The sequence below is a fragment of the Paenibacillus sp. FW104-T2 genome (assembly GCF_058789975.1).
Genome location: NZ_JBYTCE010000021.1, coordinates 57,672 through 115,342, shown reverse-complemented (window position 1 = coordinate 115,342; position 57,671 = coordinate 57,672). Strand labels below are relative to the sequence as shown.

The 57,671-nt window shown below is 44.5% G+C and carries 57 protein-coding genes and 1 pseudogene (2 of these 58 cut by a window edge); 25 read left to right on the top strand and 33 right to left on the bottom strand.

What is annotated here, in order from left to right:
- A protein-coding gene (locus AC3WQ3_RS23125) for an ATP-binding cassette domain-containing protein (protein WP_492473706.1) crosses the window boundary here: on the bottom strand, window positions 1–483 show its beginning. 1,779 nt of this gene lie to the left of the window's left edge; only the first 483 of its 2,262 coding nucleotides appear in the window; it begins with the start codon at window positions 481–483; the stop codon falls past the left edge of the window.
- Window positions 484–753: 270 nt separating this feature from the next.
- Between AC3WQ3_RS23125 and AC3WQ3_RS23120 the strand changes: the two genes are divergently transcribed.
- Window positions 754–2,124, top strand: a complete 1,371-nt coding sequence (locus AC3WQ3_RS23120; protein ID WP_492473705.1) for an amino acid permease — start codon at window positions 754–756, stop codon at window positions 2,122–2,124.
- A gap of 59 nt (window positions 2,125–2,183) precedes the next feature.
- Here AC3WQ3_RS23120 and asnA read toward each other — a convergent pair whose 3' ends face one another.
- The 4 genes from asnA to AC3WQ3_RS23100 form a co-directional block, all read right to left on the bottom strand.
- Window positions 2,184–3,197, bottom strand: coding sequence for an aspartate--ammonia ligase (asnA, locus tag AC3WQ3_RS23115; RefSeq protein WP_492473704.1), 1,014 nt, complete (start codon window positions 3,195–3,197; stop codon window positions 2,184–2,186).
- 134 nt (window positions 3,198–3,331) lie between these two features.
- Window positions 3,332–3,967 (bottom strand): LysE family transporter, encoded by a 636-nt coding sequence (locus AC3WQ3_RS23110; RefSeq protein WP_336780067.1) that lies wholly within the window; start codon window positions 3,965–3,967, stop codon window positions 3,332–3,334.
- 221 nt (window positions 3,968–4,188) lie between these two features.
- Window positions 4,189–4,521: a chaperone CsaA gene (gene csaA / locus AC3WQ3_RS23105; RefSeq protein WP_336780066.1), complete on the bottom strand. Its 333-nt coding sequence runs from the start codon at window positions 4,519–4,521 to the stop codon at window positions 4,189–4,191.
- A gap of 42 nt (window positions 4,522–4,563) precedes the next feature.
- Window positions 4,564–5,475 (bottom strand): DMT family transporter, encoded by a 912-nt coding sequence (locus AC3WQ3_RS23100; RefSeq protein WP_492473703.1) that lies wholly within the window; start codon window positions 5,473–5,475, stop codon window positions 4,564–4,566.
- A 157-nt stretch (window positions 5,476–5,632) separates the two neighbouring features.
- Here AC3WQ3_RS23100 and AC3WQ3_RS23095 point away from each other — a divergent pair, with 157 nt between their 5' ends.
- Window positions 5,633–6,517, top strand: a complete 885-nt coding sequence (locus AC3WQ3_RS23095; protein WP_492473702.1) for an AraC family transcriptional regulator — start codon at window positions 5,633–5,635, stop codon at window positions 6,515–6,517.
- A complete protein-coding gene (locus tag AC3WQ3_RS23090; RefSeq protein ID WP_492473701.1) occupies window positions 6,514–7,392 on the top strand; it encodes an aminoglycoside phosphotransferase family protein in 879 nt (292 codons plus the stop codon). Before AC3WQ3_RS23095 ends, AC3WQ3_RS23090 begins: the two co-directional genes overlap by 4 nt.
- A 97-nt stretch (window positions 7,393–7,489) precedes the next feature.
- Here AC3WQ3_RS23090 and nspC read toward each other — a convergent pair whose 3' ends face one another.
- The 6 genes and pseudogenes from nspC to AC3WQ3_RS23060 all read right to left on the bottom strand — a co-directional run bounded on the left by nspC (window position 7,490) and on the right by AC3WQ3_RS23060 (window position 13,086).
- Window positions 7,490–8,617: a carboxynorspermidine decarboxylase gene (nspC, locus tag AC3WQ3_RS23085; RefSeq protein ID WP_095287195.1), complete on the bottom strand. Its 1,128-nt coding sequence runs from the start codon at window positions 8,615–8,617 to the stop codon at window positions 7,490–7,492.
- A 1-nt stretch (window position 8,618) separates the two neighbouring features.
- Complete coding sequence (locus AC3WQ3_RS23080; RefSeq protein WP_127535759.1) at window positions 8,619–9,857, bottom strand: saccharopine dehydrogenase family protein; 1,239 nt, start codon at window positions 9,855–9,857, stop codon at window positions 8,619–8,621.
- Between the two features lie 937 nt (window positions 9,858–10,794).
- Window positions 10,795–11,145 (bottom strand): DUF3221 domain-containing protein, encoded by a 351-nt coding sequence (locus AC3WQ3_RS23075; protein WP_492473700.1) that lies wholly within the window; start codon window positions 11,143–11,145, stop codon window positions 10,795–10,797.
- A gap of 118 nt (window positions 11,146–11,263) precedes the next feature.
- The gene (locus AC3WQ3_RS23070; RefSeq protein ID WP_492473699.1) at window positions 11,264–11,977 is read right to left on the bottom strand and encodes an SDR family oxidoreductase; all 714 of its coding nucleotides are present in this window, start codon (window positions 11,975–11,977) and stop codon (window positions 11,264–11,266) included.
- A 27-nt stretch (window positions 11,978–12,004) separates the two neighbouring features.
- Window positions 12,005–12,328, bottom strand: a pseudogene (locus tag AC3WQ3_RS23065) (NAD(P)H-dependent oxidoreductase); the annotation flags it as partial.
- Between the two features lie 179 nt (window positions 12,329–12,507).
- Window positions 12,508–13,086, bottom strand: a complete 579-nt coding sequence (locus AC3WQ3_RS23060; protein WP_492473698.1) for a TetR/AcrR family transcriptional regulator — start codon at window positions 13,084–13,086, stop codon at window positions 12,508–12,510.
- Between the two features lie 335 nt (window positions 13,087–13,421).
- Between AC3WQ3_RS23060 and AC3WQ3_RS23055 the strand changes: the two genes are divergently transcribed.
- A complete protein-coding gene (locus AC3WQ3_RS23055) occupies window positions 13,422–14,156 on the top strand; it encodes an alpha/beta fold hydrolase (RefSeq protein ID WP_492473697.1) in 735 nt (244 codons plus the stop codon).
- 367 nt (window positions 14,157–14,523) lie between these two features.
- Window positions 14,524–15,111, top strand: coding sequence for a hypothetical protein (locus AC3WQ3_RS23050; protein ID WP_492473696.1), 588 nt, complete (start codon window positions 14,524–14,526; stop codon window positions 15,109–15,111).
- 180 nt (window positions 15,112–15,291) lie between these two features.
- Here the strand turns inward: AC3WQ3_RS23050 and AC3WQ3_RS23045 are convergent, their stop codons facing one another.
- Window positions 15,292–16,041 (bottom strand): gamma-glutamyl-gamma-aminobutyrate hydrolase family protein, encoded by a 750-nt coding sequence (locus AC3WQ3_RS23045; protein WP_492473695.1) that lies wholly within the window; start codon window positions 16,039–16,041, stop codon window positions 15,292–15,294.
- A gap of 247 nt (window positions 16,042–16,288) precedes the next feature.
- Between AC3WQ3_RS23045 and AC3WQ3_RS23040 the strand changes: the two genes are divergently transcribed.
- Window positions 16,289–16,978, top strand: coding sequence for a DUF421 domain-containing protein (locus AC3WQ3_RS23040; RefSeq protein ID WP_492473694.1), 690 nt, complete (start codon window positions 16,289–16,291; stop codon window positions 16,976–16,978).
- A gap of 84 nt (window positions 16,979–17,062) precedes the next feature.
- On the opposite strand, the gene AC3WQ3_RS23035 is transcribed toward AC3WQ3_RS23040, so the two are convergent.
- Entirely contained in the window at window positions 17,063–18,262 is a 1,200-nt protein-coding gene (locus tag AC3WQ3_RS23035) for an MFS transporter (protein ID WP_492473693.1), read from the bottom strand.
- Between the two features lie 234 nt (window positions 18,263–18,496).
- Between AC3WQ3_RS23035 and AC3WQ3_RS23030 the strand changes: the two genes are divergently transcribed.
- Window positions 18,497–19,372, top strand: coding sequence for a helix-turn-helix domain-containing protein (locus tag AC3WQ3_RS23030; protein ID WP_492473692.1), 876 nt, complete (start codon window positions 18,497–18,499; stop codon window positions 19,370–19,372).
- A gap of 121 nt (window positions 19,373–19,493) precedes the next feature.
- Here AC3WQ3_RS23030 and AC3WQ3_RS23025 read toward each other — a convergent pair whose 3' ends face one another.
- Together AC3WQ3_RS23025 and AC3WQ3_RS23020 are read right to left on the bottom strand one after the other, a co-directional pair.
- A complete protein-coding gene (locus tag AC3WQ3_RS23025) occupies window positions 19,494–21,479 on the bottom strand; it encodes a methyl-accepting chemotaxis protein (protein ID WP_492473691.1) in 1,986 nt (661 codons plus the stop codon).
- Window positions 21,480–21,846: 367 nt separating this feature from the next.
- A complete protein-coding gene (locus tag AC3WQ3_RS23020) occupies window positions 21,847–22,770 on the bottom strand; it encodes an ArsR/SmtB family transcription factor (protein ID WP_492473690.1) in 924 nt (307 codons plus the stop codon).
- Window positions 22,771–22,947: 177 nt separating this feature from the next.
- Between AC3WQ3_RS23020 and AC3WQ3_RS23015 the strand changes: the two genes are divergently transcribed.
- Window positions 22,948–24,438 carry a glycoside hydrolase family 43 protein gene (locus AC3WQ3_RS23015; protein ID WP_492473689.1) on the top strand — a complete coding sequence of 497 codons (1,491 nt, stop codon included), beginning with the start codon at window positions 22,948–22,950 and terminating at the stop codon, window positions 24,436–24,438.
- A 145-nt stretch (window positions 24,439–24,583) separates the two neighbouring features.
- Here the strand turns inward: AC3WQ3_RS23015 and AC3WQ3_RS23010 are convergent, their stop codons facing one another.
- Window positions 24,584–25,624, bottom strand: a complete 1,041-nt coding sequence (locus AC3WQ3_RS23010) for an NAD(P)-dependent alcohol dehydrogenase (RefSeq protein ID WP_336780252.1) — start codon at window positions 25,622–25,624, stop codon at window positions 24,584–24,586.
- Window positions 25,625–25,920: 296 nt separating this feature from the next.
- Between AC3WQ3_RS23010 and AC3WQ3_RS23005 the strand changes: the two genes are divergently transcribed.
- A complete protein-coding gene (locus tag AC3WQ3_RS23005; RefSeq protein ID WP_492473688.1) occupies window positions 25,921–26,334 on the top strand; it encodes a MerR family transcriptional regulator in 414 nt (137 codons plus the stop codon).
- A 97-nt stretch (window positions 26,335–26,431) separates the two neighbouring features.
- Here the strand turns inward: AC3WQ3_RS23005 and AC3WQ3_RS23000 are convergent, their stop codons facing one another.
- Together AC3WQ3_RS23000 and AC3WQ3_RS22995 are read right to left on the bottom strand one after the other, a co-directional pair.
- Window positions 26,432–27,955, bottom strand: coding sequence for a response regulator (locus AC3WQ3_RS23000; RefSeq protein WP_492473687.1), 1,524 nt, complete (start codon window positions 27,953–27,955; stop codon window positions 26,432–26,434).
- Window positions 27,956–27,973: 18 nt separating this feature from the next.
- A complete protein-coding gene (locus AC3WQ3_RS22995) occupies window positions 27,974–29,737 on the bottom strand; it encodes a cache domain-containing sensor histidine kinase (RefSeq protein WP_492473686.1) in 1,764 nt (587 codons plus the stop codon).
- Between the two features lie 209 nt (window positions 29,738–29,946).
- Here AC3WQ3_RS22995 and AC3WQ3_RS22990 point away from each other — a divergent pair, with 209 nt between their 5' ends.
- The 3 genes from AC3WQ3_RS22990 to AC3WQ3_RS22980 all read left to right on the top strand — a co-directional run bounded on the left by AC3WQ3_RS22990 (window position 29,947) and on the right by AC3WQ3_RS22980 (window position 33,034).
- The gene (locus AC3WQ3_RS22990; RefSeq protein WP_336780046.1) at window positions 29,947–31,260 is read left to right on the top strand and encodes an ABC transporter substrate-binding protein; all 1,314 of its coding nucleotides are present in this window, start codon (window positions 29,947–29,949) and stop codon (window positions 31,258–31,260) included.
- A gap of 69 nt (window positions 31,261–31,329) precedes the next feature.
- Window positions 31,330–32,202 carry a carbohydrate ABC transporter permease gene (locus AC3WQ3_RS22985; RefSeq protein WP_492473685.1) on the top strand — a complete coding sequence of 291 codons (873 nt, stop codon included), beginning with the start codon at window positions 31,330–31,332 and terminating at the stop codon, window positions 32,200–32,202.
- A gap of 1 nt (window position 32,203) precedes the next feature.
- Window positions 32,204–33,034 carry a carbohydrate ABC transporter permease gene (locus AC3WQ3_RS22980; protein WP_492473684.1) on the top strand — a complete coding sequence of 277 codons (831 nt, stop codon included), beginning with the start codon at window positions 32,204–32,206 and terminating at the stop codon, window positions 33,032–33,034.
- A gap of 118 nt (window positions 33,035–33,152) precedes the next feature.
- Here the strand turns inward: AC3WQ3_RS22980 and AC3WQ3_RS22975 are convergent, their stop codons facing one another.
- From AC3WQ3_RS22975 to AC3WQ3_RS22960, 4 genes are all read right to left on the bottom strand, one after another.
- Complete coding sequence (locus AC3WQ3_RS22975; protein ID WP_492473683.1) at window positions 33,153–33,506, bottom strand: MmcQ/YjbR family DNA-binding protein; 354 nt, start codon at window positions 33,504–33,506, stop codon at window positions 33,153–33,155.
- Window positions 33,507–33,716: 210 nt separating this feature from the next.
- Window positions 33,717–34,970, bottom strand: coding sequence for an MFS transporter (locus tag AC3WQ3_RS22970; protein WP_492473681.1), 1,254 nt, complete (start codon window positions 34,968–34,970; stop codon window positions 33,717–33,719).
- A 158-nt stretch (window positions 34,971–35,128) separates the two neighbouring features.
- Window positions 35,129–36,238 (bottom strand): threonine aldolase family protein, encoded by a 1,110-nt coding sequence (locus AC3WQ3_RS22965; protein WP_492473719.1) that lies wholly within the window; start codon window positions 36,236–36,238, stop codon window positions 35,129–35,131.
- A gap of 153 nt (window positions 36,239–36,391) precedes the next feature.
- A complete protein-coding gene (locus AC3WQ3_RS22960; RefSeq protein ID WP_419719985.1) occupies window positions 36,392–36,733 on the bottom strand; it encodes an iron chaperone in 342 nt (113 codons plus the stop codon).
- A 249-nt stretch (window positions 36,734–36,982) separates the two neighbouring features.
- On the opposite strand from AC3WQ3_RS22960, the gene AC3WQ3_RS22955 reads away from it, so the two are divergent.
- Together AC3WQ3_RS22955 and AC3WQ3_RS22950 are read left to right on the top strand one after the other, a co-directional pair.
- Window positions 36,983–37,429 (top strand): hypothetical protein, encoded by a 447-nt coding sequence (locus AC3WQ3_RS22955; protein WP_492473679.1) that lies wholly within the window; start codon window positions 36,983–36,985, stop codon window positions 37,427–37,429.
- A gap of 47 nt (window positions 37,430–37,476) precedes the next feature.
- Window positions 37,477–37,932, top strand: a complete 456-nt coding sequence (locus tag AC3WQ3_RS22950) for a hypothetical protein (protein ID WP_336780040.1) — start codon at window positions 37,477–37,479, stop codon at window positions 37,930–37,932.
- A 134-nt stretch (window positions 37,933–38,066) separates the two neighbouring features.
- Here the strand turns inward: AC3WQ3_RS22950 and AC3WQ3_RS22945 are convergent, their stop codons facing one another.
- Window positions 38,067–38,483: an Lrp/AsnC family transcriptional regulator gene (locus tag AC3WQ3_RS22945; RefSeq protein ID WP_336780039.1), complete on the bottom strand. Its 417-nt coding sequence runs from the start codon at window positions 38,481–38,483 to the stop codon at window positions 38,067–38,069.
- A gap of 215 nt (window positions 38,484–38,698) precedes the next feature.
- Between AC3WQ3_RS22945 and AC3WQ3_RS22940 the strand changes: the two genes are divergently transcribed.
- Window positions 38,699–39,460, top strand: a complete 762-nt coding sequence (locus tag AC3WQ3_RS22940; protein WP_492473678.1) for an MBL fold metallo-hydrolase — start codon at window positions 38,699–38,701, stop codon at window positions 39,458–39,460.
- A gap of 65 nt (window positions 39,461–39,525) precedes the next feature.
- Here AC3WQ3_RS22940 and AC3WQ3_RS22935 read toward each other — a convergent pair whose 3' ends face one another.
- From AC3WQ3_RS22935 to AC3WQ3_RS22920, 4 genes are all read right to left on the bottom strand, one after another.
- A complete protein-coding gene (locus AC3WQ3_RS22935; protein WP_492473677.1) occupies window positions 39,526–40,539 on the bottom strand; it encodes an ABC transporter substrate-binding protein in 1,014 nt (337 codons plus the stop codon).
- Between the two features lie 228 nt (window positions 40,540–40,767).
- Window positions 40,768–41,238 carry a hypothetical protein gene (locus AC3WQ3_RS22930; protein ID WP_492473676.1) on the bottom strand — a complete coding sequence of 157 codons (471 nt, stop codon included), beginning with the start codon at window positions 41,236–41,238 and terminating at the stop codon, window positions 40,768–40,770.
- 134 nt (window positions 41,239–41,372) lie between these two features.
- Window positions 41,373–41,648 (bottom strand): barstar family protein, encoded by a 276-nt coding sequence (locus AC3WQ3_RS22925; protein WP_154893198.1) that lies wholly within the window; start codon window positions 41,646–41,648, stop codon window positions 41,373–41,375.
- 16 nt (window positions 41,649–41,664) lie between these two features.
- Window positions 41,665–42,102, bottom strand: coding sequence for a ribonuclease (locus tag AC3WQ3_RS22920; protein WP_336780035.1), 438 nt, complete (start codon window positions 42,100–42,102; stop codon window positions 41,665–41,667).
- Window positions 42,103–42,215: 113 nt separating this feature from the next.
- On the opposite strand from AC3WQ3_RS22920, the gene AC3WQ3_RS22915 reads away from it, so the two are divergent.
- The gene (locus AC3WQ3_RS22915; RefSeq protein ID WP_492473718.1) at window positions 42,216–42,314 is read left to right on the top strand and encodes a hypothetical protein; all 99 of its coding nucleotides are present in this window, start codon (window positions 42,216–42,218) and stop codon (window positions 42,312–42,314) included.
- Between the two features lie 151 nt (window positions 42,315–42,465).
- Here AC3WQ3_RS22915 and AC3WQ3_RS22910 read toward each other — a convergent pair whose 3' ends face one another.
- Both AC3WQ3_RS22910 and AC3WQ3_RS22905 read right to left on the bottom strand, forming a co-directional pair.
- Window positions 42,466–43,089: a DUF8426 domain-containing protein gene (locus tag AC3WQ3_RS22910; protein ID WP_492473675.1), complete on the bottom strand. Its 624-nt coding sequence runs from the start codon at window positions 43,087–43,089 to the stop codon at window positions 42,466–42,468.
- A gap of 111 nt (window positions 43,090–43,200) precedes the next feature.
- Window positions 43,201–44,046, bottom strand: a complete 846-nt coding sequence (locus AC3WQ3_RS22905) for a helix-turn-helix domain-containing protein (protein WP_492473674.1) — start codon at window positions 44,044–44,046, stop codon at window positions 43,201–43,203.
- A gap of 120 nt (window positions 44,047–44,166) precedes the next feature.
- On the opposite strand from AC3WQ3_RS22905, the gene AC3WQ3_RS22900 reads away from it, so the two are divergent.
- Together AC3WQ3_RS22900 and AC3WQ3_RS22895 are read left to right on the top strand one after the other, a co-directional pair.
- Window positions 44,167–46,530: a beta-galactosidase gene (locus AC3WQ3_RS22900; protein WP_492473673.1), complete on the top strand. Its 2,364-nt coding sequence runs from the start codon at window positions 44,167–44,169 to the stop codon at window positions 46,528–46,530.
- 247 nt (window positions 46,531–46,777) lie between these two features.
- Window positions 46,778–47,827 carry a Gfo/Idh/MocA family protein gene (locus AC3WQ3_RS22895; protein ID WP_492473672.1) on the top strand — a complete coding sequence of 350 codons (1,050 nt, stop codon included), beginning with the start codon at window positions 46,778–46,780 and terminating at the stop codon, window positions 47,825–47,827.
- Window positions 47,828–48,109: 282 nt separating this feature from the next.
- Here the strand turns inward: AC3WQ3_RS22895 and AC3WQ3_RS22890 are convergent, their stop codons facing one another.
- Together AC3WQ3_RS22890 and AC3WQ3_RS22885 are read right to left on the bottom strand one after the other, a co-directional pair.
- A complete protein-coding gene (locus AC3WQ3_RS22890; protein WP_492473671.1) occupies window positions 48,110–48,523 on the bottom strand; it encodes a sigma-70 family RNA polymerase sigma factor in 414 nt (137 codons plus the stop codon).
- 157 nt (window positions 48,524–48,680) lie between these two features.
- Window positions 48,681–50,747, bottom strand: a complete 2,067-nt coding sequence (locus tag AC3WQ3_RS22885; protein ID WP_492473670.1) for a beta-galactosidase — start codon at window positions 50,745–50,747, stop codon at window positions 48,681–48,683.
- A 179-nt stretch (window positions 50,748–50,926) separates the two neighbouring features.
- On the opposite strand from AC3WQ3_RS22885, the gene AC3WQ3_RS22880 reads away from it, so the two are divergent.
- Window positions 50,927–51,793: a helix-turn-helix transcriptional regulator gene (locus AC3WQ3_RS22880; protein WP_492473669.1), complete on the top strand. Its 867-nt coding sequence runs from the start codon at window positions 50,927–50,929 to the stop codon at window positions 51,791–51,793.
- A gap of 43 nt (window positions 51,794–51,836) precedes the next feature.
- Here AC3WQ3_RS22880 and AC3WQ3_RS22875 read toward each other — a convergent pair whose 3' ends face one another.
- Window positions 51,837–52,076, bottom strand: coding sequence for a helix-turn-helix domain-containing protein (locus tag AC3WQ3_RS22875; RefSeq protein WP_127535795.1), 240 nt, complete (start codon window positions 52,074–52,076; stop codon window positions 51,837–51,839).
- 9 nt (window positions 52,077–52,085) lie between these two features.
- A complete protein-coding gene (locus AC3WQ3_RS22870) occupies window positions 52,086–52,562 on the bottom strand; it encodes a DUF2975 domain-containing protein (protein WP_154893208.1) in 477 nt (158 codons plus the stop codon).
- Between the two features lie 167 nt (window positions 52,563–52,729).
- On the opposite strand from AC3WQ3_RS22870, the gene AC3WQ3_RS22865 reads away from it, so the two are divergent.
- The 6 genes from AC3WQ3_RS22865 to AC3WQ3_RS22840 form a co-directional block, all read left to right on the top strand.
- Window positions 52,730–53,647 carry a helix-turn-helix transcriptional regulator gene (locus AC3WQ3_RS22865; RefSeq protein ID WP_492473668.1) on the top strand — a complete coding sequence of 306 codons (918 nt, stop codon included), beginning with the start codon at window positions 52,730–52,732 and terminating at the stop codon, window positions 53,645–53,647.
- Window positions 53,648–53,731: 84 nt separating this feature from the next.
- The gene (locus AC3WQ3_RS22860) at window positions 53,732–54,247 is read left to right on the top strand and encodes a DinB family protein (protein WP_492473667.1); all 516 of its coding nucleotides are present in this window, start codon (window positions 53,732–53,734) and stop codon (window positions 54,245–54,247) included.
- A 43-nt stretch (window positions 54,248–54,290) separates the two neighbouring features.
- On the top strand, window positions 54,291–54,860 hold the full coding sequence (locus AC3WQ3_RS22855; RefSeq protein ID WP_492473666.1) for a YdeI/OmpD-associated family protein: 570 nt from the start codon (window positions 54,291–54,293) through the stop codon (window positions 54,858–54,860).
- A 91-nt stretch (window positions 54,861–54,951) separates the two neighbouring features.
- Complete coding sequence (locus AC3WQ3_RS22850; RefSeq protein ID WP_492473665.1) at window positions 54,952–55,701, top strand: YqcI/YcgG family protein; 750 nt, start codon at window positions 54,952–54,954, stop codon at window positions 55,699–55,701.
- Window positions 55,702–55,813: 112 nt separating this feature from the next.
- A complete protein-coding gene (locus AC3WQ3_RS22845) occupies window positions 55,814–56,449 on the top strand; it encodes a LysE family translocator (RefSeq protein WP_492473664.1) in 636 nt (211 codons plus the stop codon).
- Window positions 56,450–56,796: 347 nt separating this feature from the next.
- Window positions 56,797–57,671 carry the 5' portion of an ABC transporter permease gene (locus tag AC3WQ3_RS22840; protein WP_492473717.1) on the top strand. 49 nt of this gene lie beyond the right edge of the window, so 875 of the gene's 924 nt are visible here — the first part of the coding sequence; its start codon is at window positions 56,797–56,799; its stop codon lies beyond the right edge, outside the window.

Sequence of the window (57,671 nt, the reverse complement as noted above, 5' to 3'; positions counted from 1 at the left end):
CTCCATGTCCACAGCCTTGCTCATATCCACGCCAAGTCTGCGTCCGATTCCGTTGCATTCGGGACACATGCCTTGCGGATCATTAAACGAGAACATGTTTACTGGCCCGACATAAGGCTGTCCAACGCGAGAGAATAGAAGACGAAGGATAGGTGAAATATCGGTGATTGTTCCCATTGTGGAGTGAGATCCGCCGCCGAGCCGCTTCTGATCCACAATCACCGCCATGCTCAGATTTTCAATGGCATCGGTATCTGGCTGGGGAACACGAGGCAGAAACGTACGAACGAACATACTGAAGTTTTCGTTCAACAATCGAGTGGATTCTGCCGCAATTGTATCAAAGACAATCGATGACTTGCCGGATCCGGATACTCCGGTGAAGATCGTAATTTTACGCTTGGGGATGCGTAAAGAAACGTTCTTGAGGTTGTTCTCCCTTGCACCAGTGAGTACGATGTACTCCTGATTAGATTCGCTCATGCGTTAGAACCCTCCGATTTATTTATTCATAGAATACAGCCATAACTTGGACATTCAAGTTTAACTCTATTGAGACGGATCCATCTTGATTTTCTATGGGTGTAGACGGTTGTGGGATTAGACACCATGTAATGACGTTTAGATTGTAAGACACCATTCAGAACCGTGTCAACGTTCCTTATTTTTTCACTGCAAAGCGTAAGTAACAAGTGGAGGCATATTTTATCTCCTAGTGGTTCACCTTATCTGAGAAGGAGAGGTGTACCTACTTTGACGGATTTAAGTTGTGCTGCACAAGATGCTTCCTCTTCATCTGAAGGTAAGGAGAAGGGAAACTTAAAATGGTGGCAGCTATCCCTGCTTGGCATCGGCTGTACGATTGGTACCGGATACTTTCTGGGTTCGGGAATAGGGATCAAACAAACCGGACCTTCAATGGTGTTATCCTTTTTGATCGCCGCTCTGGGTACCTACATTGTGTTTCACTTCCTGGCCAAAATGACTACTGCAGATCCTCAGGAAGGTTCGTTCTGTTATTATGCCGGCAAAGCCTTTGGGCGTTGGGCTCGCTTTGGCTGTGGATGGAACTATTGGAGTACCAAAATTTTAATCATGGGAAGCCAGCTGACGGCGTTGTCCATTCTCTCCCGATTTTGGTTTCCAAATATTCCACTCTGGGTTTTTGCGGCGGGTTACGCCTTACTCTCCATTTTTGTCGTACTACTCGGGACACAGTGGTTTGACAAGATTGAGAATGTTCTCGCTGTGGTCAAAACCGCAGCCATTGTCATGTTTATTCTACTGGCTGCAGCAGCACTCTTCGGCTGGATACATGGGGGAAGCAATGAACGGCCTGGCATGCCAAGTTCAGCTGCTGAACTGTTCCCAGGTAAGTTTCCATCCTTCTGGTCGTCACTTCTCTATGCATTTTACGCATATGGCGGTGTAGAGACCATCGGACTCATGTCCATCCAGTTACAGGATAAAAAGGATGCCCCAAAAGCCGGAAAGGTGATGTTAACCGGCCTTTCCATCCTTTATATGTTATCGATTGGCATGGCCGTGTTCATGGTACACTATACGAAGATGAATGAAAAGGAAAGCCCGTTTGTTACGGCTCTATCGTCATATCATTTGGAATTCTTTCCTCATGTATTCAATGGCGCCATCATCTTGGCCGGTTTTTCGGCCATGAGCGCTTCGTTGTTTGCTGTCGTCAACCTTCTGGTGACCATGTCCAAGGATGGAGACGCGCCTAAGCTGTTCAAAACAAAATTAAAATTCAAACAACTTCCTCTACCTTCCCTTGTGCTTGCTGCGGTTGGCTTATGCGCCTCTATAGTGACAGCCCTGCTGCTTCCAGGAAAGATATATGAGTACATCACTACCGCAGCCGGTATATTGCAGATGTATAACTGGTCCTTTATCATTATCGCTGCCTTCAAGATACTTCAGATCCGCGCCAGGGATGTCATACTTGGCATTTCCGGTCTACTCCTGTTATTGGGCGCGGTAAGTGGGACACTAATGAAACCGGACATCCGGGTAGGCTTTTATGTAAGTTTGATCATGATTTTTGTGATAGCTCTGGTCACCTGGATCATGACAAGATGGTGGAACAAACATAAGGTCAAGACGTAGCAAAAAAGAGGATATCCCGCGAAGGATATCCTCTTCCTGTTTCAAACGCTTCAATCCATCTATAATAGAGGAATATTTCCCTCTTCGCATTCCCGCCACGTTCTGTCATTCCACACCGACGCCTGCACTTCTCCAACATGCGCTTTTCGCAGCAAAAACATACACAGTCTGGATTGACCAATTCCGCCTCCAATCGTGAAAGGAAGTTCTCCATTCAAGACAGATTGATGAAAATCAAGAGCGGCCCGTTCGTTCGCTTGACTCAGGTTCAATTGCTTTTCAAGTGCAGCTGAATCAACACGTATTCCCATCGATGAGACTTCCAGAGCCTGCTCCAGCACCGGAAACCATAATAAAATATCTCCGTTTAACGTCCAATCATCATAATCCGGTGAACGACCGTCATGCACAATCCCTGAATTCAGCACCCCACCTACCTGCATGATAAACACAGCACCGTATTGGCGTGTAATCTCATTTTCGCGCTCTTTTGGGGTAAGATCCGGATATCGGTCCTCCAACTCTTGTGTTGTGATGAAGAAAATCTGATCGGGCAGAATGGGCTCAAGGCATGAGTATTGAGTATAGAGTTCTTGCTCTGTTGCTTGAATCAAACGATAGATTTTGCTTACTTCTTCCTTCAAGGTCGTTAGGTTGCGTTGATCTTCTGCTATGACCTTCTCCCAGTCCCATTGATCCACATAGATGGAATGCAAATTATCCATCCACTCATCTCGTCTGATGGCATTCATATTGGTGTATAATCCTTCACCCACCTGAAAGCCATATGTCTTCAGTGCTATCCGTTTCCACTTCGCTAGGGATTGAACAACCTCAATCTGTCCTTCTTCCATATCCAACGCATCGAAAGAAACGATCCGCTCTATTCCGTTCAAATTATCGTTAATTCCTGTACCTTCTTGCAAAAGAACAGGTGAGGGTACCTGTATGAGATTTAAATGCTGCTCCAATCGTTCCTGAAACTTCTTTTTTGTAAAATGTATGGCCTCGGCAGTTTCTCTTAGGTTCAGCATCGGTTGGTACTTGTTCGGTACAACAATCGTTCGCAGCATGAAAGTACATCGTCCCTTCAGTTTGATTATCATGCAGTTTTCTGCATAACTGATGAGAGCAGTCTATGTGCCTATCATGGCGGTGTCGCGTTGTCCCACTCCAGAATTGAAGCATTTGGGTGTACGCCCATCCTTTACGAGAACAATGCACGCAGCCCTTGAAGGGCAAAATAAACGCCGAACCCAACCAGAGACAAACCGGATACAACGGATATGATGGAGAGGCTTCTTTGATTAAGATAACGCCGCATTCCTGTAGTTAACCCCGCCACAAGCAAATCCCAGAGCGTCAATCCGATGAAGATCATACTGCTGTATATCAGGAGATGACTTGTCCCGAATGATACTGCCGTTTTGGCCAGAATGGATCCATAAATGCCTAACCAGAAAATGATGGACATCGGGCTGGTGATCGACATAAAAAATCCTAGCATGAAGCAGTGAAAGAGGGAATCCTTGCGATTTTTGGCCGAATGCAGCTTCACTTTGTTGAGTTGCAGAATACTCTCGATGCCAGTATAGGTTAGCGTGAACCCGCCAACGAGCCAGAGGAGAATTTGTACCCAGGGGATATTGAGAAATTGAACCAAGCCCATATAAATCAACAGCATAAAGGCAGCATCGGCGATCATGGAACCTGCTCCGACCATCCATGCATGCCAAAAACCATTTTTGATGCCTTTGTCCAATCGGGCTGAATTGACAGGCCCAATGGGAGCAGCAAGCGTCAAACCAAGGAAAATATAACTGATCAGAAGTTGAACACTCAAGACTTCCTCACTCCTACTCGCTTGTCCAGTTTATTTCCCCATCTTATGATCCAATCACGCTTAACATGACAATATTACAACCATTTATATATCTTTTATCTATGAAAAAAAGACTATTTCACAGACAGATAAACATGTCTGGAAATAGCCTCTTTATAACGTCGTTATTTGATGCTTCTACATCGTATGATTTTTAGTTCGATCGCTAACCCGAGAATCTTTTACGCTATTGGTGTTCCTGGTGGTAACTCAGTATCCGGTTTTAACAACACGACATCCCCTTTTTCGGGTACCCCTCCTAGAACCAATACCTCCGACTTGAATCCCGCTATCCGGCGTGGTGGGAAATTAACAACAGCAATAACTTGTTTCCCTATGAGCACTTCCGCTTCATATCTTTTCGTAATTTGTGCACTCGATTTCTTGATACCAATCTCTTCTCCAAAATCAATCTCCAGCTTGATCGCCGGCACTTTTGCCTCTGCAAAAAACTCAGCATGAATTATCGTTCCTATACGGATATCCAGCTTCATAAAATCATCAATGGTTGCCATGTGTAAAAATCTCCTCATTTTTGTTTATTCCAATATCATACACTAAATCCATTCTTGTTTAGCTGCGAAATGACTTGAGGAGCGGATCCAAAAGAACATGCCCATGCCGAACAATGTAATCAATCCGCCTGTTAATTGAAATGCAGATATCGTTTCTCCCAAAAATAGATACGCCAGAAGAATTGCCAGAACAGGTTCTCCAATAATCCCTACAGAAACTGTCGTAGCGCCGATCGTTTTTAATAGCAGGTTAAAAATATTTTGACCAAAAATGGTTGGAATTACGGCGAGCAGCAAGAAATAGGTCCAATCCGAAGAACGGTAACCCACCAAAGGAATTTGATTGAACAAGCAATAAACCAGCATCACGGTCCCGCCCAGGAAAAAAACAAGGACACTGTATAAATTCGAGTCTATCTTACGACTGACCTTCTGCCCTGCAAGCATATAAACAGAAACCAAAATGGTTCCCAACAAGGATAGTCCGTCTCCTAATACCGCCTCTCGCGAAATCCCCAGATCCCCCCAAGCAATGATGATTGAACCAATGAGGGCTGCAATTAAGCAAAAGATCGTTAGCATGCTGTTTCGTTCTCTGAACATAAAATAGGAGCCAATCATTACGAATAAAGGCTGCAATGACAAGATGACCATGGAACTCGCCACCGAAGTATGGACCAAGGATTCCATCCAAAATAAAAAGTGTAATCCAAGAAATAGCCCTGCTACCACTACGGTGACCCAGTCTTTCTTGTTCATCTTAGAGATTCGAAGGGTTTTCCAGGGTACGAAAGGAAGCATAATGATTACGGATATGTACAATCTGTACATTCCAGCCACAGCGGTTGCCGTATCTGATGATTTGATCATAATTGATGAGATCGAAACAGACAGGATGCTGATTAAAAGCATTACATATGGATGAAGCGGTAACGACGATTGTTTGATTTTCACATGTAAGGCCTCCATGGTGTTTTATCCAATCGTCTGTGCACAGGATTGTATTGATAACCTTAAGATCTGATATAATAATATCACCACTTATCGTTCATTAGTGTAATTAAATCTTTCATTTATATCGAAATATCGTCATTTGAGAGGAATTTACCCCATGAAGAAACCTTTACATGAGACCATCCAATATCCCGATACTTCCTTCCCTTATATCATGTACACGCATACGGTCCACGATAGCATCCCTGAAGGGAGAGGGTTTAACGACCTGCATTGGCATGAAGATCTACAGATCACGTTGGTTACCAAAGGAACACTGGTGATCCAGGTTAACGGGATGGATCATGAATTACATACAGGTCAGGCCATTCTGATCAATAAAAGCATTCTTCATGTTACGACCCAATTGACGCATAACGGACAGTACGTCAGTTTTAATTTTCCGGAGAAACTGCTGGCTTTCTACTCGGATAGTGCCATGGAGAAAAACTATGTCCTCCCCTATACCAACTCGTCATTTGTATCCCTTGTACTCAAAGGCGAAGTTACATGGGAAATTCAAGTACTTGAAATGCTTTGGGATGTGAAAAAAAAATTTGAGATGACCAAACAATGGGGCTGGGAGTACGAGGTTTCCATTCAGACGGTACAGCTGTGGCTGACCATAATCTCCAATTTTTCGCTATCGACAGAGGAAGCATCACTGAACCTGAAGCGTCAACAGGAGAGACTTCAATTCATGCTCAGTTTCATCCACCGTCATTATGCAGATCCGATTACATTACAGGAGATCGCGGATGCAGCTCATCTGAGTGTTTCGGAATGCACCCGAAGTTTTAAGCGTACAATTCATATGACCCCTTATGCCTACTTGATTAAGTATCGAATTAAAAAAAGCTGTGAGATATTAAGCTCGACCGACTATACTATAACGGAGATAGCCCATAGAGTGGGCTTCAATCATGTGAATCACTTTATTCAGTCTTTCAAAAAGCAGCATCAGCAAACACCTAACGACTTCCGCAGGGGGCGAGTGAAATGATTGAAATTACGACTGAACTGGTACGTCAGCTGATCCAGCGTCAATTTCCCGAGTGGAAACACCTAACCATAGCACCCGTGGACAAAAGTGGACACGATAATCGGACCTATCGATTAGGAAATGAGATGACTGTTCGTTTACCGAGTCATGAGCGATATGCCTCTGCTGTTCAGAAGGAATTGACGTGGCTGCCCGTTTTCAAGCCTTATCTCTCCTTGCCGATTCCGGCACCGATTGCAAAAGGTGAGCCTACGGCAGAATATCCTCTTCCCTGGTCTGTTAACCAATGGATTGAAGGCAGCACAGTCACAGCTGAAAATATAACGGATCTGAACACATTTGCTGAGGATCTCGCTGGTTTTCTAATTGAACTGGAAGCGATTGATGCAAGCCAAGGTATTCCCGCAGGCATCCAAAATTTTCATCGCGGCGGAAACCTGGCTGTTTATGACCAGGACACCAGATCCGTCATTGACGTTTTACCCAGTCCGTATGATCCAAAGCTGTTTTTGGAAATATGGGAGCTTGCCCTTGCCACAAAATATGAAGCCACACCACTCTGGCTGCACGGTGACGTTGCTGTAGGAAATCTGCTCGTACAAGACGGCCGATTGTGCGGCGTCATTGATTTCGGAACGATGGGCGTAGGTGATCCTTCCAGCGACCTGGTGATGGCATGGAACTTTTTTGATGATAGGAGTCGTGATATTTTCCTCCGCCGAATGAATGCTGACCAAGATATGATTAACCGTGCGAGAGGATGGGCATTATGGAAAGCACTTATCACTTATGCCTGGAATGAACCAGGTTCGGAGTCATCCAACTGGGGAAAACGGGTTATAGATGTGATCATTCGAGATTATAAATCACTTTAGTCATATCGTCCTTGTAGTACTCCTAAGATAAAACATAAAAACCGGATTCCTATTCGTGGAATCCGGTTTTATTATTAATGATATACATAATAGCTAACTAGGCCAGTCTCATTTTGAAATCCTGATATCCGAATTCACGGACAACTTCACAATCGCCATCTTTGCGTTTTACAGCGATGGCTGGCAATGGCATTCCGTTGAATGTATTCGTTTTGACCATGGAATAAATCGCCATATCTTCAAAGACCAGACGATCGCCTTCTTTCAAAGGCTCATCAAACGAATAATCTCCAATGACATCACCAGACAAACAAGTTTGACCGCCAAGACGGTACAGGTGAGGCTTCTCTCCTGCTTCTCCGGAGCCAACAAGCGGCGGACGATATGGCATTTCCAGTACGTCTGGCATGTGACAAGTGGCTGACGTATCCAGAATGGCAATATCCATTCCGTTTTTGTGGAAATCCAGCACAGAAGTCACCAGATAACCCGCGTTAAGCGCAACAGCTTCCCCTGGCTCCAGATAAACTTCCAGGCCATATTTGTCCTGCATGCGTTTGATGCATGCTTCCAGTCTTGGAATGTCATAATCCTCACGTGTAATGTGGTGTCCACCACCGAAGTTAATCCACTCCATTTGAGGCAGCCATTGTCCGAACTTCTCTTCCACTGCGTTCAGCGTCGTTTCCAGATCGTCGGAATTTTGTTGACATAGTGTATGGAAATGCAAACCGGAGACGCCTTCCAGCAGCTCTGCACGGAAATCCTCCTGTTTGGCACCGAAACGTGAACCTGGAGAGCACGGATCATAAATCTCGTGCCCTTCCTGGGTTGAGCATTCAGGATTGATACGCAAGCCAATCTTGCGGCCAGCCTGAAGTGCTTTATCCTTAAATTTCGCAAGCTGCGAAAAAGAGTTGAAAATAATGTGATCGCAGATTGAAATAATCTCATCGATCTCGTCTTCGCGGTAAGCTGGAGCAAATACATGATTCTCTTTGCCCATTTCCTCGTGGCCCAGACGGGCTTCATATAACCCGCTTGCCGTTGCCCCGCTCAAATATTGTCCGATTAGTGGATACATCGCTGTCATGGAAAATGCCTTTTGAGCCAGTACGATTTTGGCACCTGTACGCTGCATGACACCGTTAAGGATTTTTACATTTTTCTCAATAAGCGCCTCATCAACAACAAAGCATGGTGTCGGTAATTGCTCAAACCGCATCTTAACGAACGAGCTCCGATTCTTTCACTTCTTCTGGCAGTTCGTCAACAAGAACCGGGTTGAAGTCTTCTACCCATGGAAGTCCCCATTTGTTCAGCTCTTCCATGAACGGATCCGGGTTGAACTCTTCCACGTTGTATACGCCTGGTTTGTTCCATTTGCCTGTCATGACCATAGCTGCGCCGATCATTGCTGGAACGCCTGTTGTATACGAGATAGCTTGGGAACCAACCTCTTTGTAGCACTCTTGGTGATCACAGATGTTGTAAACGTAGTACGTTTTGTCCTTGCCGTCTTTTTTGCCTTTGAAAATGCAGCCGATGTTCGTTTTGCCCACAGTACGTGGTCCAAGGGATGCCGGGTCAGGCAGTACCGCCTTCAGGAACTGCAGCGGGATGATTTGTTTGCCTTCGAATTCGATAGGTTCGATGGAAGTCATGCCCACATTCTCAAGTGCTTTCAGGTGAGTCAGGTAGCTTTGGCCAAATGTCATGAAGAAACGAATCCGTTTCAAGCCAGGAATGTTTTTCGCCAAAGATTCCAGCTCTTCATGGTACAACAGGTACATGTCTTTTTCGCCAACTTCTTTGAAGTCGTAGACACGTTTGATTTCCATCGGTTTAGTTTCGATCCATTCACCATTTTCCCAGTATCTTCCGTTTGCCGAAACTTCGCGGATGTTGATTTCCGGGTTAAAATTGGTTGCGAACGGATAGCCGTGATCGCCGCCGTTGCAGTCCAGGATGTCGATGTACTCGATTTCGTCAAAGTAGTGCTTCAGGGCATAGGCAGAGAATACGCCAGTTACGCCTGGGTCAAAACCGCTGCCCAGCAGTGCAGTGATTCCTGCTTTTTCAAAACGCTCTTTGTAATCCCATTGCCAGCTGTATTCGAATTTTGCAGTATCTTCTGGCTCATAGTTAGCTGTATCCATGTAGTGCGTTTTGGTTGCAAGGCACGCATCCATGATCGTCAGATCTTGATAAGGCAAAGCCAGGTTCATAACGATATCCGGTTTAACTTCGTTGATCAAAGCAATCAATTCGTCTACATTATCCGCGTCCACTTGCGCTGTAGTAATTTTTGTTTTGCCACCGTCCAGCTTCGCTTTGAGATCATCACATTTGGATTTGGTACGACTCGCAATACAGATTTCCTCAAAAACTTCGCTATTTTGAACGCATTTGTGTACTGCCACAGAAGCCACGCCGCCGGCGCCGATGATTAGTGCTTTTCCCATTTTACATTCTCCTATCCCATATGTAGATTTTTTGGTTTTTGATTCAAATGTCCGTTTCAAGGTCTTCTCATTGTTCAACTTCCGTCAATTCCTGACAACAAAAAAAGCAAGGTGAATAAATGCCGCAATCCGCGCATCATCACACTTGCTTGTCGATATACATCGTGAAAAAACGTAAAGTCTCCATAACCAAAAAAGTTCAAAAGAACTCCTCTGGTGGAAAGCTCCCTCATGTATATCAATATCAGATCAGAGTCTATATAGCAAATAATTCGCCTTTACCACTCTTATTGACCGTTTCACAAGTTGATGTGCAATTGCACTGGTTGTAAAGTAACCAACTTATAAAATTTGAGCTTTTAACTCAATCAATAAGGCAACATAAGTTGCCAATCGGCGTTTGACCCGGCTGTCCGTATGGCCTTGACTCCCTCATGGAAGTGGTCAAAAATTATCTGCTGGAAAGTGCTCGTTCCAATTGATATAACTGCTTTCCAAAATCACAGGTTAAACAATAACAAACACTTTTAAAAAAATCAAGGGATAACTCAAAAAAACTTTTTTCCTCATTCTGGTCCAGACATTCCTTTAATCAGATATGGCTTTTCCGTTTAGCTTTCTGAGCTGGTTAATGACATTCATTATGGTTTCACTTCTGCTCCGATGCTTACTTGTAGTTTGCACAATGCAACAGTAACATATGAGTGATCTTCTTTTTCACTGAGGAAAGAACATTTTTATAAGGTCACGAACCATATTCGCAAAAGTTGTAAGTCCTTTCTGCATTCCCGGATACAATAAGTTATTTATGGAATCAAGTTTACCAACAGACATTAGTATAGTTACTAAAGTTATTGAAACTTTACACCTTTACCCATTTATATTGTTCTCCCTTTCTTTGTACTTATTTACTTTAGAAATTATTAAAGTTTATGGTTTAATCTTCTCTCTCAATCCCGCCTGCGATAATCTGAGGTGGATCGGATTTTCTAACATGATAGAACCCTTCCTCATTCACTTTGGGAGTAATTTTAACTTTGTCCCCTACTTCAAGCTGCTCAAGGAGCTCCGAATCTTCAACAATATAATGGATTAGGGTGACCTTTTTTTCTCTAAGATCGCCAAAAGGTTGATTCGCATCTTCTCTAGATATATTTTCCGCTACAAGAATTCGATCTTCTTCCTTCTGAAGAATGTAATCCCCAACTTCACTTGTCGAGAATACTTGGCATCCACTAAGTGTACATAGAAGAACGAGTAGCGTCACACCTATGACCGATTTTCTCAATTGTATTCCTCCTCACAACACAGCTACCTACTTTAGTAGACGTTTAGATTGAAGCCTTTGTTGCTTCTTTATTTAACATCCATTAACAAAAAAAGCCGCAATATGCGGCTTTAATGAGTTACCAAGGAAGCTGACTATCCATATAGTAGAAGCTGCCTGTTGGACCTTCTTCAGATAAGGTAGCCAGACGCACAGCCGTTTTGGCACCTTCCTCTGGGGATAACTCTGCCTTTTCTCCGCCCATTTGTGTTTTAACCAAACCGGGATGTACGGAATTCACTTTAAGATTCGTCCCTTGCGCTTTCTGAGCCCAATATGCTGTCAGCATGTTTAATGCTGCCTTGGATGCTGAATATGCAGGTGTGGCAATCCGCTGCGCAAGCTCATTGGTCAGCAGAAATTGTATGGAACCGAGAGCACTGCTCTGATTAACAATTCGACCAGCCTCACTTTTCAGAAGCAATGGCATTAATGATTCTGTCAGATGATAAGGACCGAATGTATTGACCTCAAACGTATCACGCAGTGCATCGCCTTCGTAATTCTCTTTTTCAGCCCATACCCCTGCATTATTGACCAGGATATCCAACCAACCATACGTGTCACTAATCCATCTGGTTATCTTCGCAATATGCTCCGAATCCGTCACATTCAGCTGTACACCCACGGCTTCGATGCCTTTCTTGCTTAGTTGGTTTGCTGTTTCATCAGCTGTTGCTTGGTTGCGTGCGGCGACCAAAACCGTAATGCCTAATTCCCCGAGCTGTCTTGCAACCTCATACCCGATTCCTTTGTTCGCTCCAGTTACCAATGCAATTTTTTTGTTTGTCATTTTTTGTTCCTCCCCTAAATTTTATGATTATTTATTAATGGTGACCAAACCCGTTGTTTGCACATGTCTTACACTTCTTAGATGATCCACGTAAGCTTCTTGGCTAATGGCGATCTGTTCATCCGTGATATGATTGGCGTTATGGATAGCAAATGGCGGCAGATAATGGGCCCCGACATAGTTGGCGAGTGCCTCCATTGGTTTTGCAATATCCCGAATGGTAAACAGATTGTATCCGCCGGGCTGATATGAAGCCGCAGTGCCTGCTGTTGAAATTGCGATAACGATCTCTTTCCTTTTCAGATGCTCCCCACCCGGGCCGAATGCCCAGCCGTATGCGAGCACCTCGTCGAACCACTGCTTGTTTAAACACTCTTAATTTTTATATGAGAATGATCGTTCTAAAAATGGTGCACAAGAATGCTCTGTATTTGGTTAAGGCAGGAGCTGGCTCCTGCACTTAACTATCCGCCGTTGCTTTTATTGAGTATGACCATTCTAATATCACGTCAAGACGACATCACTTCATCTTATTTTTCTAACAAAAGCATGCTCATTGTGGAAATACGCTCCAGCTTTTCCTTAGGCACTGATGTCCGGGCCATTACCCTGATCCCGATTAAAGCATTATGCAAGGACTCCGCTAATTCTTGCGCGCCATACTGGCTTGAGAACTCCCCATTTTCTTGCCCCCAGGTGACGAGCTCCACAAGAAGCTGCTCCACTTTTTCAAAGGCCCCTACTGCTTTGGCATCTACATCTTCATCCCGGCACGCCATTTCTACTGCAGAATTGACAAACATGCATCCAGGTGGCTCGCCCTCTTCAGTGCTGCTCATATAATCAAAGATAAAATGAAGAGCTTCCTTGGCTGTTTTGGCTTGCTTGACGCCTGCGGCCAATTTGGCATCAGTACGATTACCGAACCGTTCTATTGCTTTGAAGAACAAGGTACGTTTATCGGTGAACGTATCATAAATGCTTCTGCGATGAATACCCATGTGCTCAACGAGATCACTCATCGATGTTTTCTCATATCCCTGCTCCCAGAACAGCTTCATGGCTTTATCTAAAACTTCGTTTTCCTCAAATTCTTTGCTTCTTGCCATCTCAGGTTCCCCCTTTCACCGATTGTAATGTGTTTATAACGTTTAAAAGAATATTCTACAGATGCTCATTGGTTTGTTTTTCCTGTAAAATCATCCTAACAGAATGAGAACGATCAGTAAAGAATTATTTTTACCGATCGTTCTCATATTTCGTTTTCGCTTATTCCCTTGTCTTTTCAAGCCATTTATAGATTAATCGCCCTGATCACAAGTTCATTTATTTGCTGCTCATTAGCATTCATGAAGATGTTACTTTATGGTTTGCCCAAGCAGACATGCGTTTAATAGTGCACGGCTGGCCAGCCAACCATCTTATGTTCGAATAACAGTATACTTTGCTGGCCTCTCATGGTTACTGCTGCATCGGAATGGATATTCGCGGCTTCGGTAAATCTGATGCGCCTTGGGAAAGTTATTCATATGACCGTATGGCGGATGATCTGCGTGCAGTTATTGATGAACTTCAGCTGGAGAATGCAGCTTTAGTTGGATTCTCTATGGGTGGAGCCATAGCATCTCGGTATATGTCACGTCATAACGGCCACGGTATTAAGAGACTTCTTCTGGCAGGAGCAGCTACTCCCGTTTTTACCCGCCAGTCTGGTATGGAGTATGGGATGGAGCCTGACGAAGTAACAGCGCAGTTAATACATGCTACCTATGAGAACAGACCTGCCATGCTCAACAAATTCGGTTTGAAATTTACCAAAACAAAATCAAATCCGGGTATGCTGGTGTGGCTGGAATCGCTCTGCTATCAGGCATCACACCATGGTACGATTAAAGCTGCTGCTTCATTACGAGATGAGGATCTTCGTGAAGATCTGGCTGCTATAGAAATCCCAACGGTTGTGTTCCACGGACAAAAAGACAAAATTGTGGAGCCTGAGTTGGGAGAACTAACCTCACAGAGCATTGCGGGTTCCCGCATCGTAAGATTTGAAGATAGTGGTCATGCCATGCTATTCGATGAACCTGAGAAGTTCAACGAAGAATTGTTAACCTTCCTTGATGGAATGAAAATGGAGTATGATCCGCCAAATTCAGTAGAACCGCAGCGCAGCATGTAATCGACGACATCGAACGAGCCTCATTAAGAACCCTTTGGTTGAGTACAACCAAGGGGTTCTTTCTTTTTCTATTCCAGAGGAATCAATCTGCGAATCACTCAACTTCTCAGAAAAAGTGCTTGTGTTTTTCTTAAGCATCGTGAATTTTTTTAAACAACGAGGGTGAGCAGATATGAACACTTAGGTATGTAGAAGCAAAGTACGTAGAAAGTGTTTACTATTGTGAATTTTTCATATGTTTAAATATTGTAATTAGGGCTAAATTTAAACCTTTACTTCGTGGTTTCAAACCTTTTTGCCATGAATTTTGTTCATTTATTGGAATAGTTGATGGTTCGAAAAAATTAGAAATTGGAGGATAACTCTAATGTATAGACGTTATTATGGTATTTTCTCTGTTGTAATGACTGTGTTCTTGCTTCAATCTGCTTGTACAGCATCCGGTGGAGATTCGATGAATGAAATTAACCAAACAAATCATTCAAACAGCAAAACACCAGTGAATCAAACACCTACTTCAACTAATGTCAAAACGGAATCGCAGAGACTAATTGATCCCGAAGGGTTGGAATTCAAGGAGATTGGAGCGGAGGATTTCAAAAAAGGCGTGTTCATTGATTTTGAACGGTATAAAAAAGACTTTTTTAATGATGACATCATTTCAAAGTTCAAAGGCAATCTTGAAGGTATTGTTGAAAATGATAAGAAGAAATTCAAAGTCCATCTCTATGAAGGTTCACAGAAAGAATCACTCTTCTTCGATGAAGAAAACGCTCAGTTTATGTTTAATGATCTGGACCTTCTAGAAAAGATAAGCATTAATGGCCGTGAACAAATTCGGATTGGAGTCCAATATGCCAAAAAACATGAGGATGGAAGTGTGGAGAATACAGCCATAACGTATTACTTCACAAAAAACAAAGAAAGTAATTGGCTTATCGAAAACATTGATTAGATTAGTATTTGGATTGAGTAGAGAAAAATCGGTTCCACTCCCCCGTATCTTAACTGGAATGTATCAGACATGGTCTGAGGAAAGGTAAGCATTACGCCTTTTTCCGTAATACGCATATCTAGGTCTGCCTATAAAATAGTAAAAGCAGCCGATCGCACGGATCGACTGCTTTTACTATATTTATGCTGTTATCTCGTCAATATTGATATCATAACCAACGAATGTACAAGAACGAACAAAGGCTGAAAATAATTTTTGGCTAGATGCATCTATTGTGTAGCTGTACTCCGGATGCCATTGCACTGCCAGTACAAATTTTTGGTTCGGCATAACGACGGATTCAACAATTCCATCCTCGGCGACTGCAGCTGCTTGTAATTTATCCGAGAGCGTCTTGATCCCTTGATGATGATAACTGTTCACTTTGATCGTATCTGCTTGAATAATGTCATGCAGCAAGTTACCCTTTTCAATATGTACATCGTGTACCAGATTCGTATAGGGCGGGCTTTGCTTATGATTAACCGTATTGCTTACTTGAAGCTGTGTAGGAATATCCTGATACAAAGATCCACCCAGTATCACATTAAACAGCTGTAATCCCCGGCATATGCCGAAGGCAGGCTTATCGAGTTCGATTACTTTCTGAAATAGCAAGGACTCCATCATATCGCGTTCCATACATAACTCCCCGCAGGTATCCTCTGCATTTTCATGATAAAGCTCCGGATTAATGTCATGTCCGCCCGTGAACAAGAACCCATTAAACTCATTCGTCAAAGTTACAATTATTTCGAGATTCGTTGTCATCGGCAGCATCACTGGAATTCCGCCAGCACTCTCGATTGCGTTCATATAATCTGGAAGCATCCAGTAACTTTTTTTGTTGGAATCATACAGCGGCAGGACTCCGATCATGGGCTTCTTCATTGGTTTACCTCCTAATGGGGTCATTTTCATGTTAATCGCTATGTGAGAAAAGGTAAATCTTTTCATTCATTTTATCAGATCTCCTCATATACAAACTCACCAAATTATTGCATTTTCCTACCCTATGCCCAGCCTACTCCCGCACATCTTTTATAGATTCAGCTTCACTGGTAAATCATTCAATATGTTATTTATAGAATATCCCGGGTAATGATTAATCAAGATTCCGAACTTGGGAGGGATAGGAATGTTCATGGAGTTAAGCATTAAGCTAGTCATTAGCTTTTTTGGCCTGTGGGCCATTGCGTTCATTACCGGCAGAAAAACGCTAAGCCAACTTACACCGCTCGATTTCCTATCCTCGTTGGTGCTCAGTGAGATTGTGGGAAATACGCTGTATGATGATGAGATCAAGGTATCTCATCTATTATTCGCATTAGCACTTTGGACTGCACTCTCATACCTTTTCGAGAAAGCCACAACAAGATTTGTGAAGTTCGGATATGTCGCGGAAGGACGAGTCGTGCTCTTAATTGATAATGGAGAAGTCAATCAAGGCTTGTTAAAAAAATACGATATTGAATTTAAACAGCTGCTTTCCATGCTTCGTAAACAGAATGTATTTTCTATTCAGGAAGTGAAATACGCCATCCTCGAAACGGATGGATCGTTATCCGTGCTTCGCAAGCCTGAGTACGAACCACCTACCGCAGAAGATATGGGTATGGAGACATCACCAGATCGTTTTGCGGTAACCGTAATTGATAAAGGAGAGCTGCTTAAGAAGTCCATGAAAGGTAAAAATATCGATATAAAGATGGTCAGGGTAGAAATTCAGAAGCAAGGCTATGACAATATAAAGGATATCGCCTATGCAGAATATGGTGACGACGGAGAACTATACATTATTCCGAAAAGTAAAAACGGAAAAGGTTAATTCAAGCAATCTTTGGTGCATTATAAATATAAAGACCAGGTACATGGTAAGTCCATTACCTGGTCTTTTTTGGTACTCATGGATCTACGCAGCATTTGAAGTGGTCGCTTCATCTGCATTCAACTGAATGGACCGCTGGCATATTCTTGTAATTGCAAAAGCCAGCAAAGCTAATACCACGGCTACCGGCGGCACCCATGCCACACCGCCAAGGTTAACGGCAAGTCCACCGACCCCAGAACCGAGAGCAATACCCACATTGGCCGCCACAGGCAGCAGTGTGGATGCAAAAGCTTTGGATTCCGGTGCAATCGTTCCAGATACATCAAACAGATATAACTGGGATGCTGCACTCATGGACGACGACAGACAGCCGATCAGAAGCAGGAACGTCAAACCAAGCCAGAGATTGGATACAGCGAAACTCAGTCCGAGGAAAATAACCGCTTGGATGACGAAAAGCCACTTAAGTTTGGGTAGAAAATCACCCTTTGCTATTTTGGCACCGATCCAATTGCTCAGAATACTGCATGCCCCATAGATCAGGAGTATAGCGCTAATCCAACGTACGGGCACCCCCATAGACTCACTGAGAAGCGGTGTAATATAAGTGAAAGTAACGAAGATACAGCTGTTGCCCAGCACGGGGATTAGGCAGGCTAACAAAATGCGAGGCTTCATAAAGAGAGCCATCTGATCACCAAATGAACCGGTAACGGTAGTCGTGCGGCGTGGTAGGATTCGGAACATGAAAACAAACGGCACTACACCGATGCAAGCAGTAACTACGAATGTCATGGACCAGGACAGATGCTGTCCAATAAAAGTACCAAGCGGCACACCTAGAACATTCGCGATGGAAAACCCGCCCAAAATCCAAGCGATGGCTTCCCCTCTCCGCTCCCGATGAACGGCGTCGTTTGCGATAGAGATCGAAAGCGATATCGTAAGTCCGCAAGCAACGGCCGAAACGATGCGAATAGCCATCAATGAAGGGAACGTTGTTGAGAACACGGTTAATACATTCAACACAAGCACAATGGCGAATCCAATTAAGATGGAGCTTCTTCTGGATATTTTGGCCAAGGATGCCACGGCGAATGGTGTCCCCAATGCATAAGCAATAGCGAATCCGGACACTAGGGCACCTGCAGCAGCGAGAGAGACTTTCATATAACTCTCAATTTCTTTCAACACACCCACAATGACATACTCAGTTGTTCCGAGCACAAAGCTGACGAGCGTAAGCGTTAAAATAAGTAGATTTTCTCTAGTTCTGGTCATCAATTTAATTTCACTAATCCTTTCTAATGTTGCAAGCGCTTCAATTCTTAAGACAGCTCCTACTCTATGTATTTTCTGCTTTCCCATCCCTTCGATTTCGATATATAGTACATATTGGATAGTGAAATTGTACTGTCAGACGTGTCAGACGACAATCAAGGTTGTTGTGGATTTGATTCAAAACATGATGTATGTTGTCATTTTTCATCATAGAACCTCGAAGGGAAGACATAGATGGACACACGCCACGAACAAGGCCAACGATATGAAGATCAGGATTGTATCATAATTTATGTCGGGAAGCTGGCCGGCAATCCGCAGTGGAGTTTTCCGACGCATAAGCATGACGATCTGCACGAGATTATTTATGTTAATGAAGGAAAGGGATCATTCACCATTGATGGTGCGAAGCACTTGGCCCAAAAGGGAGACCTGCTCATATACAATAGAGGAACACTTCACGAAGAAAAGTCTGATCCGGAATATCCGTTATCCACCTTTTATTGTGGCTTTCGTTTCAGAGAGGATATTCAGAGCGACGCCGATTGGGTCGTACCTCCAGGTAGTGAACCAATCATTCGTGCAAACCGGTATTCGGAAGAGCTGCATTCGTTAATGCAGACCTTATTCAGTGAATTCTCCATTCGTGAGGATGGATACGAGCGCATCTCCCAGCATGTGTTGAAAGCCGTACTACTGATCATCGAACGCATGTCCGGCCTTCAACAGTCTTCTGGACAGATTATACGGAGCAACACCCTTGCTGAGAGTATTAAGGACTATCTGGATACCAACTACCGACAAAACATTAAACTGAAGGAACTCGCTGAACAGTTTCATATCGATTTCTATTATCTCATTCATATGTATAAAAATCGCTACGGCACCTCCCCCTATCATTACTTGATCCAACGACGAATGGGTGAAGCAACCCGGCTATTAGTCTCGACCAAGAAGAAAATATGGGAGATTTCCAAGCTGGTTGGGTATGATAACCCCAATTACTTCACCATTCTTTTTACCAAAACGGTCGGTGAATCGCCGCGAAGCTTTCGCAAGCGAAATCAAAAAGATATGTTCGGGGATACTACCACCTCCCATTCATCATAAAAGAGATATCTCCCTGATCTAGTCAATCCTTAACACACCATCACGGCTACTTAGATAACATGCAATAAGGCGCTCCTGATAAGGAGCGCCTTTGTCATTCAAACCTAAACTTATATTTAACCTAGAGCGTGAATCGACGGACCAAGTTTTGCATATTTTCAGCTGTTTTGGATAATTGCACGGATGATGCAGCAATCTCCTCCATGGCCGCCATTTGCTCTTGGGCTGCTGCCGAAGTGGTCTGGGCACTGTCAGCAGACACTTTGGAGATATTGGCCATTTCTGCCACCGAAGCAGAGACTTGCTCCGTACTTGCTGCCAGCTGCTCTGATACAGCAGATACATCCTGAATTTGGTCCACAATATGAGCCGTATATTGTTCAATGTTCGAGATGGTTGCTGAAGCCTCGCGGCTGATGCGCATCCCTTCGCCGACTTGACTTCGAACGTTATCATTCATTAGTAATGTGGATTTCTCGATCAGGTCGAACATTTTGCCGATGGTTGCGCCAATTTCCTCCGCGCTTTGTTTGGATTGCAAGGACAGCATGCGTACTTCACCTGCAACGACGGCAAAACCTTTTCCATGCTCTCCTGCTCTCGCTGCTTCAATTGAAGCATTAAGTGATAGAAGATTCGTTTGGCGAGAGATATCCGCAATCGCCTCGTTCATTCTGTTCGCTTCTGCTGATAGATTAGACAGCTCGTTAATGAATGCTGAGGTTTCCTGGACGGCCACTAGGATGTGCTCCATTTGGTCGCCAACCTGGTTGATGGTTTTCCCACCGTTCGCGACAGCACGCTGTGTCTCCTCAGCCGAATCTACTATGGCACTTGCAGATTCAGCAATGGTACTGATCCCTCTGGCCATCTCTTCCACTGCGTTCGCTGTTTGTTCAGAACTTTCTGCACCAGCGACTGCCCTTTCAGCGGTCTGCTGGATTGTTTCAGCAACATGTTGAACAGAAGCGTTCGTTTGTTCGGTGCTTTCCTGTATCATTTGTGAGGTATGGTTTAGAAGCGACGATGTCTGATTAAGTTCTGTCACGACAGATTGTAATGAAATGGTCATTTGGTCAAAGTCATTGGCCAATATGCCGAACTCATCTTTATTCCTAAGATCAACCCGTTCTGTCAAATTTCCTTCTCGAACACGACGGGTTGCCGTTCGTAATTTTTGCATAGGGACCATGAAGGATCTCAAAATAAAGAATATGATCATTCCAGCCAGCAATGTAGAAATGATAATTACGGTAAGACTAGTGACCAATATTGGTTTCGCTGCTGCAATGAAATCTTCATGCCCCATCAAAGCGATGACATTCCAGCCTGTCAACGCATTAACGCCGTTGTAAACCTCCAAGTCATATTCCAGGTCCGTTCGGACAAATTGGGAGAATGTCATGTGTTCATCAGGACTAGATGCTGTATTGGGATTAACAGGTATCCCGTCAATAAGCGCCCCGCCAAGCTCTCCTCCACCACCTTCAACAATAGCACCAGCCCAGGCGGCGATGGTTCGATTGGAGTCGACTACAATTAAACTTCCGTTCCCCCCAACATCCACGTAGGAGATCTCTTTTGCTAATGGTGCTAGATCAAGTTTTATGCTTGCTACGCCTTGTCCACTTGAGAGAGCCTGGGATATCTCCACATAAATCTCCCCGGAATCGGAGTCTTTCATAATGTTAGAGAAATAGACCGATCCGTTATTATTTTTACCATTGGTGTACCATTCCGTACTGCGTGGATCATATGTTGTCTCTCCGATCTCTGGAGATGTAATAAAGCTGCCCTGATCGTTACCTACAGTAATTGCGAGAATATCAGGATATGTATCTGCTAACTGGTTTAATTCTGCTTGCACTGCTTCAATGTTAACCTGACTGGCATCAGCACTTAACAACGCATCTATATAACTTAATAGTTCTGCTTTTGTCCCTACCAGATTATTAATATGCTGCCCTGCCATGGTTAGTATCGTATTCATCGGATCGGTCATGCTTTTTTGAACCTGTTCTTGTGCACTGTGATAAGAGAAATATCCGATAAGTGCTGTTGGAATGATAAGAACCGTTAGGAAAGCGGCTATGAGTCTGGTACTCATCAAACGTAAAACAGATGCTAGTCTCGTGAATAATGACCCTTTTTTCTTTTTCTTCTTTTTGTTCAAATGGATCTCCCTCTCTTGTATAAAATGAAGAACAAAACTATATATCGGTATATCTAGTAAATAATTTAATTAATGGTATATATTCAATTTTATTAATAGCTAATAATTGCTCTGTAAAAGACGTCGCATCAGTGATGTAATTCTTGTAATTGTTAATGTATTACCGTATGTAAACGCAAAAAAACCCATATATATGCACACTCAAAGAAACGTTGAGCATACATATACACAGGTATTGCCTGATTAAAATCAGTAACAAGCCTTATTTGTTTTGTATTATAGCATAGATCGAACGGATATGTTAACCATAATTTGGTTTGTCATCGACATATACTCGGAGCACAATGTCCTGATCATGGTTACCGAAACCAGCTCCGTACAACGTTAATCCCCCGACATGATCCGCTTGTTCTTCAACCGCAAACCTGAGTGTCCAGAACGGTTCACCCAGCTTCACATCATTCAGCGTCACGTCTGACATCCAGTCTCCATCTATCGTTGTCCCCAAAGCATCCACTCGAATCGTCTTTAATAATCCGTATTGATTCACGTTGCGATGCCACCATTCCGGTGTGTATTTGCCTCGTGCCGCCCTGCCGAAATCCGCCGGACTTGTCCAGGTTCCAAGCTTAATGCCATTAAAGGTGAAGGTAATATCTGATGGCCAATCATCTCTTAGACCTGGTGCTTCAGAAGCGATCTCCATGGAAATTTCCACAGCATCCGCACAGGGATTAGGATATAGATAGTTAGGCGTCTTATACTCCACATAACCTCTCCCGAACCAAAGGATGGAAGCCTGGACCCGTTCAGGATCCAGGAAGTAGCGCGGATCGTCCCATACCCCGATTTCCTTTTCCCTTGTACCCAGACCACAAGTCGGATGAATATCAAACGCAGTATAATGACCAACCGAAATGGTCTGTTCCCTCATGTTGCTAACTCTGCTGGCTGCAGGCAGCTCAATTTCGATCTTTTTTTGTTTGAGAAAACACATTTTGTGTGTTCCTCCATTACGCCGGACTCTGCGGCTTCCGATTAATTCGGCTTGTTCCAATTTTCGAATATGCATCGTGACAATAGACGGGCTAAGTTTGATCTGTGCGGCAATATCCTTGACACTCATCTCCTGCTCGGCGATCAACTCCATAATCCGCCAGCGAACTTCACTGGCCAGCGCATCGTATAAAGGCATAAACCGGGACTCCCCGTTCGATTGAATCATTTTTTCACACTCTCCTGCTCACTTCTATGAAATCACATTTATATAAATTTAAAGAATATAAATTGAAATTACAAGTCCCTTCTATTGAAATAGACCGTGGGTTGGTGTTTAATTTCAGTAGCTTCCTATTATTAGAATTCTTATTTATATGAATTTATCATCGAGGTGAAAGAACGAATGCAGTTTAACAATCCCGTCATCAAAGGGTTCTATCCAGATCCGAGCGTATGCAGAGTAGACGATACGTATTACCTGATATGCAGTTCATTTCAATACTTCCCCGGAGTACCCATTTTCGAGAGCAAAGATCTGATTAACTGGGAACAGATTGGTCATTGTCTAACCAAAACGAGTCAGGTTCAGCTTGCACATGTGAACAGCTCAGGAGGCGTATTCGCTCCTACCCTTCGGCATCATAACGGGCGATTCTACATGACGACCACGAATGATACGACCCGCCAGAACTTCTATGTGTGGACAGACGATATCTATGGCGAGTGGTCTGAGCCCATATTTGTGGACCAGGGCGGAATCGATCCGGACTTGTATTTTGAAGACCAAAAAGCGTACTTTATGAGTAACGGTTCTGACGATTTTGGCGTCTCGGGGATCGTTCAATGTGAGATTGAGATTGAAAGCGGCAAAAAGCTTACGCCGAGCCGGACAATATGGCAAGGTACTGGTGGACGTTACCTGGAAAGTCCTCATATGTATAAGATCAACGGTCTTTATTATCTGCTGGCTGCTGAAGGAGGCACCGAATACGGTCACATGGAAACGTACGCACGCGGATCCGCTGTCTCCGGTCCTTTCGAAGCCTATCCTCACAATCCGGTGTTAACCAACCGTAACCTGGGCGGTTATGAGCTGCAAGGTGTTGGGCATGGCGATCTGGTTCAGGATGTTGAGGGAAATTGGTGGCTCTTCCACTTGGGATTCCGGCAGATCGGACAATGGCAGACGTTTCACCATCTGGGCCGCGAAGTATTTGTAGCACCTGTAACATTTGATGAAGACGGCTGGTTTACAGCAGGTCACCATGGAACGACTTTATTAACATTTGAAACAGACCGGATATCCGAATCTGTCGTTCAGGTGGAGAAGAAGTCCTTTACTTTTGACAACACGGAATGGGACAAGGATTGGTGCTATCTCAGACATCCTCATTCAGAGAATTATATGCTGCAATTCAACAAGCTAACGCTTAAAGGAACAGATGTCTCGCTGGATCAACCGGGCACTCCAACCTTCATCGGTATACGGCAAAAGGACTTCAATGCCATCATTTCTTGTAATGTTAATCTTACAGACGGAGAAGCAGGCATCACCTTGTATATGGATGAGCACCACCATTATGATCTGGCTATACGAAAAGACGCTGAAGGTTATAAGGTTATCGAGCGCCTTAATATCGGAGATATCAAATCGGTTGAAAAAGAAGTGGATCTCGGAAGCTATAACCAAACCACATTGAAGATCCGGGCAACCAATGATCGTTATACCTTTAGCTTGGATACCCAGGGCGAAGAGATCGAATTAGGCAGTGCACATACGAAATATCTATCCTCCGAGGTAGCCGGTGGGTTTACAGGCGTAGTCATCGGTTTATATGCCTATGGCGAAGGATCTGTGGCAGAATTCTCTGAATTCAAGTGCGACTATATATAAAAGAAAACCTACGAGTTAAACAATAGAAAATATACATTTCTAACTTAAAAATAAATGCCAGTAAAAAAACGAGGATGTCCTCAAAGTTAACACTTTGGAGACATCCTCGCAGTCTTTTACATGTAGTTTAGTTTCAATTCAGCACTTACATCGTGCTTGTATCAATAACGAATCTGTACTTCACATCCGAAGCAAGTACGCGTTTGTAAGCTTCGTCGATTTGATCAGCCGAGATCACTTCGATTTGAGGTGTGATGTCATGTTCCGCACAGAAGTCCATCATTTCCTGGGTCTCACGTATGCCACCAATCATGGATCCGGCAAATGAACGACGGTGGCCGATTAATGACATGACGTTTACTGCGAGAGGCTCACCAGGTGCACCTACGTTTACAAGTGTGCCATCCAGCGTGAGCAATCCGAAATAAGCGTTAATGTCGATATTGGCACTTACCGTGTTAATGATCAGATCAAAGGAACCCGCAAGCTTCTCGAACGTTTCAGCTTCACTTGTGGCGTAATAGTGGTTTGCACCAAACTGCAAACCATCTTCCTTTTTATTCAGGGATTGGGACAGAACAGTCACCTCGGCACCCATGGCATGTGCAATTTTGACAGCCATATGGCCGAGACCGCCCATACCTACAATCGCTACTTTTTTCCCTGGAGCTGCTCCCCAATGTTGAAGCGGAGAGTATGTCGTAATACCTGCGCAAAGTAACGGTGCGGCGGCTTCGAGTGCAATGTTATCCGGAATCCGAATAACGAAATTTTCGGTTACAACGATGTGAGTCGAATATCCACCTTGTGTTGGTTCACCGTATTTATCAACCCCACCGTACGTTTGAATATTGCCTTTGAGGCAATACTGCTCTTCGCCTCGGCGACAATTTTCGCATTCCCCACAGGAGTCAACCATACAGCCTACGCCTACTCGATCACCGACTTTATATTTGGAAACTTCGCTTCCTACTTCCGTCACAATTCCTGCAATTTCATGACCAGGAACCAGCGGATAATTCACAGGACCCCACTCACCGTGAGCCGTATGAATGTCAGAGTGACAAATGCCGGCATATTTGATTTCAATCAGGACATCATGTGTGTCCAGATCGCGTCGTTTAATTTCAGCTGACCGGAACGATTGATCCGGTCCGTCCACAGCACGTGCTTTAGCAGTAATCATCATTAAAACCTCCTAAGATGTTCATTTTCCAAGAGAACACACCCATTCAGGGGCAAGAATCACAATTGATACAATGACCAATCATTCCTTCTTTTTCTCTCGCAAAATTATCTTAATCCCTCTAGTTAACTCTAGGTCAAATATCTTTTCTAAATTTTTTTATAGAAATAGATAAAGATATTTCTAAATCCCCATTATGTCTTTGCTGACTTTGACATCCTGTATTTACCGTGATAAGATTCCCCACAGAAGCTAGAGTTAACTCGAAGTCTATGCCGTAAGTAAAGGAGAACTGTATGACATACTCAATTAGCGAAGTTGCCAAAGAATTGAATCTCACCGTATATACATTGCGTTATTATGATAAGGAAGGACTTATGCCTTTTGTCGAACGTACCCCGAGCGGAGTGCGCAAGTTTAAAGAATCGGACATTGATTTTCTGAAAATTATTCAGTGCCTGAAACTCACGGGTATGCCGATTAAGGATATCAAGGATTTCATTGAATGGTGTTCCGAAGGCGACTCCACACTGCAGGAGAGATACGACATGTTCATTGAACGTAAAGCCAGTGTGGAAGCGCAAATGGAAGAACTGAGAAAGACCATGGAAGTCATTGAACACAAATGCGCCTATTATAAAACCGCCATCGCAGCAGGGACGGAGGATATCCATACAATGAATAAGATGGGTCAATCGGTGACCAACTAGAGAAACACCAAAAACCTAGTTTCCTTTCGGAGCTAGGTTTTTTGCTACTTTTCACTGCAAAATTACAGATTCCATTATATTTCTTTCGTACATGAATTTAATGATGATAGCCATTGGTAGGTATCAATTCTTTGTATTCCGTAGGGCTGTATCCTGTATACTCCTTGAACACCTTAGAGAAATAATGCTGATCACTGAAGGATAGAAGGTCCGATAATTCCTTAAACTTCATATCAGGTTGCTGTTCCATCAGCCTGCAGGCTTCCTGAATTCTCAGCCGGGTATAATACTGAACAAAAGTGGCTTGCGTTACGTTTTTGATCACTCTGCTAACATAAGATGGACTGACGTGAAACTTCAAAGCAATGTCGCTGATGGATAAATGGGAATATTTATTAAGCTTGATGTACTCATCCATCTGCTCGAATAGGAGCTCCTTGCTTTTTCGGATATGCGACTGCAGCATATCAAAACACTGCCCTGTCCATTCCTGTAGTTCCTGGCAGAAGTCTGCATATGTCGTTGCTTCCAAGAGCTGTTTGGCCCGATGCTCAAGACCAAGCCTGATCCCTGATCCTTGTTCTTCGTACAAATGAGCGAATGTATCCACCAATAATCCAATGAAACGTTCCACCTCTCTCACATGCACATGCTGCTCCGCCCATCGGTCCAGCAGCTCGGAGAGCTTCAGAGCAAACCGATCTTTCTGATAAGACTGTATTATTTGCACAAATGTGGATTCCAAGGTGGAATCCAGACATCCTGATTCCAGCCTGGCCGTCGAAACCGGATTTCCAGTATCAAGTGCCAATCCTTGGTTCAACCGCTGCTGTGCAGACAGTATCGAGGTTATTTGATGGTAGACTTCTGGCAGATGTCCCGAATCAGAGGAGAGCAGCTGCCCTCCAATCATCACATCCATTCGATACGTAACCAAATGCCGCCGTAATGATTCCAGACATTCATGCATGGAGGAATAAGCAGCAAGCACTCCCTTGTTTACGAAAACGATAAATTGATTCGGCGTTCGACTCTGTAACACATGACAAGGCTGAGGGGCAAAGAGAACCTCCACGAAGCCAAGAAGCGTCTGCTGTGTCCATAGTTCCTTCCCTGGTGTAAATGGCTGCTTACGCAAAATGATCATCATCTGAGAAAACAGCGATAAATCCTCCCCCTTTTGCACTTCAGCATAACATTGAGGGTCGACAATCTCTTGCAAGTCATTCAGATTTTTGGATTTCTGTTGATCAAGCTGGTCAATCACCCGTATCATGACCTCTTCTAACGCTTCTTGTTCCACCGGTTTCAGCAAATAGTCGAACACCTGCAGATTGAGCGCTTTTCGTGTGTATTCAAAATCGCTATAACCACTAATCAGAATCACTTTCAAGTCCGGGTTCACCCTCTTCGCTTGCTCAATCAACGATAACCCATCCATCTTCGGCATCCGAATATCGGTTAGCAGCAGATCAATGGGTTCAAGCTGAATTGCAGCCAGGGCATCCTCTCCATTTGTTGCCGTAGCCACCACATGAATGGGCAGGTTAAGCGCATCCAAAAGCATTTTTATATTACGCAGTATTGGTTTGCTGTCCTCTACAATCATGATGTTATACATCACATGTCTCCCCTTTGCCTAGTAAAAATCCTTTGTCAGCGAGCCGATGATTTGAATGGTGGCTCCGTTGTCGCCATGTGCGTGATTGTTGAAAATGTTGAAAAAAAGCCGATTGCTATACATCAGTTTAAGCCTGTTGATGCTATTGAGCATCCCCATATTACCAAGGGACGTTGGATGATTGAGAAGATGGTTCTCTCCAGCAGCGGATTCCTGAACCTTCGCGAGGATTTCCTGAATTTTATCAAGTGTGAAGCCTTCTCCGTTATCTTTAATCTCCAGAGCCCATAGTCCGTTATATTGTTTCACCGTAATTTGAATGCGCCAAGGCGGTGCCGTATTAGAAAAGGCATGTTCAATGCAATTCTCTACAAAAGGTTGAATGACCAGCCTCGGAAGTCGAATTTCACTAGCCAAAGCGTCGGCATGAATCTCCCACTCCAGATCTTCTTCATACTTCTGCTGTACAAGTGATAAGTAGTGTCTGGTATGCTCCAACTCATCTGCCAAAGTCACATGTGCGTAAGGCGAGGAGACAATATAGCGCAGACTGTCCGAGAGATGTTTGCACATTTCCGATACTACCTTGGTCTTTCCCTCCTGTGCTGCGATGCTGATGAGATACAGGACGTTGTGTATAAAATGAGGAGCAATCTGAGCTTGCAAAGCCGAATTACGTGCCATGACTTCTTCATGTAAGGCTGCCTTTTCCCGGTCTATGGATTGCTGCAATCGTTCCATCAAATCCTGAAAAGCTTCATTCAGCAGCAGCAAGTCATTGTTCTTCGGTCTTTCATCCACCTTCAGATTCATGTTGCTGTAATTGATACGCCAGATCTGACTACGAAGCTTGCGGATCGGAAGCAGCAAATTGCGTGTGGTCAAGAGGATGTACACAAAAGACACCAGCATCAAGGCTGTAATCAATAGGATCGACATGCTTTGTACCGAATGGATTGAGCCTAGTACCGACTGTTTCGGTGTAACGATATAGGTAATCCATCCCGTGCTGGGGGAGGTCGAATGCGTGACGTAGTTGTTCTGTTTGTCCATGTCCAATCCTTCGTCGGATAACGGCTTGGTCCATTTCGACAACGTGGTTCCTGATTCCGATCCGGTCATTTGATTACCTTGCTGATTCAGAATATACACCTCGCCTGCAGCAATTCCCTCAGTGAGTTTTTGGATATAAGCCTGATCCATTTGAATACTCAGATAACCGTACACCTTCCCGTTCTGATCATTAATTGTGCGGACAAAGGAGATCGTATCCTCTTGGCGCACCAGATTGAATCCGTTCCCTTCCCACTCTCGTCCATCGCCGCTGTTAGCCATCATGCTGCTGAGCATGGCGGGAAGATCTCCACTTCCCAGGTACGAGGTGAGCAGCACCCCTTCCTTGTCATAGATCGTCATGTCCTTCATATTCATGCTGGGTCCGATGGCCTGAAACATGATGTCTTTCAGCTTCCGGATCTGATTCAGCCTCTCGTAATTACTGTGAGCCGCGGAACTCTTCTCCATCGTTGCAAAGATATCCTTACTGGCCAAAATTCGCTGGGACAACTGGTTCTGCTGCTCAACATAGAGATCAACCTGCTCTCTGACTTTAGTCGCTGTCACTAGCATATCCTGCTCCGTTTTTAGTTTCAGCGGACGGATAACGATAACGTTTACATAAACGATAAAACAGCCCAGCACGAACATTAGCAGGGCCAGAAATGTCAAGAATACCTTCGTTTGCAAACTGAATTGAGTTGCCCGATGTATCAGCTTTATCATCCTTCCAAATGTCCTCCTGTTCCCCCAACATGATGCGTCTCTCAACCATTTATGTCCTACTGTATCATGTGAACGTTTGAAATGATAGCGATTTCAAGTTCAGAATATTACACATGAACGTTCAAGCACAGACATGTACCGGGAACAGATAAAAATTTATAATCGAGATTGTAAACGGATTCATTAAACGTTTTAGAGGGGGATTTGCATTGAAGAATCATAAAAGAAAAAAAGCAGCATCCATCGTTTTGGCCAGTTTATTATCCATATCATTAACCGCATGCGGATCTGGAGGAAGTGATTCCGGAACAGCTGCTGGCGGAGACAGCAAAGGTTCCAAGGTCACATTGGAACTCGCCATCTCCAAAAGCTCGCAGGACTCTGCCTTTATTCAGCAGGACATTCTGGATGAGTTTGAAAAACAGACAAATGTACGTGTGAATCTGCAGCTTATTCCAGCAGAACAGACCACGACCGTACTGCAAACCAAGCTGGCTGTTGATGAAACGCCTGATATCATTCAATACAACCTGGCGAGCGCTGTGACGGACCTGAACCTGGAACGTAATTTTGAAATTCTGGATAACGAACCTTGGGCGAGCAGAATTGTGAACAAGGACGTCCTTTCTTCCGGCGGTCATCTCTACAGTTTCCATGTCAGCCAGGATACAGGCATGCAAGGGGTTGTTTACAACAAACAGATCTTTGAAGACCTTGGTTTGTCCATTCCGACCAACTATGAAGAGTTTTTGGCTATATGCGAAAAGATCAAGGCGAGCGGCATCACTCCCGTATTTATGCCTTACAAAGATGCCTGGGCAGCCAACATCTGGCCCGCAGCAGCTTTTGCTGACTTTGTAGCCAAGAATGATCCTACGTTCTTTGATGACCTGAACAGCAATAAGAAAAAATGGTCCGATATTCCGGAGTTCAAAACCTTCCTGGAGCAGCAGTACGAAGTGTACACCAAAGGCTACACCAACACAGACGTGCTTAGCGACAGCTACGATATGGCCGTGGGTAAATTCCTGAACAAGGAAGTCGCCATGATGTTTATGGGTGACTGGCTGATCGAAGGTGTGGCCGAGCAGGATCCTAGCATGGAACTCGGCGTCTTCCCAATTCCGTCTTCCCAGGATGCGAGTCTGGGTGCGAGTCCACTCGGCGGGCAACTGTTCATTCCGAAGAAATCCAAACATCTGGAAGAAGCCAAACAGTTCCTGGACTTTATTGCTTCGAAGGAAATTGCTCAGCAGATCGTTGATTCGAAAGGTTATGTATCCAATTTCAGTGACGTCACAACGCCTGAGCTGCCTGCCTATAAACAGGATATCGTAGACAATTACATTACACCTAAGAAAACAGTGCTAACGACTGATGCTTATATGCTCGTTGACCGCAGTGAACTATACAGATTGCTGCAGGATCAATTTGCAGGCGGATTGACACCGGAAGAAGTGCTGAAGGCATGGGACGAGAAGTTCAGCCAGCTGATGCAAGACAAAGGTGTAGCCGGTTTCTAAGAAGATAAAAAACCGGGCAGCATAGCATCTTGTTATCTATGCTGCCCGAGCTATAACGGAGCGTGAGACATGAAAAGGGCTAAAAATCTGTATTCGTACTACATGATCTATCCGGCATTGCTGATCTACTCCATCTTTTTCGTCATCCCTGCCATCGCAGGATTCTACTATTCATTTACGGATTGGCGGCTGGATCGACTGGAACTTCAGTTCATCGGCTGGGACAATTTCAAGAAGATCTTCTCTGACAAAACGTTGATTCTGGCACTGCAAAATACGGCGATCTTCGCGATCGTCACTGTCGTTGGCAAAAATGTCATCGGTCTATTGCTGGCTGTAGGACTTAATATGAGATTAAGAACCAAAAATCTGCTGCGTGCCATCTTCTACTCCCCTTCCATTCTGAGCATTCTCGTCATCAGTATTTTGTTTACACCGATGCTGCGAACCGAAGGCACGATTAACAACTTGCTCGAAGCTGTAGGCTTGCACTCGTTAAGCCATGCTTGGCTGACCAATCCGTCCATCGTCATCTGGACCATCGCCATCGTCTCCATCTGGCAAAGCGCCGGATTTCAAATGGCCATCTATCTGGCCGGGCTGCAATCCATTTCCCAGGAATACTACGAAGCTGCTACCATTGACGGGGCTAGCTCATGGAAAAGCTTCTTTAAAATCACGCTGCCACTGCTGCTGCCAGCCATTAATATCAACCTGATGCTGACCCTGATCGGTGGACTGAAAGTATTCTCGGAAGTCTACGTCATGACGGGCGGAGGTCCGGGAAATGCTTCTCAGGTTGTGGGTACCATTATTCTGCGTTCCTTCGGTGAAGGCAACTGGGGACTCGGTACCGCAGTCAACACACTGCTGTTCGTCGTTGTCACCATTATCGCCATTCCGCTGCTGATTTTTATGCGTCGTAAGGAGGTTACCGAATAACATGGGCTATACTCGCAAACTTGCCATCCGCAATTACATTGTGGAAGGATTTCTAATTCTGGCCTCCCTGATTGTTCTCCTGCCGCTCGTGATTCTGATCTTCGGTTCATTCAAAACAAGCGCAGAGGTGCTCAGCTTCTCCCTTAGTTTACCTGATACATGGCAGTTCTCGAACTACGTGCGGGTCTTCGAAGAAGGCGGCCTATCGAGGGCTTTTCTCAACAGTATCTGGATTACTGGCGTATCCTCGGTAATCAATATCGTGGCATCTTCAGCTGCATCATTCATTCTTGCTCGCAGAGAAACGAAAGTCTCCGGAACGATCTATATGTATTTCTTCATGGGACTCATTGCTCCAATGTCGATCATTACAACGATTCGAGTTGTACAGGGCTTGGGCTTCTATGGAAGCATTACAAGCGTTATCCTGATCTATGCCGCTCTGAATACGGCATTCAGTGTATTCTTGTACAGTGGTTTTATCAAAACCATTCCGAGAGCGCTCGACGAGGTTGCATTTCTGGAAGGTGCAAGCGTGTTCGGCGTATTCTTCCGGATCGTCACGCCGCTCATTCTGCCTGTTAACGCGACAGTGGCCATCATGGTGTTCATGTCGGTATGGAATGACATCACGATTCCGGTTTACTTCCTAACAGACAGCTCCACGTGGACGATGCCGCTTTCGATCTACAATTTTTACGGCAAGTACAGCCGGGACTGGAATTTGATTTTCGCCAATCTTGTACTGACTTCGCTGCCCGTATTCATCCTGTACTTATTCGGTCAGAAATACATCGTAAGCGGCCTTACGGCTGGAGCAGTCAAAGGCTAAAAAGCTCTACAACCGGAGCTCATTTTCTTAAATGCCACCCAAAGAAACCCACCTAACAAGGTGGGTTTTTATCTTTTAACCTTTTGACTTCAACTTTATGGGAATCTAATATCCTGCACTAAGCTTCGCTCTTCTTTTTGACCCGCTTGGGCCTTGTCAATTCGTAACTGTGCTTAATCATTCCTTGCACATCCTCTACAGGCAATTTACCTTCCACATTAACGGTGTTCCAGTGTTCCTTGTTCATATGGTAACCGGGAATCACCTCCGGGAATGCATTTCGCAGGAAATCTGAACGTTCCGGATCACACTTCAGATTTACACATACTTGTCCGTTGTAGTTGTGCAATATGAGTGCAAATAATTTTTGGTTTCCTTGGTGGCGTATCGCCGTCCATCCCTCTCCAAATGGATGATCTTCATATGAACTGGGATACGACAAGCAGTATTCAGTTAATTCTTCTAACGTCATGATCTGTTTCCTCCATTATCGTTCTCTGAGTTTACTCTTTCCTCGCTGCAATGAATCAGTCGAGTCGAACGACGCTCAGTATAGAAATCCTTCCATCCCATTTTGTATGAACCGTTGGTTATATGCAAGGTTACTTCATTGTGAAGGACAAAAAAAAACCGGCACTTCATGCCGATTCCTGTGAAATGCATATATGAAGCTGCTGCTGTATTACACCTCTTGGGCCACTTGCGGTAATTTATCCGGTGCTTTGTGGTTCATGATTGGAATCATGGCCAATGCACCGATGAGAAATAAAAACCCTGCTCCGCTGTAGATGGTGCTCAGTGAAAAGGTATCTTTTAACGCCCCTGCGAAGGACATGGAAATGACCATCATGCCTACAAACATCGGATTCAGGACGCCATTCACGCGGCCAACAATGGAAGCCTCCGACCATTTCAGAATCATGGTGCTGATTCCTATATGAATGCAAGGGAACACCAGTCCATTCAGAAATTGAACGGTCAGCGTGACAGGGACACTTGTCGAGTAGCCCACGATGGCTGTACAGACCGCACCGGCTACCATTCCAATCGCCAGCAGAATTTGTGGTGGAACCTTCTTCGCAAATGTGGCTACAATTCCCCCACCAATTAGCATCGCTGCACCATTCACCATCAGAAGATATTGCAGGAATTCCTTGCTCCTGCCAAGCTGCTCGGTAACAATGAACAGGTTGAGCGCTTGAGCTACGCCAACAGAGAGACCAGCAAGTATAAACGCCAGCCCGAGCATCCTTAGCACCTGACTTTGCCAAACGTAACGAAACCCTTCCACGAATTCTTTTCGGAACTGCCCTTTAACTGCAGCCGTTTGTGTCTGCATCTGATCCTCGGGCAGACGAACAAGAACGAGTGCAGACAGCAGGAAAACGATGCCCATAACAGCGATGGATATTTCCAGGCCAAACGTGCTGTATACGAAGGTGCCAAGCATCGGGCCAAGCACCATAAAGATGGCCATCAGCGATTGGAATAGAGCCATGCCCTGCTGCAGCTGTTCTTCTGCAACATGATGCTTAAACAATCGCATGCTTGAAGGTTGGGAGAACTGCGACAGAATTGCCGAAATAAATGCAACAAGGTAGACAGAATGCCATGAGCCATAATGTATGGTCAGGAGAACTGCAAATACCGATACGGCAGATAATACATCACACCATATCATCGTTCGTTTTGGCCGCCAGCGATCAGCAAAGGTACCTCCGATGAACGAAAACACAAAAATCGGCGCAAACTCAGCCACACTAATGAGTGAAATGGCGTATGGATCATTATTCGTTGTCTCTGCCACATACAGTAGAATTGCAAAATTCCGAACCCAGATGCCGATCTGTAGGAGAACGCTGGATAACAAGATTGTCTGAAGAAACCGATTGCGAAACAGGCTTGGTGCATTAGTGCCTTGGACTTGCCTATTCAATCCCCTCAACCTCCATTTGTCATAAAGATGTCCATACTTTAATGATCTGACGTCTCCCTTCAAATCATAATTATACGGACATCATCCTCCCACGCCTCCGACTAAAGACTGATTTTTCCAATTCGAACGTTTTCCTTAAATTTCACAATGAAGTCAACTCAGCGCTTCGGACCATGCGAACGCAGCTGTTCATCCAGCCATATCAGAGCAGATTGCAGCCTATCTTCCGGTACGGTTTCATATCGGTCTCCCAGAGAAAGTTCAAATGAACAATGCCCAGTCTCGCTGTTTTCGTTTAGATACGAAGTTAACCCTATTCCAAACTGCTGCGTCATTCTGCTGAGAATCGGTTCAGCTTCAGCTGGGGTTCGTTCGATGTACACATGAAACATATTCGACACGGGTACTTCGGGCAGCGTGCGTACTCCATAACATTGATTCAGCAATGAAGCAAGCTGCTTCGCTTGTTCATAATAGATTCCCATTTTATTGATACGTTGATCATAATAATATTGGGCACTTAGAATATAAGGATACAGACCGATCAGATCCCCGCCAAACCGGCGTTTCCAAACTCGGGATTCCTTAATCATATCCTTATCTCCAGCCAGTATGGCTCCTGCAATACCGCCAATACCTTTGTAGAAAGACACATACACACTATCAAACAAGCTGCAGATCTCTGCTGCCGACTTCTGATAGTAAGGTGTGATCTCAAACAGTCTGGCTCCATCCAAATGCAGCTTGATTCCGCGTTCACGGCAATAAGCCGAAATGGCTTCGAGTTCTTCATATGGAGGCAGCTGGCCACCAATCTCCCGCTGGGGCAATTCAAGCAATAGACAGGCTATGTCGCCTTCGATAGCTTGTACATCTTCCAGTCGTATCAATCGGTCCTTGTCACCAAGCAGAACCGCTTCAATCTGATGAAGCTCCTTCAACGCATTCTCTTCATGAATTTCAATGTGACACAGGGGATGATACGCTACACGCTTCAGTTTCTTTTGATCACAGTAAATCCGCAGCGCTATCTGCTGTGACATGGTCCCGCTCGGGAAAAAGATGGCAGCCTCCTTGTCCAGTACTTCAGCCATCTGCCGCTGAAAATGTTCAATGGTTTCTCCGCTCCCGTAATGATCGCTGTACATCTCACCATCAATGTGCTGAAATGCTTCCTGGAGAACCTTGATTTTGCGACTGCCATGACCGCCAACGATATACTCAGCCTCCATGAACGCTTCCATTAATGAATCCGGTGTATCGCTCAAGCCATATCCTCCTGCAGTCTCTTCAGCAGATGTCTCTTCGAAATCACCTTTAGTTTGATTACCTGCATGTTGCCCCATCTGGCTCACACCTTTCTATTTAACCTTTACATAACCATTGTCATTCGTGAAACGAAGTTATATCATGCTTTGCTTTTACTTCCGCCAAAAAGTCGAGCAGTCTGCCTTGTCTGTAATATTAAAAGCAATAATTCTCTCCAGCAGAGAAAAATCCACGGGTTGACTCCATTTGATTCGAATCAATTCCTTCGTATGATCATAGCCAGCCTCCACAATCTCATCTGAAAACTGAAGAATGCCTGCCTTCTCGGGCGCAATCGCCATATGCTGTTTGGCAACGCTGAATCCGATAATGAAGGTCTCATGATCAGTAAACATTGGCTGATTCCATGCAATCTTGGCCTTGAGGTTAGGAAATCTCGCAGCCACCCAATTCAGCACTTCTTCGGCTCGAGCACGCTGTTCCGGGTTATCCATCCGTGCCAGAAAATCTTCAAATTCCTTCAAGTAAATTCCTCCTATATAGAATATAGTTAGTCCGTTGGTTTAATTGGCAACTTACTCTTTTCCTCAAGTATACACGTTCATTTCAAGTCTCCAAATAAAAATTCGTTTGATTCGTGCTGTATCTCTCTGGAGCAGCTTAAAGTTCTTGCCGCTAAGCGGACAACTCCTTCCACTGAGCAACATATCATATGACAAAATTGATAGATTGGAGGAATTGCTATGGTTCGTACTCTTGACGCCCGTACGTCACTGGGGTCAGCAGGCATTACCCCGCTCAACGTTCCGCTTGGCGCAAATACACCTACCCTACTCGGAGTTGTTGGACTCAATATTTTAAATCCGGGGCCGATCATTCGAACGCAATTTAATGGGACCTATCGGATCTCAGTGTCCAATGTGTCTTCCTTGCCTTCTTCCATTCGTTTTGAAATATTCAGAGGGGCAACTTATACGGGCCAACCGATCTATGTGGTTTCCCAGCCTGTGTTTCCTAACGACAGTACGATTTTGGCGAGCTTTGATGGTTCAGAATACAATGTGCCTGCACCAGCCAATGGGCAGATCATCTACTCCTGCTTTGCAACGTTCGTCCCTGTATCCGCATCAGAACAAGCCACCCGTCTTGGACCGGAGTGCTTCAATGCGGTCGCTTACAGCGACGATTAACTCTACGTTTCGATTACTCCTTAGCTTCGAAGAAAGGAGGACTTCAAATGGTAAAGACATTAGATGCAAGAACTTCTCAAGGCTCTAAAGGGGGTCAGGGTGTTCTCACTCCCAGTTTCACAAACGGCGTTCCTTTATTGTTCGCCCAAGTTGGGCTGCAAATAAGTAATCCGGGACCAACCATCCGTACACTTTTCTCAGGTATAGTCACGGTAACCGCCAATCAGTTATTTAACAACGGTTCTCTTGCCATTGAGGTATATCGTGGTCTGGGAGCCTCGCAGCAGCTGGTGTACCGCGCAGAAAGGACTGTCATCGGCAACCCTTTCTTTAGCCCGTGTGTGCTCAGTTTTACGGGCTCCGATTATAACGTAACTCCACCGGGAAATGGCCAGCTCGTCTATTCTGTCTATGCGACATTCTCCTATGGTCCGGATACCGGCGTAAGCAATGTCCGACTCGGACCCGAAAGTTTCAACGCAACTGTGTATTCCGATGACTAAGTCGATGATTCGGACAAAAAAAACGCTATCATGTCTCGTACGTATAGACTAATAATAAGGATGCTCGATCCAAATCCAGTGCTCTCCGATGGTCAGAGCTGGAGGGATCAGGCGTCCTTATTCTTGTTTTCTATTCAATTTTGCTTGTTAATGACAATGGAAAGACTATAGTTCGCATGTTCGTTTAAACGAACAAGGAATTGATCCAACACTTCATTGGATGGAAATCTGGCCTCCAGAATGTAGCATCCGTTTCCGCTCACTTTATAGTTATTTAGTACAAAATCATTTTCAGTTTTAACAAAAGACAGGAACGACTGATGATGTGGATTCGTCAGTTTGATCGTGATAAACGCATGGATTAAGCAGTTTAATTTGACTTGATTTACTTGGACGGTGTATTTTTCAATAACTCCATTTTCCTCCAGCTTCAACACTCTCGAAGCAGCTGCTTGTCCAGTGAGATGAACCTTCTCTCCCAGCTTCTTCATCGTAATGCGACTGTTCTCGGACAGCTCTTTAATAATTAATTCATCTATGTGATCGAGCACTCGTTATCCTCCCCCTTTTAATTTTAGTATCATCACCAATGAAAACCCAATTCATGAGATAAGTAAAGCTTACTCTATTCTACATACAAACCCATCATGAAAAGAAATACTTTCATTATTCAAGTAAATGAGAAGAAAGACTTGATTCTATGCATGTACGCAGACATGCGGAGCGTGTAAGCTATTTATATATTCATGATCAAAGGAGAATTACAATGAAAATAACTCAAATCCGAAATGCTACGATTATCGTTGAATATGCAGGACAACACTTTTTAATTGATCCATTCCTGGCTGACAAGGGCGTGTATCCTCCATTCCCAAATTCTGCGAGGCAAGATCAGAAGAATCCATTGGTCGACCTTCCGACTTCTGTTGAAAATATAGTCCGTGGTATCGACGCGGTGATCGTTACCCATCTTCATTTGGACCACTTTGATGATGCCGCAAAAGAAGCGCTGCCCAAAGACATCAAAATGTTTGTACAGAACGAAGCTGATGCGTCTGAAGTTAAAAATGCTGGCTTTAACAATGTAGAGATTCTTCATGAAGATTCAGTATTTCAGGGCATTCAACTCTTTAAAACAAAAGGGGAGCATGGGAGAGGAGAAGTCCTGAAGCTTGCTGGCGAAGTATGTGGTGTGGTCTTTAAACACACTAGTGAGCAGACTTTATATGTAGCAGGGGACACCGTTTGGGTCGAATCTGTTCAAGAAGTGATCCACACTCACAAACCTGAAGTTCTTGTTGTTAATGGAGGAGATAATCAGTTTCTGGAGGGTGGTTCCTTGGTTATGGGCATAGACGATATCTATAAAGTATACCAAGCTGCACCAGACGCGAAAATCATTGTAGTCCACATGGAAGCAGTTAACCATTGGGGTCTTTCCAGAGAAGACTTAAGAAGCTTTTTGAAGGATAAAGGAATCACCAGTAACATTGCTGTTCCTGAGGATGGAGAATCCTACGTATTATAATTCAGCTATAAAAAAAACAACACTCCTCTGTCACTTCGTGACGGTCAGGAGTGTTCTTCTACTGCTTACTTCACTGAAAGCAAGCTGTCCGTAATAAATTTCAATTGTCCTTCCAAAGTGATAGGGTCGTTATATGTGTCCGATGTGTTATCCAGCTGGAAGACAAGTCCTTCTTTAACAGCAGGCAGATTCTCCCACAATGTATTGCTGTATACAACTTCGGCATCACTTGTATCGCCCGACCACGGGCTTGTAAAGATGATGTCACCTGCATATTCCGGCAGCACCTCCATGGAGATCGAAGCAAAACCTGTTCCGCTGTCGATCGCTTCTGCCTGAGCCTTGGTAGGGGCCTTTAAGCCAAATTCACCATAGAGGATTTCACCGCCACGACCATAGTTATGGCCGAATACGTACAATCCCTTCGCGTATGGATTCAGAATGGAGACAGTACGGTCACCGACTGCGGCCTCAACTTTGGGTTTCCATTCCTTAATCTGCGCTTCCCAGTTTGTAACCCAGGCTTTCGCTGCATCTTCCCTATTCGTTAGCTTGCCTAATTCAAGCATAAGATCTTTATAGTTGAGTTTGCCATACTGGATCTGCACCACAGGGGCAATTTGAGACAATTGATCAAGGCCTTCTGTGCCCGTATAAGCAATGATCAGATCCGGTTTGAGACTTACCAGCTGTTCCGCTGTAGGCTGCTCACCCAGATCAGTTGTTCCTTCACTTATCAATTGATCCTTAATATACTTATTGCCCATTGCTCCAGAGAGAGCTCCCACCACGGGAACATCCAGTGCTACAAAGTATCCTGTCGTAAACGCCGTCAAATCAACGACACGCTGCGGTGTCTTGGGTACCTCGACTTCTCCCGCATCCGATTGGTATGTAACCGTCTCCCCTTCGTCATTCGTCGCTGGTTCAGCTGCAGATGCTGAGTTAGTTGTCTGCTCTGCCGTGTTAGCACTTGCATCGGTCGCTGTACTCGTCGTCGCGGCTTGACCACATGCACTTAGTACAAGCAGCACGGTTAGTGCCAGAATAAGCAAGATCGAATAAGATCGTCTCAACAATGTAAACCCACCCCTTTTTTAATTGATATTGATAATCGTTATCACTTTATCATGATGCAGTCTATTTTGACAAGCTAATTCTGGTTCTCATTTTAAAATGAGTTAAATTGAATGTTTAATCCCGCAGACAGACTTCCATTCCCAGATCAAAAAAAGCCGCCAAGGCGACTTTTAAGACAGATTGTTTAGTGTTCGGAGAACTTTATAGCCTCGCAACCTTATCCGGTATTAGCTCTCTTTCAAGGTAACATGATCAACTACCATCCAATTGTTATCCCTATATTGCAGCGTTATTTTTACAGCGATGGAACCCTCATTCGAACGATATTTACTTATCACAAGTGTGGCCTCATTCTGCTCGTCCGCCAGCTCAAACTTTTCGATCCGCAGTAAAATTCCCCGGAGATTGCTTTCATTACCTTCATATAAACCTTGCTTAAGCAATTGTTCATAAGTTAGGTTATAAACGTCCACCTTATATATCGTTCGTAAGAACTTCATTATATGTTGTCCATCCGAATCACTTAATGCAGGTGTCCGATCATAGTCTATTGATATATACTCCATCGATTGATTAAGAGCTGAATCTGTTGATATGACCTCTTCCAATGCTGCAAGATATAGTCCGCTTAGACTGTTATCAGCCTCTGTATTCGTAAACGTGCTTGCACAAGATGTAGTCAGACTAACCAGTGACAAAAGATAAATGAAGTGCAACAACTTCCTTGGGATGACCCTCACCTCCTATGGATTCCTAAACTCATTAACGGAAACCTCACTGAACATGTTGCACAATAAAAAAAGCAGTCCTCAGCGGACTGCCCGTTTGATTTTTACATATTCAGATCCAATTGAAACTGATCCAGCTCTTCTTCTGCGTCACGCATTAACTCCACTAGCTGATCAGCGTATTCTCCAAGCACAGCCCTGCTGGCCTCAAAATTCACCCATTGAATGGTTAGTGGAATTGAAATGAAGCCTGTAATGACATCCCATAACGCATCGAGATTCCGCCCGTAAGAGTCATCTAACCCCAGCTTCGCCTGAAGAATATCATGCAGCTCTTCTTTTCCATGAATATCATTTCCATCAATGATTACTGTCTTCATACCATCCTACCTTTGGTCATTTGATTTGTTCAAACGTGCGATAATGATCGGTTGTCTTGTATATTAAGCCATCACTGGAATAGAGAATTCGGTCACTTCCCCGGGTTCCCCCGGAATAATTGATATCTGCCTCGTACCACGTTCTTCCCTTTTTCTTGGGTAACAAGCCTTCCCGATTCTGAAATATATCACCGCCGATACTTTTGCCTGGGGCCACATCTTGCAAATTTCCTTCACTTGGTTCCCAGCCTAAAGCTCTGGCCTCCTTCTTGGTAATATAATTATCCGGAAGTTCCTGATGCTCGGCAAGATAATTGGCCACTTCGTCAAATTGGTTCAAGACAGCATGAGTCTGGGTCGAATCATCTACAGATAGCGATTCTAGTGAACAACCTGCGAACAGCATCGTCGCAAGAATAATGAATACAGCACCTAGCCATTTTTTAATATACACTGCTTATAATCTCCTTTTAATCTTCTTAACTCAAAAAAGTATATACCAATCTGCACACCGTTCCAAGTATAGCTAAAAGTTAAAAGGATTAATGTACATTTCAGTCATCTGCCATTACACCCGTCCCGGGTGGAGTGGGTCCCGTAACCATCGCTACGCTGATCGAACACACCATCAAATCAGCCTGCATGCAATCCAAAAAAACATCATAATATGTACGAAAGCACGCAAAGCTCACTTTTTTTCATGAGGGCTTTGCGTGCTTCTTTCTATAAAAAAGTAAGGACTAATGTACATTGAAAGTTCGTACGTCTGCTAATTCAATTTTCGTTACTACTTATCTGTTCATTGTTAAGGTTCTTTTTATTTTTTGGCATATTGTAAAATGGCCGTCGCCGCACGAATACGAAGTTCCTCGTCTTCGCTCTGTAATGCATTCTTTAGTACACCTAGAGCTTCCTGTATCGTCCCGTCATCTACGCCAACCGAATGTTGAACTGCCGTTTCCGTTTCGGGAGTTCTTGAAAGCCATGGATCCAATTGAGCCTGTGAAAGTGGATACTCGAATGTTGAAATGATGGAAGCATTCAAAATCAGAGCACGTACCTTGTCGTTTATATCTGTCAGTGGAATTCGCCCCAACCACGTTACACCTCGCCGATGACATATCGAATCTTCTCCAATGCTAACGGAGTCATCGTAAAAGTAATCACCCACATCTCCAACATATACCCACTCATCGTCATGAATTAAGACATGATCTCCATCCTGTATAATGTTTATAAACGTCTGTAGGGTACCTATTACTCCGCTCAGTTCCGATTCAGGTATTGCATAATACTGCCTGATTTGCTCTTTCCATTCTTCAGCCGGCAGTTGTTCCAAATCCCCTGTAGCTGGCCAATCGATCCCGATAAAGTTATCTTCTAGGAAGGCTGCAGTTCGATCAGTTCCGTGTATGGTGGATTGGATGTGAAAAAGGTTCATGCTGCACTTGTCCTCCTCTAATACTGTAACCGTATTTTAAGTTCTACACATTATAAATGCTTTCATTGGATTTATCTTTCGCTTCAGCAGCTTATACGAACAATCTAACAATCACACTTGAAGGTTATTTTTTCGTTTCCGAAATGCTGACGGTGTCTCGCCAAACGCTTCACGGAATTTCCTTGTGAAATGTATACCGCAGTCGAATCCGACATCCGCAGCGATCTCTGCGATTTGCCGGTTCGTGCCGGCGAGAAGCTGCGCTGCCTTCTCCAACCTGAACTTGTGAACGGTATTTAGAATCGTATCCCCTACCTGCTCCTTAAATAAATGAGAGAGGCGTGAGGTGGATAAACAGCATCGGTTCGCAAGTTCCGGTATGCTTATCTTCTGCGCAGGATGCATCTGCAGATACCGCATGATCTCCGCAATTCGGGGATCCATCGTCGCCGGAACATCCGGTGGATAGGTGTGTTGAATGTGAATCAACGTCTCCTCCAGGGCCAGCTCGGATAATCGGCGATATTGTTCCGATCGGCCTTCCGAAAATCCGTGACGCACCAATCTTTGAAGAGCATTCTGAATATCATGCTGTACGTCTTCCGAAACAATCCGCTGGTAGATGAAACGAGCAGACGTTTCGGGAAGCTTCAACCAAGTACTCCAATGGGGATCGGGTATGAAGTGTACCCATATAAATTCCCAATGATCCTGCTTCGTTCTATAATGGTGCGGAAGCCCTGGCATAAGAATTGCCACATCCCCCGCTGTGCAGGTTATTGAATTTTTGCCATGCTGTATTTCCCCTTTACCGGAAAGCGTATACATTAGTAACCAGTCGACGCTCCCTGTTGGTCGATGAATCTCATATCCGTTCAACTGCTTATAATGACCTGCGATCAATATTCCAAAGGGCCTGTGTCCAACTATAGCATAATCCGCATGTTTTTCAGCCATTATCACACTACCTCGCTATGATCTATTCCATATAAAATGTAGCTGTATCGATATTTGTTTTATTTTTGAACACAGTAGAATTCATCGTAAAGAACATATCACAAGGAGGTTGTCCCAGCAATGAGTCACATCTCAAAATTATCATTAATAGATGCAGACCGTAAGAAAATCCATCCGGGAAAATTGGGTATGCATGGTGGAACCAATCCCAAAGGAGATGCCTTTGGATTCACCAATTATTATATGACTCGTAATGGCGAGCCCTTCATCCCGATCGTAGGTGAATTTCACTTCTCCAGGTTTTCATACTTGTACTGGGAAGAAGAGCTGCTGAAAATGAAGGCCGGTGGAATTCATATCGTCGCTACATATGTATTTTGGAATTTTCATGAGGAAGAAGAAGGGATTTTTGAATGGGGTGGAAATCGGAACCTGCGCCATTTCATCGATCTGTGTGCCAAACTGGATCTGCCCCTCATTCTTCGTATCGGTCCATTCTGCCACGGTGAAGTTCGCAATGGAGGAATTCCGGATTGGGTAGTTTCCAAGCCTATTGAGATCCGCTCCAATGATCCCGGATATCTGAAGCTGACACGCAGACTGTATCGGGAAATTGCCAGTCAGATGAAAGGCAGCCTGTATCAGGACGGAGGACCCGTGATAGCTGTGCAGTTGGAAAATGAATTCATGCACGCCGGAGCACCGAATGATGCCTGGGGTTACAAAACCGGTAAGTTTCTGTCCTCCGGAACCGGAGGTACAGCTCATCTGGCCGAGCTGCGCCGCATTGCCGAGGAAGCTGGCATTCGTCCTCTGTTCTTCACAGCGACCGCTTGGGGCGGGGCAGCCGTTCCTGAGGAAGGCTTTTTGCCCATGCTTGCAGGTTACGCCTATACGTCCTGGCTGCCTGACCAGCCTCCAAGCAAGGAATTCGTGTATCGCGATCTTCATATTACTCCGGCGGAGCCCGTTCATTTCGACACGCCTGAATATCCCGTTGCGTATTGCGAAATGGCTGGTGGTATGCAAGTCAGTTATAATGTGAGGCCATACGTCCCGGAAAACAGTATTGAAGCCATGACCCTTGTCAAACTGGCCAGCGGCAGCAATCTGCTCGGTTATTACATGTATCATGGCGGCTCCAACCCCGTCGGCAAGAAGAGTTATCTCAATGAGCAATTCTTGCCGAAAATTACGTATGACTACCAGTCTCCCTTGGGTGAGTTCGGCAGAGTCGGTGCATCTTATGACCGCATCCGCGCCATCTCCTTGTTTCTTGAGTCTTTCGGATCGGTCCTTGCTCCGATGAAAACGGTACTGCCTGAGGGACAGTCTACCATCGATCCGACAGATACAGAGACACTACGCTGGTGTGTCAGACATCAGGACGGCTCGGGCTTTGTTTTTCTGAATAATTTTCAGGACCAGATCGACCTGCCCCGCCGTAAAATACGAATCGAATTGGAAACATCCAAAGGCAGCGTTGCCTTCCCCGCTGAAGGTGAACTTGAGCTTCCTGAAGGAATCGGATTGATGCTGCCGTTCAATCTGGAACTTCATGGCGTGTCCTTACTTAGTGCAACGGCTCCATTGCTCACCATGATCGACACAAATCAAGACAAAACGATTTTCTTCTATGCACATGAAGGCATGACACCGGAATACGTCGTTTCCAAAACGAATCTAAAGGATGTGCAGTGCAGCGGAAGTGTAATATTGGACCACGGATCTTATTATGTGATTCAACCAAGCGTAGACAAAAATAAATCAGTTAACTTCCTAACCACAGATGGGGGTTCCGTACGTTTTGTGGTGCTTTCAAGAGAAGAAGCGCAAAAAGCATACACTTTTGAACTATGGGGACAACCAACACTGGTTATCAGCGATTGTCCCGTAACGGTCAGTAATCATCAGCTTATCTGCACATCGACAGGATCTTCCCATATTGCTGTTTCACTGTATCCCAAGCCAGAGCAAGATTTGCAAACACATCATTCCAGCGCTATCCATTGTCAACACGTGGGTTCCACTCTTTTCACAACCTATGCAATAGACCTGCCTGAATATACACCAGAGGTTTTGATGAAGAAACCTGCGGAGAAATCGGCCTTGCTGCAATTTGCCGGAGAATGGCCATCCCATGTTCACGATGTATGGCTTGAGGTAGATTATGAAGGTGATGTGGCTGAAGCGTTCCTGAATGGCCGGCTCATAACAGATCATATCTCTTACGGTAAGACCTGGTCCATTGGCTTAAAAGAATTCTACACTCAGCTTGAATTCTCTGAATTGCACTTATTCATAACGCCGCAGCGCAGAGGAACGGTCCATACCTTTGTCAATCAGGCACAAATTGAGCGCTTTGAGGGAGTCGAGATCGCCGAATTCTGCCGCATTGAAGCCATTCCGCAATATCAAGTCGCGTTGTATCCGGTTAAAACTACTGCTGCGATTGGACAACTATCTCTCCCATTCTCCAACTAAGAGCGTATTAAGCCCTGAATCTGTTCAAATCGAACAACTCAGGGCTTTTTCTCATATCGCTGTGTAGGTTAACTAAGTCATACGAAGGATTAAACATCGATCAGACTCTTATAGATATTCGAGTTACACTTTCTTACTCCAATTCTTTCGTTGAAAATGCTTAGCTACGTGGTATCCTTGAGTAGAGAATACAGGAATACACATACATATTTCTTTCAGAAGAAGCATAAAAAGTGAGGAGATTTTTTTGAGTAAACCCATTCGCTTTGGGATTATAGGATTTGGCTGGAGAGCAGAAGCTTATCTGCGGATCGCGAAGCAGCTCCCCCATATATTCAAGATCAGCGGCGTAGCTGTGCGTAATCCGTCCAAATATGTGGAGGCTGCCAAACGTTGGGGCGTCACCCTTTTCGAGTCATCTTTTGAAATGGCCCGTCATTGTGATTTTCTTCTGGTTGCCGTGTCCAAAACATCCGTTCCTGCCGTCCTTGAAGAACTTGTAACACTACAGGTTCCTCTCTTGGTTGAAACACCGCCTGCTTTTGATGAAGAAAGCTTGAGGACAATGTCCTCTTTTGCGGAGAAAAACGATCAGATCCAAATTGCAGAACAGTATCCCCTGCTGCCGCATCAACTCGCTCGGATGTCCCTGATCCAGTCAGGGAAACTGGGGCAGGTTCATCATGTTCAAGCATCAGTAGCACACGGTTATCATGGGATCAGTCTGATCCGTAACTGGCTGTCGCTCACGGATATCAGCTGCGAAATTGTCTGCCGCCGCTTCGAACTTCCCATTCTGGAAGTACCTTATCGCGGTCGTCAAGTCCATGATCGAATGGAGAACGAATTTCAAGAGATCGCCTTGCTGTCGTTCCGTAACGGCAAGAGTGCTGTGCTGGACTTTACCCGTTCACAATACTTTTCGCCTCTCCGTCAAAACCGGGTTCTGATTCGCGGGTCCCATGGGGAGATACGGGATAACGAAGTCACGATCAGCTTGTGTACCGATGCATATGATACATACTCCATCCACCGGATTCAGAGCGGCATGGAAGGAAGTCTGGGACCGCTCTCCCTACGTGAGCTACGCGCAGGACAAGAGTGCCTGTACCGTAATCCCTTCTCTTCTGTACCGTTTTCCGATGAAGAGCTGGCCATGGTTGAAATTTTGACGCGCATGTCTGCCTTTGTGAGAGAGAATATCTCTTTTTATCCCCTGACCGAAGCTCTTAAGGATGTGCGTTTGTCTCTCGCCATCGAGAAAGCAATCTCAACTCAAGAATCGGTAAGCATCTGATTTTTTATTAAGTCATCTGATTGAATCGTTTAACGAAATTTCTCTTTGAAAGGTGTGTCATAAATCTTATATCCCAAGATGGGCACAAATTTTGAACTCATTCATTAGTCACTAAAAAAAACGAACTTACTCCATCTCGGGAATAAGTTCGTTTATTTGCTATTCATTTAGTAAAACAGACCAGTTAGGGTCGTTGTATCGTTTATCAACTACTTCCCTTTCCATGGTGAGCTCCTCTGGAATATGATCTAATCCTTCAATTCGGAATTCATAAGGGGATTTCTAGTCCTTGACCGACATATCCTCGATATAAAATAGCGTGACGATGGTCTGAAGCTGTACATCCAGTTCGTCAATCACCTCAAACAGCTCAATTTGCTCGTACTCATCCTTATAAGATGTCTTTCTTAAATCATAAGGAATGAGGGATACTCGCTTCTTTTTTCTATTGATCTGATTGCACTCGTTAATCAATATCCGAATTATCCATGTTTTAAAATAAGCAGGCTCTTTCAGTGTATGTACATTAGAAAATGCTTTGGCAATGGTCTCCTGCATCGCATCTGCACAATCTTCGTTGTTCTTAACAATTGATCTTGCGATAACAAAGAGGCTCTGATGTACCGCTCGTATTAATAACACAAATGCTTCCTTATCCCCTTTTCTCGCAAGTTCTGCATTCTCAATTAAATCCACGAAGATCTCCCCTCCTTCTCAAACTATCTATTCATTAGATACTCAAAGACTTCATTTGGTTCATAAAAGAATTCTAATAATTTCCCGGTAAACTATACCTTACTTATTATCCAACTAAAAAACAGCCGAACATAGTAAGTTCAGCTGTTATCTTATATCACTTTTCTATCTCAAAAATGAAAACACCATATGCAGACATTTTGAGTTCATTCTTATAGGATGTTCCCGTTAGTAACTCTTTCGTTTCCTTCTTGAGCTTGATGGAAACCTCCTGGTCCGAGTAGTTGAGTAAGAATAGATATAATCTATTCTTGGCGGAACGGATGCCGATTTCAACTTCGGAAGGTACTTCTATCAGGTCATCAACCGGCGAAGACAGCCCTATTTCATCCATGAGAGCATCAACGATTGGTTCATTGTAAGCGGCCCCATAATACCATACCTCTCCTTGACCTACTGCACGCCTCGTCATCGCAGCGCTACCTGCATAGTATTCGGAGGCATATTCGGCGACCACCTGTACCTCTGGATGTTCCACATGAAGAATTTCGTTAAATCCAACCGATTCTAATCCGTGAGACCACTGCTCACTTGTACCCTTCCATTGCAGCTTGGCCCCAGTCACGGTTCCTTTCACTAAGGTAAAATCCTCTACAGTTACTCCACATAACGCTGCAACAGCTCCTGGAAATGGCCTCATGTAACAATGTCCCTTGAGATCCTTATATCCGGTCCGTGCGCCGAATAACAGGGTACCTCCTTGGCTGACGTAAGCTCGAAGAAGTTCTGCTGTTTCGTCTGTCATGATTGCGGGATGAGCATAGATGATCACCTTATATTTGGACAGATGTTCCAGTAGGGTCGTTGGTCGCAGAGTAACTAGATCTGTAGGGATATGGCGGTATTGCAGCTGCTTAAACCATGCGCGTGTGCTTTGGTGGTGAAGCGGACCATGCCACTCGTCTAACTCTCCGTCCCACATATTATCGTAATCCTGCAGGATGGCAACGTCCGCTTGATATGTCGTACCTGCAATAACTCGTCCTATTTGGGCAAACTCTTCGCCCACTTGTGCAACTTCACGCACTCGCCTGTTGGATTGATTGTGGTAATCATTGATACCGTGCCAATACATCTCGGTTCCGAACGTTGCCGTACGCCAGCGGAAGTATACAAGTAGGTCTGTGCCATGAAGAACGGATTGGTATGACCATAATCGGATCTGGCCCGGTCTGGGCGTGCCCATACCTATACTATCAACCCAGCCGCCTGGACCAGACTGCTGTTCCATTACGCAAAAATTCGGCGACATGTTGCGTACATTCGACAATTTCATGCTCCAAGCCCGGTCTTGCAATGGCTTCTCGTCCTCATCAGGAAATATTGTGGCAAATTGCGGATACGAATCATAGGAAAAGAAATCAAGGAGTTCATCCGTCAATTCATGATTGTCTATATGTCCAAACGTACCGTTTGTCGTGATCCAATGTTCCGGGTCCAATTCACGAATGATATCCACCTGAAGCTTGGCAAATGAAATGGTATTCGCCGATATGAAGCGCTTTTCATCCAGCGCCAGGTGGGGATTGGGCGATGAATTGACCATGTTCCGTGTGAGATATATTTGTTCCCACGCCGTATAGGTCTGACTCCAAAATACCGTACCCCATGCCTGGTTCAGATGTTCCAGTGACCCATACCGATTTCTCAGCCACTCACGGAAAGCGATATGGTCTGCCTCAGCATAGAAAACATTGATATGGCAGTTGAGTTCGTTATCGATCTGCCATCCAATGACTGCCGGATGATCTTTATATGCCAGAACCATGTTCCGCACTATCTTTTCACATTGCTGCCGATAGATCGGACTGCTGTAATTGTTATGTCGACGCATGCCGTGCCGATACAAGACGCCATCCTTATTCGCATTTAACACTTCAGGATACTTTTCAGTTAACCATGCTGGCGGGGTTGCAGTCGGTGTCCCCAGAATGACACTTAAACCATATTGGTGCGCTAGATCCATCACCCGCCCAAAAAAACTAAAATCAAATCGGTCTTCTTCCGGTTCCATGATGGACCATGCGAATTCAGCCATTCGAATAACCGTAATATTCATCTCCTGCATCCTGCGGAAGTCGTCCTCCCATAATTGTTCATTCCAATGCTCGGGGTAGTAACAGACACCCAGTTTTAATTCGTCCACGTGTATTGATTTCGCCATCTCATTGTCCCCTTTAACTACGATACTGACTCCATTCTATTGGACCAATCGCGTATATTAAATGACAAGATTATGCGACTTATAATAAAATATTGTCATCAATAACTAACGATACAACGGATGACTTGCTTTATAATAATGATATACATCAAAATATTGCGTTCAACTGGAGGATACGCGTGAAAGAACACCTCTTTCTCCCTAAGCCAGTTTTTCCCCGGCATGTATGCTTTCCCGATTTTATTGGAGGCTACAGTGACTTTCCGAAGCATCGTGTAAATCGAGAGTATCGGACCAAAGAAATTAATTTGGATCAATGCTATAATCTGCATCTTGTATATGACGGGAAAGGATTTCTGCACAGCGGGACCAATTCTTATGAGTTAACGCGGGCACAGGGATTCCTCTACGGTCCGGGTCTCAGGCAAACATATCATTCGGACTTTGATGACCCCTGGAGTATTCGTTGGATTCACTTCTACGGTATTCGTCTTGAAGAATTATTGAATGGAAAGGGAGTGGATGAGCCATGGCTGTTTCAATGTTCCAACTTTCCTATAATTACAGCTCTGATGGACCGATTAATGGAGATAGGCAGGGGATATCAGGTTGACGATGAGCACAGTATGGCCGCAACGTTGTATGAACTTTTGACAAGATTACAGTCCGGAGCGAGCCAAATCAATGTTTCCATGAATCCAACCGCAGAGCGGATTCGTGAAGCAGCAAATTATATCCGCTCCCATAGTAATGAGCACATCACGCTAGAACAAGCAGCCGGGATCGCCGGTTATAGTACTCCATACTTTAGCCGCAAGTTCAGTCAAACGATTGGAATCTCTTTTCCGGAGTTCCTAATGGAATCCAGGTTATTGCATGCGAAGCAATTATTAGCTACGACCAATCTTTCCATTAAGCAAATTACCTTAGAGACAGGTTTTTCCCAGTCAAGCTACTTCATTAGATGTTTTCGAAGTCAGGAAAACGTCACCCCCCTGCAGTTCAGAAATATTCACAATCATATGAAAGAGGAACATTTATCATAAAAGAAGACTCTGCACTCAACATGCAGAGTCTTCTTCATCGTTATCAAGACTGCTCAATGGAATCTTCGTCTTCGTCTTCATCCGCTCTATATTCCAATAGATCTCCGGGCTGACAATCCAGCGCTTTGCAGATTGCCTCTAACGTGGACAAACGTATCGCTTTTGCCTTCCCGTTCTTCAATATCGAAATATTGGCGATCGTAATTTCAACTCTCTCCGCAAGCTCGGTAACTGTCATTTTCCGCTTTGCCAACATCACATCAATATTGATTATAATGGCCATGTCTTCACCTCAAACCACTAGGTCATTTTCGGATTTAATATCAATGGCTTCCTGTAACAGTCTTTGGAGAACAGCGGAAAACACCGCAATGACCAGCGAAGCAAAAATAGGAACCATCCCCACAATAATAAGCCCAGGGGCATCATCCTTATCTGCTACAAGAAAAACGAACGGCAGCATCACGAGATATAGACTACTGATTACAATAGCACAATATTTTATGATTTTTAAAGAACGGACCGAAATTGAAGAGAAGGCCTCGTTCTTATCGATGTAGCTCAGGAGACGGAATGACTGGAACAGAGCAATGATAAATGGTATGACAGAGAGGTACATAATGACCACAATAGGATATAGCGAACCGGCATAATTCGGATTCACCGGATGATTCGCTAACCAAGGTATGCCGAAGATGCATAAAGCTAGAATGGGAAGCCCAATAAGCAGTACAGCCATTTTTAGAAAGATCGTTGAACCTCGTTTCACAAAAAGCACCTCACTTGTTTTAATTGATTTGAATTTATCACACAATTTATCGTTTTACAATAAATAATTATTGATTTTTATTGTTTTATTATTGTTAAGCAATCACTTATGATATAATAACGACCAACGATAACGAATAAAAACGGTGGACAAGGCGGGCCTTACTCATGAAATTGGAACGATTAATCTCTATGATCTATAAGCTGCTGAACAACGAAGTTGTCTCTGCTTCCATGCTTGCCGAAGAGTTTCAGGTATCCCAAAGAACCATATATCGCGACATCGACGTGATCTGTGCTGCTGGTTTTCCGGTTGTTTCTTATCAAGGAATAAACGGCGGGTATGGCATGATTGACGGATACAAAATGGACAAAAGCCTGCTCGGGTCGTACGATGTTCACTCTCTGATTACGGTTCTTCGCAGCCTCTCCACTGTATTTGAGGATGAGCGTGCACAGGGCACGATTGAACGTCTGCAAACGGTCGGGTCTGATCAGCAAACCCCGACCTTGGCGGTTGACTTGGAAACTCACCGTATGGATCACTATGCACTTCGCGAGCTGCGGTCGGGGATCACGAAGCATATCGTTGTGCACTTCGATTACGTTAATAACAAGAATGAACGCACAACCCGTGAGTTGGAACCGGTGACGCTTTATTTTAAATATCGAAATTGGTACGTATATGGTTTCTGTCGGACACGTCAGGATTACCGGGAATTTCGTCTATCGCGAATGATGAATCTCTCGCTGACCCAAGAATCATTCCTACCGCACAATGAGGTGCCAAGAGAGACTTCTTTGCAAAATGAGGAATGGCAAAATCAAATAAGTGACGTTGTCTTTCGGGTTGCTCCTGAGGTATTAGCGGAAGCGCTGGATCATTTTCATCAGGCAGAGAAGCAATTTAATGAGGATGGAAGCATGACCATGCGAATTTCTGTTTACCAACCTCTTCAGGCAAGGTGGCTTCGATCATTTCTGCTGAGTTTGGGCAGTGGAGTCGAAGTGATGAAGCCTCGAGAACTTCGAGGGATTCTGAAAGAACAGCTGCAACAAGCAATCCTGCTATACGAAGAAGTATGACACTCTGTTGTCATACTTCTTTTTTTATAATCACTACAGATTCAAAAAACAAAAATCATTGTACAACAAAAGGAGACCTTTCAAATGACGAATTATCCAGTGGAGATGCTGAATTACCACACGTGGGCTAACCAAACCATCCTGGGCAGAATCAAGGAATTGCCCTCTTCTGTACTAAGTCAAGAATTGAACAGCTCTTTCCCCACCATCGCCCATGCCCTAAGCCATATCTACGCAGTCGATCAGATGTGGTATCGAGTTTTATCAGGTATGGAAATGGGTGAAGCGCTGCAAGAGTGCATGCCATTAAATGGAAAAACCCTCCTTACCGTCGAAGAATACATGGACACTTATGCGGAATTGGCAGAACGATATCATGAATGGATACAGCGTCAAACCGATTTGGAGCAAACCATTACACTTGATAATCCATACGCCGGTATACGCGAAACAACATTGTCCAACATACTGCTTCATGTGGTGAATCACGGTACTTACCACAGGGGCAATGTATCTACCATGCTGCGTCAATTGGGGCATGCGTCCACCATGAACGACTATTGTCTGTATTGGTATCAGCAACCCGTGCAGTCCAATTAAATGAACAACGAATCAGGCTAGTAAGGATTGGAGCAGTCGAACTATGGAAATTCACAATTTACTCTCTGTAAACTCAAGAGAAGACTTAAGATTATGGTTTCAGACCCATTGCAGGACTGAAACTTCCTGCTGGGTTATTGTAAGCATGACTGCAAAGTCGGATACGCTATTTTATTTGGACGTCGTGGAAGAATCCCTTTGCTTCGGTTGGATTGATGGACTGAAGAAGAAAATTTCTGACACAGCGCTTGCACAGAGACTGTCACCCCGAAGCCATAACAGCTCCTGGACTGAATTGAACAAAGAACGAGTAAGACGTCTTGAAAAGCTGGGATTCATGAGGGATGAAGGAAGACGGGTGCTGCCGAACATGGACATTGATTCTTTTCGCATTGCTGAGGATATTGAGATCAGGCTCAAAGAGGATACACAAACTTATGAAAATTTCATGGCTTTTCCCGCGTTATATACAAGAGTACGCATCGACACGATCCAGAGCGTTAAGAATCAATCCGCAACGTTTGATCACAGATTGGATAAATTCATTACACACACAAGAGATAACAAAATGTACGGACAATGGCATGACGGTGGGCGCCTTTTGAATTATTGAATATATTCACCCGCCTACCCTATCAAAGTGATGTGGGACAGTCACCAATTTGCCTCTGGACGATATCCTATAGGTAAAAGGAGGACTGTTCATGTCGCTTTTGTATCAACATTCTGAACTGGAGAACAACGATGCTCCTCTGGAAGAATGGAAAAAGGATGCCTACCGCTTGTTTGCCTCCAAAATGAGTGATCGGGAAGCACGTTTCCCTTGTATTCCGGCGACGCAAGCTTTCGCCATGGGTCATCTTCGGTATGGTTTTGTTTCTGGCTCAGATCACCAGCCCACCGATCGTAAACTCGCGGAGATCATTTCGGAATACGGCCGGGCCTCGCGTTCTTTTGGTGAATATTCTTCATTGATTATTTTTCTCGAATTAAGGGATACAACTAGAACGGTTTTGGATTATGAAACGTTTTTTTGGGGACTGTTAAGCCAGGTCAGTGATTTGGATGTAAAGCCATGGCCGTCAGATATACCAGAGAACCCGGAGAATCCCTTATGGGAGTTCTGTTATGACGATGAGCGTTATTTTGTCTATTGCGGAACACCTGCTCACACGTTCAGGCAGAGCCGAAGTTTCCCATATTTTATGCTCGCTATGACACCTCGCTGGGTTCTTGACCAGTGGAATGCTCACCCCAAGAAAGCTGCTGCCATCGGGCCCAAGATTCGTGAACGACTTGCCGAATACGATGCAGTACCCGCTCATCCTGAATTAAAACAATATGGATCGCATGGGAATCTCGAATATAAGCAGTACTTTCTTAGAGATGATGATACCTCCCCTTCTCGTTGTCCTTTTCTTCGTGCTCTCCAAGCGGAGAAGATTCAGGAATAGAAGTTTACCCTTCCTTGTCCTAAATGAGGCCTCCTTCGAATAAGCTGTACTCTGCAGATATTAGGAGGAGCGTCTCATTAACCGGATTCAGGAAAGGGAAATGATTATGGACATGGAACTGTATATCAAATATGTTCTGATTGGACTAGCTATCGCCATGCCAGTCGGAGCAATCACCGTAGAGATGACCAAACAGGGCTTGAAGAATGGCTTCATTCACGGCTGGGCTGTTGGTTTGGGTGGAATGACCCTGGATACTGCATTGATCCTTGCCATGTATTTTGGATTCGCCACCATCCTTTCGCTACCTTATGTCCAGATTCCTCTCTGGCTTGTTGGAGCCGGTTTTCTTGCCTACCTCGGCTATGATTCGATCAGAAATGCAGATCAGGATATCACGCCAACCGACGAGAAGGTGAAGAAATCGTTTTGGAAAACGTACCGTAACGGCCTGCTTGTAGCCATTTCCCCAGGTAATCTGATCTTTTGGGTTTCCGTATTCGGAGCCGTACTGTCTGATTCCTATCGTTCAGCCGGGAAGGAAAGCTTCGCTATTGCGGCTTGTGGTGTGCTGTGCGGTATTCTGATCCACGACATGGGTCTAGTCTCTCTGGTTTCCGTCACACGAAAAGTGATGAGCCGGAGAATGATCCATTGGGTTTCCATTGCAGCAGGCATACTTCTGCTCGGGTTTTCGTTTTACTTTTTGTATGAGTTCGTACTTTCTCTCTGGACATATATTCAGTGATTGACTCAGCTGGTTGGACAACCCTCAAAATCTTAAAGAAGTCCGAGATAGATAAGGAGCCCGTTTTTAGGGTTCCTTTTTTGTTGTGTCTTCATAGACATGTGCTTCCTGATGGCGCTATATCGCTGTTTATACGGAAAAAAGCAAGTAATGAACACCGGCGCAACGGATGACTACACGCTGTAACATCGCGCTATTCCGTACTCTAAGGACCATCTCCACAATCAAGGACTATCGACGGTAATTTCATCCCGCCACTATGATACAGCTAAGGTTGCATCCCCATATGAGACTCATGAGGAAAGGAATGAAGTCACATGCAAAGAAATACAAAAGCTACCACACTCATGTTCCCCGCCTCCAGAGCACCAACGCTGTTAGGCAGAATGGTAAGAAACCGATGGTTGTACTTCATGCTTCTTCCAGGCCTGCTGTACTTTCTTATATTTAAGTACTGGCCCATGTATGGAATACTCATCGCCTTCAAGGATTACCAGCCATTCCTAGGCTTCTGGGATAGTCCTTTTGTAGGGCTCAAACATTTTGAACGTTTATTTAACGATCCTAGCTTTATCGTTCTTTTCCGGAATACGCTCATGCTTGCCATGCTCAACATTCTGTTTTTCTTCCCCTTACCCATTGTTATTGCACTTATGTTAAATGAACTTCGCCACCACTTGTTTAAGCGAACTATTCAGACATTGGTGTATATTCCCCATTTTATGTCATGGGTAGTTGTCGTGGGGATTGCTTATATTTTCTTAACAACAGAAGGTGGTATCGTCAACGATCTTCTGGTGTACTTTGGCTGGGATAAGATTAATTTCCTGGCGAGCAATGAGTGGTTTCGAACCATCGTTACTGCTGAGGTGATCTGGAAGGAAACGGGCTGGGGAACAATCATTTTCCTTGCCGCGCTGTCAGGGGTCGATCCACAGTTGTATGAAGCAGCGCGGATGGATGGAGCGAACAGACTTCGCCAGCTCTGGCATATTACGCTGCCTGCCATTCGCAGCACCATCATCATTCTGTTGATTCTTCGTCTGGGGAACTTCCTAGATACTGGTTTCGAACAGATCTTCCTGATGCTCAACGCCATGAACCGTGAAGTCGGGGAAGTATTTGATACTTACGTATACTCCGTAGGGATTAGCCAAGGGCAATACAGCTTCAGTACCGCAGTTGGTTTGTTCAAGTCTTTGATTGGTTTGGTGCTCGTAGT

What these genes read in the sequence shown, in the direction of transcription:
- AC3WQ3_RS22860 (WP_492473667.1), top strand. Translation starts at nt 53,732, where the DNA reads ATGACGAATTATCCAGTGGAGATGCTGAATTACCACACGTGGGCTAAC.
- AC3WQ3_RS23030 (WP_492473692.1), top strand. Translation starts at nt 18,497, where the DNA reads ATGGACACACGCCACGAACAAGGCCAACGATATGAAGATCAGGATTGT.
- AC3WQ3_RS22885 (WP_492473670.1), bottom strand. Translation starts at nt 50,747, where the DNA reads ATGGCGAAATCAATACACGTGGACGAATTAAAACTGGGTGTCTGTTAC.
- AC3WQ3_RS22940 (WP_492473678.1), top strand. Translation starts at nt 38,699, where the DNA reads ATGAAAATAACTCAAATCCGAAATGCTACGATTATCGTTGAATATGCA.
- AC3WQ3_RS22850 (WP_492473665.1), top strand. Translation starts at nt 54,952, where the DNA reads ATGTCGCTTTTGTATCAACATTCTGAACTGGAGAACAACGATGCTCCT.
- AC3WQ3_RS23095 (WP_492473702.1), top strand. Translation starts at nt 5,633, where the DNA reads ATGAAGAAACCTTTACATGAGACCATCCAATATCCCGATACTTCCTTC.
- AC3WQ3_RS23060 (WP_492473698.1), bottom strand. Translation starts at nt 13,086, where the DNA reads ATGGCAAGAAGCAAAGAATTTGAGGAAAACGAAGTTTTAGATAAAGCC.
- AC3WQ3_RS22905 (WP_492473674.1), bottom strand. Translation starts at nt 44,046, where the DNA reads ATGGCTGAAAAACATGCGGATTATGCTATAGTTGGACACAGGCCCTTT.
- AC3WQ3_RS23090 (WP_492473701.1), top strand. Translation starts at nt 6,514, where the DNA reads ATGATTGAAATTACGACTGAACTGGTACGTCAGCTGATCCAGCGTCAA.
- AC3WQ3_RS23080 (WP_127535759.1), bottom strand. Translation starts at nt 9,857, where the DNA reads ATGGGAAAAGCACTAATCATCGGCGCCGGCGGCGTGGCTTCTGTGGCA.
- AC3WQ3_RS22900 (WP_492473673.1), top strand. Translation starts at nt 44,167, where the DNA reads ATGAGTCACATCTCAAAATTATCATTAATAGATGCAGACCGTAAGAAA.
- AC3WQ3_RS23015 (WP_492473689.1), top strand. Translation starts at nt 22,948, where the DNA reads ATGCAGTTTAACAATCCCGTCATCAAAGGGTTCTATCCAGATCCGAGC.
- AC3WQ3_RS22845 (WP_492473664.1), top strand. Translation starts at nt 55,814, where the DNA reads ATGGAACTGTATATCAAATATGTTCTGATTGGACTAGCTATCGCCATG.
- AC3WQ3_RS22855 (WP_492473666.1), top strand. Translation starts at nt 54,291, where the DNA reads ATGGAAATTCACAATTTACTCTCTGTAAACTCAAGAGAAGACTTAAGA.
- AC3WQ3_RS22875 (WP_127535795.1), bottom strand. Translation starts at nt 52,076, where the DNA reads ATGGCCATTATAATCAATATTGATGTGATGTTGGCAAAGCGGAAAATG.
- csaA (WP_336780066.1), bottom strand. Translation starts at nt 4,521, where the DNA reads ATGGCAACCATTGATGATTTTATGAAGCTGGATATCCGTATAGGAACG.
- AC3WQ3_RS23025 (WP_492473691.1), bottom strand. Translation starts at nt 21,479, where the DNA reads ATGAGTACCAGACTCATAGCCGCTTTCCTAACGGTTCTTATCATTCCA.
- AC3WQ3_RS22985 (WP_492473685.1), top strand. Translation starts at nt 31,330, where the DNA reads ATGAAAAGGGCTAAAAATCTGTATTCGTACTACATGATCTATCCGGCA.
- AC3WQ3_RS23045 (WP_492473695.1), bottom strand. Translation starts at nt 16,041, where the DNA reads ATGAAGAAGCCCATGATCGGAGTCCTGCCGCTGTATGATTCCAACAAA.
- AC3WQ3_RS22950 (WP_336780040.1), top strand. Translation starts at nt 37,477, where the DNA reads ATGGTAAAGACATTAGATGCAAGAACTTCTCAAGGCTCTAAAGGGGGT.
- AC3WQ3_RS22975 (WP_492473683.1), bottom strand. Translation starts at nt 33,506, where the DNA reads ATGACGTTAGAAGAATTAACTGAATACTGCTTGTCGTATCCCAGTTCA.
- nspC (WP_095287195.1), bottom strand. Translation starts at nt 8,617, where the DNA reads ATGCGGTTTGAGCAATTACCGACACCATGCTTTGTTGTTGATGAGGCG.
- AC3WQ3_RS23000 (WP_492473687.1), bottom strand. Translation starts at nt 27,955, where the DNA reads ATGTATAACATCATGATTGTAGAGGACAGCAAACCAATACTGCGTAAT.
- asnA (WP_492473704.1), bottom strand. Translation starts at nt 3,197, where the DNA reads ATGCTGCGAACGATTGTTGTACCGAACAAGTACCAACCGATGCTGAAC.
- AC3WQ3_RS22980 (WP_492473684.1), top strand. Translation starts at nt 32,204, where the DNA reads ATGGGCTATACTCGCAAACTTGCCATCCGCAATTACATTGTGGAAGGA.
- AC3WQ3_RS22960 (WP_419719985.1), bottom strand. Translation starts at nt 36,733, where the DNA reads ATGGATAACCCGGAACAGCGTGCTCGAGCCGAAGAAGTGCTGAATTGG.
- AC3WQ3_RS23050 (WP_492473696.1), top strand. Translation starts at nt 14,524, where the DNA reads ATGTATAGACGTTATTATGGTATTTTCTCTGTTGTAATGACTGTGTTC.
- AC3WQ3_RS23070 (WP_492473699.1), bottom strand. Translation starts at nt 11,977, where the DNA reads ATGACAAACAAAAAAATTGCATTGGTAACTGGAGCGAACAAAGGAATC.
- AC3WQ3_RS22955 (WP_492473679.1), top strand. Translation starts at nt 36,983, where the DNA reads ATGGTTCGTACTCTTGACGCCCGTACGTCACTGGGGTCAGCAGGCATT.
- AC3WQ3_RS23040 (WP_492473694.1), top strand. Translation starts at nt 16,289, where the DNA reads ATGTTCATGGAGTTAAGCATTAAGCTAGTCATTAGCTTTTTTGGCCTG.
- AC3WQ3_RS22995 (WP_492473686.1), bottom strand. Translation starts at nt 29,737, where the DNA reads ATGATAAAGCTGATACATCGGGCAACTCAATTCAGTTTGCAAACGAAG.
- AC3WQ3_RS22925 (WP_154893198.1), bottom strand. Translation starts at nt 41,648, where the DNA reads ATGAAGACAGTAATCATTGATGGAAATGATATTCATGGAAAAGAAGAG.
- AC3WQ3_RS23005 (WP_492473688.1), top strand. Translation starts at nt 25,921, where the DNA reads ATGACATACTCAATTAGCGAAGTTGCCAAAGAATTGAATCTCACCGTA.
- AC3WQ3_RS23035 (WP_492473693.1), bottom strand. Translation starts at nt 18,262, where the DNA reads ATGACCAGAACTAGAGAAAATCTACTTATTTTAACGCTTACGCTCGTC.
- AC3WQ3_RS23020 (WP_492473690.1), bottom strand. Translation starts at nt 22,770, where the DNA reads ATGATTCAATCGAACGGGGAGTCCCGGTTTATGCCTTTATACGATGCG.
- AC3WQ3_RS22910 (WP_492473675.1), bottom strand. Translation starts at nt 43,089, where the DNA reads ATGAACCTTTTTCACATCCAATCCACCATACACGGAACTGATCGAACT.
- AC3WQ3_RS22865 (WP_492473668.1), top strand. Translation starts at nt 52,730, where the DNA reads ATGAAATTGGAACGATTAATCTCTATGATCTATAAGCTGCTGAACAAC.
- AC3WQ3_RS23010 (WP_336780252.1), bottom strand. Translation starts at nt 25,624, where the DNA reads ATGATTACTGCTAAAGCACGTGCTGTGGACGGACCGGATCAATCGTTC.